51 protein-coding genes, 2 pseudogenes and 1 riboswitch (2 of these 54 cut by a window edge) are annotated in these 57,671 nt (G+C 49.8%); of the genes and pseudogenes, 12 read left to right on the top strand and 41 right to left on the bottom strand.

The annotated features are described in order from the left end of the window. A protein-coding gene (locus DFP94_RS05930; RefSeq protein WP_245954501.1) for a polysaccharide deacetylase family protein crosses the window boundary here: on the bottom strand, positions 1–766 show its 5' portion. It extends 158 nt beyond the left edge of the window; the window shows 766 of its 924 coding nt (coding positions 1–766); the start codon lies at positions 764–766; the stop codon falls past the left edge of the window. 458 nt (positions 767–1,224) lie between these two features. On the opposite strand from DFP94_RS05930, the gene DFP94_RS05925 reads away from it, so the two are divergent. Continuing rightward, entirely contained in the window at positions 1,225–2,151 is a 927-nt protein-coding gene (locus DFP94_RS05925; protein WP_114495456.1) for an L-lactate dehydrogenase, read from the top strand. A gap of 54 nt (positions 2,152–2,205) precedes the next feature. Here the strand turns inward: DFP94_RS05925 and DFP94_RS05920 are convergent, their stop codons facing one another. The 4 genes and pseudogenes from DFP94_RS05920 to DFP94_RS05905 all read right to left on the bottom strand — a co-directional run bounded on the left by DFP94_RS05920 (position 2,206) and on the right by DFP94_RS05905 (position 7,321). Continuing rightward, complete coding sequence (locus DFP94_RS05920) at positions 2,206–2,352, bottom strand: hypothetical protein (RefSeq protein ID WP_281269469.1); 147 nt, start codon at positions 2,350–2,352, stop codon at positions 2,206–2,208. 22 nt (positions 2,353–2,374) lie between these two features. After that, positions 2,375–3,916 carry a 2-isopropylmalate synthase gene (locus tag DFP94_RS05915; RefSeq protein WP_114495803.1) on the bottom strand — a complete coding sequence of 514 codons (1,542 nt, stop codon included), beginning with the start codon at positions 3,914–3,916 and terminating at the stop codon, positions 2,375–2,377. Between the two features lie 864 nt (positions 3,917–4,780). Beyond that, entirely contained in the window at positions 4,781–5,872 is a 1,092-nt protein-coding gene (locus DFP94_RS05910) for a DUF3900 domain-containing protein (protein WP_114495454.1), read from the bottom strand. Positions 5,873–6,083: 211 nt separating this feature from the next. Then, positions 6,084–7,321: pseudogene (locus DFP94_RS05905) on the bottom strand (MFS transporter). Between the two features lie 134 nt (positions 7,322–7,455). Here DFP94_RS05905 and DFP94_RS05900 point away from each other — a divergent pair. Together DFP94_RS05900 and xerS are read left to right on the top strand one after the other, a co-directional pair. Next, positions 7,456–7,863: a MarR family winged helix-turn-helix transcriptional regulator gene (locus tag DFP94_RS05900; protein ID WP_114495453.1), complete on the top strand. Its 408-nt coding sequence runs from the start codon at positions 7,456–7,458 to the stop codon at positions 7,861–7,863. A gap of 523 nt (positions 7,864–8,386) precedes the next feature. Further along, positions 8,387–9,469: a tyrosine recombinase XerS gene (gene xerS, locus DFP94_RS05890; RefSeq protein WP_114495452.1), complete on the top strand. Its 1,083-nt coding sequence runs from the start codon at positions 8,387–8,389 to the stop codon at positions 9,467–9,469. An 89-nt stretch (positions 9,470–9,558) separates the two neighbouring features. Here the strand turns inward: xerS and mobB are convergent, their stop codons facing one another. From mobB to DFP94_RS05865, 5 genes are read right to left on the bottom strand one after another with little or no spacing between them, the layout of a single operon-like run. Further along, on the bottom strand, positions 9,559–10,089 hold the full coding sequence (gene mobB / locus DFP94_RS05885) for a molybdopterin-guanine dinucleotide biosynthesis protein B (RefSeq protein ID WP_114495451.1): 531 nt from the start codon (positions 10,087–10,089) through the stop codon (positions 9,559–9,561). Then, positions 10,086–11,363, bottom strand: coding sequence for a molybdopterin molybdotransferase MoeA (locus DFP94_RS05880; RefSeq protein WP_114495450.1), 1,278 nt, complete (start codon positions 11,361–11,363; stop codon positions 10,086–10,088). Before DFP94_RS05880 ends, mobB begins: the two co-directional genes overlap by 4 nt. Then, positions 11,360–11,701: a prenylated flavin chaperone LpdD gene (gene lpdD / locus DFP94_RS05875; RefSeq protein ID WP_114495449.1), complete on the bottom strand. Its 342-nt coding sequence runs from the start codon at positions 11,699–11,701 to the stop codon at positions 11,360–11,362. Before lpdD ends, DFP94_RS05880 begins: the two co-directional genes overlap by 4 nt. A 35-nt stretch (positions 11,702–11,736) precedes the next feature. Beyond that, positions 11,737–12,669 (bottom strand): dihydroorotate dehydrogenase, encoded by a 933-nt coding sequence (locus DFP94_RS05870; protein WP_114495448.1) that lies wholly within the window; start codon positions 12,667–12,669, stop codon positions 11,737–11,739. Beyond that, positions 12,666–13,361: a dihydroorotate dehydrogenase electron transfer subunit gene (locus tag DFP94_RS05865; RefSeq protein ID WP_114495447.1), complete on the bottom strand. Its 696-nt coding sequence runs from the start codon at positions 13,359–13,361 to the stop codon at positions 12,666–12,668. Before DFP94_RS05865 ends, DFP94_RS05870 begins: the two co-directional genes overlap by 4 nt. 176 nt (positions 13,362–13,537) lie before the next feature. On the opposite strand from DFP94_RS05865, the gene DFP94_RS05860 reads away from it, so the two are divergent. Further along, entirely contained in the window at positions 13,538–14,389 is an 852-nt protein-coding gene (locus tag DFP94_RS05860) for a polysaccharide deacetylase family protein (RefSeq protein ID WP_425459227.1), read from the top strand. 87 nt (positions 14,390–14,476) lie between these two features. On the opposite strand, the gene DFP94_RS05855 is transcribed toward DFP94_RS05860, so the two are convergent. From DFP94_RS05855 to DFP94_RS05840, 4 genes are all read right to left on the bottom strand, one after another. Further along, complete coding sequence (locus tag DFP94_RS05855) at positions 14,477–15,163, bottom strand: 3D domain-containing protein (protein ID WP_114495446.1); 687 nt, start codon at positions 15,161–15,163, stop codon at positions 14,477–14,479. Between the two features lie 5 nt (positions 15,164–15,168). Then, a riboswitch (cyclic di-AMP (ydaO/yuaA leader) is annotated at positions 15,169–15,348 on the bottom strand. A 172-nt stretch (positions 15,349–15,520) separates the two neighbouring features. Beyond that, positions 15,521–16,243 (bottom strand): amino acid ABC transporter ATP-binding protein, encoded by a 723-nt coding sequence (locus DFP94_RS05850; RefSeq protein WP_114495445.1) that lies wholly within the window; start codon positions 16,241–16,243, stop codon positions 15,521–15,523. After that, complete coding sequence (locus DFP94_RS05845) at positions 16,230–16,892, bottom strand: amino acid ABC transporter permease (protein WP_114495444.1); 663 nt, start codon at positions 16,890–16,892, stop codon at positions 16,230–16,232. Before DFP94_RS05845 ends, DFP94_RS05850 begins: the two co-directional genes overlap by 14 nt. A gap of 98 nt (positions 16,893–16,990) precedes the next feature. Next, complete coding sequence (locus tag DFP94_RS05840; RefSeq protein ID WP_114495443.1) at positions 16,991–17,818, bottom strand: transporter substrate-binding domain-containing protein; 828 nt, start codon at positions 17,816–17,818, stop codon at positions 16,991–16,993. Positions 17,819–18,276: 458 nt separating this feature from the next. On the opposite strand from DFP94_RS05840, the gene DFP94_RS05835 reads away from it, so the two are divergent. Continuing rightward, entirely contained in the window at positions 18,277–20,022 is a 1,746-nt protein-coding gene (locus DFP94_RS05835; protein WP_114495442.1) for an alpha-glycosidase, read from the top strand. Positions 20,023–20,083: 61 nt separating this feature from the next. Here the strand turns inward: DFP94_RS05835 and glgA are convergent, their stop codons facing one another. Beyond that, a complete protein-coding gene (gene glgA, locus DFP94_RS05830; RefSeq protein ID WP_114495441.1) occupies positions 20,084–21,520 on the bottom strand; it encodes a glycogen synthase GlgA in 1,437 nt (478 codons plus the stop codon). Next, positions 21,517–23,460 carry a 1,4-alpha-glucan branching protein GlgB gene (gene glgB, locus DFP94_RS05825; protein WP_114495440.1) on the bottom strand — a complete coding sequence of 648 codons (1,944 nt, stop codon included), beginning with the start codon at positions 23,458–23,460 and terminating at the stop codon, positions 21,517–21,519. Before glgB ends, glgA begins: the two co-directional genes overlap by 4 nt. Positions 23,461–23,652: 192 nt before the next feature. Here glgB and DFP94_RS05820 point away from each other — a divergent pair, with 192 nt between their 5' ends. Next, entirely contained in the window at positions 23,653–24,876 is a 1,224-nt protein-coding gene (locus DFP94_RS05820; protein WP_114495439.1) for a glucose-1-phosphate adenylyltransferase, read from the top strand. 82 nt (positions 24,877–24,958) lie between these two features. Here the strand turns inward: DFP94_RS05820 and DFP94_RS05815 are convergent, their stop codons facing one another. Genes DFP94_RS05815 through DFP94_RS05795 form a run of 5 tightly spaced genes read right to left on the bottom strand, consistent with a single transcriptional unit; the run spans position 24,959 to position 29,739 of the window. After that, positions 24,959–25,507: a GNAT family N-acetyltransferase gene (locus DFP94_RS05815; protein WP_114495438.1), complete on the bottom strand. Its 549-nt coding sequence runs from the start codon at positions 25,505–25,507 to the stop codon at positions 24,959–24,961. Then, a complete protein-coding gene (locus DFP94_RS05810; protein WP_114495437.1) occupies positions 25,504–27,012 on the bottom strand; it encodes a sensor histidine kinase in 1,509 nt (502 codons plus the stop codon). Before DFP94_RS05810 ends, DFP94_RS05815 begins: the two co-directional genes overlap by 4 nt. Further along, the gene (locus DFP94_RS05805; protein WP_114495436.1) at positions 27,009–27,707 is read right to left on the bottom strand and encodes a response regulator transcription factor; all 699 of its coding nucleotides are present in this window, start codon (positions 27,705–27,707) and stop codon (positions 27,009–27,011) included. Before DFP94_RS05805 ends, DFP94_RS05810 begins: the two co-directional genes overlap by 4 nt. Positions 27,708–27,736: 29 nt before the next feature. Beyond that, entirely contained in the window at positions 27,737–28,996 is a 1,260-nt protein-coding gene (locus DFP94_RS05800; protein WP_245954500.1) for a hypothetical protein, read from the bottom strand. An 8-nt stretch (positions 28,997–29,004) separates the two neighbouring features. Further along, complete coding sequence (locus DFP94_RS05795; RefSeq protein WP_114495434.1) at positions 29,005–29,739, bottom strand: phosphonate ABC transporter ATP-binding protein; 735 nt, start codon at positions 29,737–29,739, stop codon at positions 29,005–29,007. A 267-nt stretch (positions 29,740–30,006) separates the two neighbouring features. On the opposite strand from DFP94_RS05795, the gene DFP94_RS05790 reads away from it, so the two are divergent. Together DFP94_RS05790 and DFP94_RS05785 are read left to right on the top strand one after the other, a co-directional pair. After that, positions 30,007–30,921, top strand: coding sequence for a winged helix-turn-helix domain-containing protein (locus tag DFP94_RS05790; protein WP_114495433.1), 915 nt, complete (start codon positions 30,007–30,009; stop codon positions 30,919–30,921). 110 nt (positions 30,922–31,031) lie between these two features. Next, on the top strand, positions 31,032–31,805 hold the full coding sequence (locus DFP94_RS05785) for an HAD family hydrolase (protein ID WP_114495432.1): 774 nt from the start codon (positions 31,032–31,034) through the stop codon (positions 31,803–31,805). Positions 31,806–31,862: 57 nt separating this feature from the next. Here DFP94_RS05785 and DFP94_RS05780 read toward each other — a convergent pair whose 3' ends face one another. The 6 genes from DFP94_RS05780 to DFP94_RS05755 all read right to left on the bottom strand — a co-directional run bounded on the left by DFP94_RS05780 (position 31,863) and on the right by DFP94_RS05755 (position 38,373). After that, the gene (locus DFP94_RS05780; RefSeq protein WP_114495431.1) at positions 31,863–34,139 is read right to left on the bottom strand and encodes a type IA DNA topoisomerase; all 2,277 of its coding nucleotides are present in this window, start codon (positions 34,137–34,139) and stop codon (positions 31,863–31,865) included. A gap of 146 nt (positions 34,140–34,285) precedes the next feature. Further along, entirely contained in the window at positions 34,286–35,773 is a 1,488-nt protein-coding gene (locus DFP94_RS05775; RefSeq protein ID WP_114495430.1) for a glutamate synthase subunit beta, read from the bottom strand. A 127-nt stretch (positions 35,774–35,900) separates the two neighbouring features. Continuing rightward, the gene (locus DFP94_RS05770) at positions 35,901–36,401 is read right to left on the bottom strand and encodes a dihydrofolate reductase (RefSeq protein ID WP_114495429.1); all 501 of its coding nucleotides are present in this window, start codon (positions 36,399–36,401) and stop codon (positions 35,901–35,903) included. A gap of 45 nt (positions 36,402–36,446) precedes the next feature. Beyond that, positions 36,447–37,241, bottom strand: a complete 795-nt coding sequence (gene thyA, locus DFP94_RS05765; protein ID WP_114495428.1) for a thymidylate synthase — start codon at positions 37,239–37,241, stop codon at positions 36,447–36,449. Positions 37,242–37,439: 198 nt separating this feature from the next. After that, entirely contained in the window at positions 37,440–37,868 is a 429-nt protein-coding gene (locus DFP94_RS05760; protein WP_114495427.1) for an NUDIX hydrolase, read from the bottom strand. A gap of 46 nt (positions 37,869–37,914) precedes the next feature. After that, positions 37,915–38,373: a GNAT family N-acetyltransferase gene (locus DFP94_RS05755; RefSeq protein ID WP_114495426.1), complete on the bottom strand. Its 459-nt coding sequence runs from the start codon at positions 38,371–38,373 to the stop codon at positions 37,915–37,917. 232 nt (positions 38,374–38,605) lie between these two features. Here DFP94_RS05755 and DFP94_RS05750 point away from each other — a divergent pair, with 232 nt between their 5' ends. Together DFP94_RS05750 and DFP94_RS05745 are read left to right on the top strand one after the other, a co-directional pair. Then, complete coding sequence (locus DFP94_RS05750; RefSeq protein ID WP_114495425.1) at positions 38,606–39,037, top strand: Lrp/AsnC family transcriptional regulator; 432 nt, start codon at positions 38,606–38,608, stop codon at positions 39,035–39,037. A 38-nt stretch (positions 39,038–39,075) separates the two neighbouring features. After that, complete coding sequence (locus DFP94_RS05745) at positions 39,076–39,705, top strand: LysE family translocator (RefSeq protein WP_114495424.1); 630 nt, start codon at positions 39,076–39,078, stop codon at positions 39,703–39,705. Between the two features lie 12 nt (positions 39,706–39,717). On the opposite strand, the gene DFP94_RS05740 is transcribed toward DFP94_RS05745, so the two are convergent. Together DFP94_RS05740 and DFP94_RS05735 are read right to left on the bottom strand one after the other, a co-directional pair. Beyond that, the gene (locus DFP94_RS05740; protein WP_114495423.1) at positions 39,718–40,203 is read right to left on the bottom strand and encodes a hypothetical protein; all 486 of its coding nucleotides are present in this window, start codon (positions 40,201–40,203) and stop codon (positions 39,718–39,720) included. Between the two features lie 113 nt (positions 40,204–40,316). Next, complete coding sequence (locus DFP94_RS05735) at positions 40,317–41,171, bottom strand: undecaprenyl-diphosphate phosphatase (RefSeq protein WP_114495422.1); 855 nt, start codon at positions 41,169–41,171, stop codon at positions 40,317–40,319. A gap of 375 nt (positions 41,172–41,546) precedes the next feature. Here DFP94_RS05735 and DFP94_RS05730 point away from each other — a divergent pair, with 375 nt between their 5' ends. Continuing rightward, positions 41,547–41,831 carry an ArsR/SmtB family transcription factor gene (locus tag DFP94_RS05730; protein ID WP_114495421.1) on the top strand — a complete coding sequence of 95 codons (285 nt, stop codon included), beginning with the start codon at positions 41,547–41,549 and terminating at the stop codon, positions 41,829–41,831. A 2-nt stretch (positions 41,832–41,833) separates the two neighbouring features. Further along, on the top strand, positions 41,834–44,353 hold the full coding sequence (locus DFP94_RS05725) for a DsrE/DsrF/DrsH-like family protein (protein WP_114495420.1): 2,520 nt from the start codon (positions 41,834–41,836) through the stop codon (positions 44,351–44,353). Between the two features lie 49 nt (positions 44,354–44,402). Here DFP94_RS05725 and DFP94_RS05720 read toward each other — a convergent pair whose 3' ends face one another. From DFP94_RS05720 to DFP94_RS05660, 12 genes and pseudogenes are all read right to left on the bottom strand, one after another. Then, on the bottom strand, positions 44,403–45,245 hold the full coding sequence (locus tag DFP94_RS05720; protein WP_114495419.1) for a stalk domain-containing protein: 843 nt from the start codon (positions 45,243–45,245) through the stop codon (positions 44,403–44,405). Between the two features lie 157 nt (positions 45,246–45,402). Continuing rightward, positions 45,403–45,483: pseudogene (locus DFP94_RS25915) on the bottom strand (AAC(3) family N-acetyltransferase); the annotation flags it as partial. A gap of 3 nt (positions 45,484–45,486) precedes the next feature. Then, positions 45,487–47,151 (bottom strand): ribulokinase, encoded by a 1,665-nt coding sequence (locus DFP94_RS05710; protein ID WP_114495418.1) that lies wholly within the window; start codon positions 47,149–47,151, stop codon positions 45,487–45,489. Positions 47,152–47,164: 13 nt separating this feature from the next. After that, positions 47,165–47,665: a D-ribose pyranase gene (gene rbsD, locus DFP94_RS05705; RefSeq protein ID WP_181873027.1), complete on the bottom strand. Its 501-nt coding sequence runs from the start codon at positions 47,663–47,665 to the stop codon at positions 47,165–47,167. Positions 47,666–47,763: 98 nt separating this feature from the next. Next, positions 47,764–49,062 (bottom strand): ArgE/DapE family deacylase, encoded by a 1,299-nt coding sequence (locus tag DFP94_RS05700; protein WP_181873026.1) that lies wholly within the window; start codon positions 49,060–49,062, stop codon positions 47,764–47,766. 22 nt (positions 49,063–49,084) lie between these two features. Beyond that, positions 49,085–50,119 (bottom strand): sugar ABC transporter substrate-binding protein, encoded by a 1,035-nt coding sequence (locus DFP94_RS05695; protein ID WP_114495415.1) that lies wholly within the window; start codon positions 50,117–50,119, stop codon positions 49,085–49,087. A gap of 22 nt (positions 50,120–50,141) precedes the next feature. After that, entirely contained in the window at positions 50,142–51,095 is a 954-nt protein-coding gene (locus DFP94_RS05690; protein WP_245954498.1) for an ABC transporter permease, read from the bottom strand. Further along, positions 51,085–52,620, bottom strand: a complete 1,536-nt coding sequence (locus tag DFP94_RS05685; protein WP_220270894.1) for a sugar ABC transporter ATP-binding protein — start codon at positions 52,618–52,620, stop codon at positions 51,085–51,087. The genes DFP94_RS05690 and DFP94_RS05685 overlap by 11 nt, the downstream gene beginning before the upstream one ends. After that, entirely contained in the window at positions 52,617–53,789 is a 1,173-nt protein-coding gene (locus DFP94_RS05680) for a M24 family metallopeptidase (RefSeq protein WP_114495414.1), read from the bottom strand. Before DFP94_RS05680 ends, DFP94_RS05685 begins: the two co-directional genes overlap by 4 nt. Before the next feature lie 127 nt (positions 53,790–53,916). Further along, complete coding sequence (locus tag DFP94_RS05675) at positions 53,917–54,927, bottom strand: LacI family DNA-binding transcriptional regulator (protein WP_114495799.1); 1,011 nt, start codon at positions 54,925–54,927, stop codon at positions 53,917–53,919. A 717-nt stretch (positions 54,928–55,644) separates the two neighbouring features. Further along, positions 55,645–57,060, bottom strand: coding sequence for a dihydrolipoyl dehydrogenase (gene lpdA, locus DFP94_RS05665; protein ID WP_114495412.1), 1,416 nt, complete (start codon positions 57,058–57,060; stop codon positions 55,645–55,647). A 4-nt stretch (positions 57,061–57,064) separates the two neighbouring features. Beyond that, a protein-coding gene (locus DFP94_RS05660; protein WP_114495411.1) for a dihydrolipoamide acetyltransferase family protein crosses the window boundary here: on the bottom strand, positions 57,065–57,671 show its final stretch. 716 nt of this gene lie beyond the right edge of the window; the window shows 607 of its 1,323 coding nt (coding positions 717–1,323); its start codon lies off the right edge, out of view; it ends in the stop codon at positions 57,065–57,067.

Here is a 57,671-nt window from a genome sequence, read left to right as displayed (position 1 = left end):
GAACTTGACGCTTGATTTCCTGAATAATTCGTTCCGGCTTGCCCGGATAGTTCCAATCCTTAGAATCGACGGTCCAGTCCCACATTTTAAATTTGGCGGCTGCGATATCGTTGAGGAATTTGTTGTTGATTTCCGGTTTGCTGCCGTACGGCGCCCGGATCAGCCACGGGGTGGTCCCGGTTATTTTTTGGATAATCTCCTGCTCCTGTTTAAACTCTTTGATGAACCTGGCCGAACCGGAGCTTCTGTACAACTTTTTCTTGTCATGGGTCATGCTGTGAAGGCCAATGTAATTCCCGTTTTCCGCTGCCGTCTTTATCGCTTTTTCGTTGCCGGAAACCTGGTTTCCGATCATGAAAAAGGTACCATGGATTCCATTCTTATTTAAAATACTTACAATTTGATCCGTATATTTGCCCGGTCCGTCATCAAATGTGAGATAAATGACTTTTTGAGCTGTCTTTTTCTCCGTTTTCGCGCCAGTCTTCTCTTCTTTGCCTTCCTTTGGATTGGCCGGCGGAGGGGATTGAGTCGTATCCGCGTCGTTTGCATTTACCTGCGGTTGATCTTTAGCCTCCGCACTCTCTGTAGAAGTTAGCGGTGCTTTATCTTCGGTTAGCGATTCCGGTTCGGCGGAACCTGCGAATTTGGGGGTTACCGCTACTGCCGAGCCGTGACTCGCCGAATTGCCGTGCCATATATTGTTCGCGGCAAAAGCGGACATAACCAGTGATGCGGAAGATAACACTAATGCTATGATGACCATGGACTTCATCCTGCGGGATGATCTCTTATCTCTGTTTCGTTTTGTTTGCTGAAGCTGTTGCTCCTCTTCCATTCGTTGTATGTAAGACATTTAAATCACCATGGTCCTCTCTCTATTGATATTACTAGAATAATATAAAAAGAGGCCCGGCGTCCTTACAGAATGGTTACATCCACGGTTACAAAGTTCTCATATTCCTTTTTAGTTGACATAATTATTTTTATGTATAGTAAAACTTCAATATATTTACTATTAATTTTAAATATATGATTTTTCCATGTTTTACTTTAAATTTTTGGTGTTTCATGTACAATGTAGGGAGTAATAAGTACATATCCGCTAATTTCACAAAAAGCGGATTCTTCACTTTCCCTACGGAGGCTTTCCGGGCTGATTAAGGGAACTTATTCTGCGCATCCTATAGGTTGGAAAACAAGAATCAAGGAGATGATGAAATCATGAAAACTCAATTGCGTTCCAGTAGAGTAGTTATTATTGGAACCGGTGCGGTGGGCTCGACAACCGCCTACACATTGCTGCTTCGCGAGCGGGTGTCCGAACTCGTTCTGATCGACGCCAACAAAGATAAAGCGCTTGGCGAAGCACTGGATATGAACCACGGCCTGCCTTTTACCGGCGGCGTTAAGCTCTGGGCCGGAGATTACAGCGATTGTGCGGATGCCGACATCATCGTCATCGCGGCCGGGGCTTCCCAGCGTCCGGGCGAAACCAGAATCGATCTGCTGAAGCGAAATGCCGGCATTTTCGACAGCATCATTCAAAACATCGTTAAATATAACGATCACGGCATTATTCTGGTAGCTACAAACCCGGTGGATATTTTAACCTATGTATCTCTCAAGAAGAGCGGCTTCCCTTCAAACCGGGTAATCGGTTCGGGTACCCTGCTTGATAGTGCCCGCTTCCGCTATCTGATCGGGCAAAATAAAGGAATTAATCCGCGCAGCATTCACGCGCATATCGTCGGCGAACACGGGGACTCCGAGCTGCCGCTTTGGAGCCTTGCCAACGTCGCCGGGATTGGGCTTGAATTCTCTGATCAGGACCGGGAAGATATTTTCGACAGCACGAAAAATGCCGCTTATGAAATCATCAACGCAAAAGGCGCTACTTCCTATGCCATCGCTCTCGCTTTGGACCGGATTATCGTGTCCATTCTGCAAGATGAAGGCTCCGTGTTGAACGTATCTACCCTCTTGAACGATTATAACGGCGTTTCCGATGTTTACCTCGGCGTGCCAAGCATCGTCGACCGTACGGGCGTACGCCAGGTTCTGGACCTCGAACTGAGCGATCAGGAACTGATCCAGTTCCAAAATTCGGCGAACAAGCTGAAATCGGAAATCGCCAATTTGGAATTATAAAATAATAACAGCCGTTCCCTCTCATTCGGGAACGGCTGTATTTTCATCTTACGGTTAATACTTGATCCGTTCTACGGACAACAGGTACATCTTCTGGAATTCCGCCTGCTCGGCTGCCCATCCCCTGGCCTGTCGCCCAGCGGCCTTGGCGATGACGTTCGTGATCGACCCCGTCCCGCACCCTACTTCCAGCACCTCCATGCCCGGAACTAGCATTTCTGCATTAATAAATGACGATATTTCCTTCCCGTTCGCGTTCCCGACGCCCAGCCATGCGGTTCATGGCATCGATATACGCCTTGGCGCTGGCTTCGATGATATCGGTACTAACACCGCGTCCGGATACTGTAACTTCATCCTGTTTCAACACGACATGGACTTCGCCTTGGGCGTCCGTACCTTGCGTAACGGAGTGGATCGAATAATCTTCCAGTTCTGCCCGGGAACCTGTGGCCTTGGCCAAGGCCTGATACACGGCATCCACTGAGCCGTTCCCGACCGAGGCTTCATCGGTGACGGTTCCATCCTGCTTGATAATCCGTACGGAGGCGGTCGGCAGGGATCTGTTTCCGTAAGAAACATGAATGCTGTCCAGCACGTAAGGCTTCGGCCCGGTCGCCATGTTCTCTTCAAGCAGCGCACGGGTATCCTCGGCGAGCACGTTTTTCTTTCGGTCTGCGAGTTCCTTAAATTTGGCGAAAGCGATGTTGAGCTGTTCTTCATCCACCGTGTATCCAAGGTCCGTCAGCTTTTCCTTGAAGGCATGACGCCCGGAGTGTTTGCCCAGCACCAGCTTGCTGGAGCTCGCTCCAATCGTTTCCGGCGTGATAATTTCGTAGGTGCTGCGGTTCTTCAGCATCCCGTCCTGGTGAATGCCGGATTCATGCGCAAAAGCATTGGCGCCGACGATGGCCTTATTCCCCGGTACGCTCATCCCCGTCATTTTGCTGACCATCCGGCTCGTTTGGTAAATCTCGCCCAATTGCAATGCCGTTTTGGCTCCGTAAAAATCGCTTCTGGTCTCCAAAGCCAATGCTACCTCTTCGATGCATGTATTGCCGGCACGTTCACCGATGCCGTTGATCGTACCTTCGAACTGATCCACGCCGTTCGCGATTGCTGCCAGCGTATTGGCCGTAGCCATTCCAAGATCGTCGTGGCAGTGCGTGCTGAGCTGGATTTTTTCGATTCCCGGAACGTTTGCCTTAATCGTTCTGAACATCGCTCCGAACTGTTCCGGCGTAGCAAAGCCTACCGTATCCGGCAAGTTGACGACCGTGGCCCCGGCACGGATCGCCATCGCCGTCATCTCGCACAGAAAATCGATCTCAGTCCGGCTGGCATCCTCGGCAGAAAATTCGATTTTGTCAAAAAATTTCCGGCCATAGCGGATAGCGGCTTCCGCCGTCTCCATCACTTTGGCTTTATCCATACGCAGCTTGTATTCGCGGTGAATCGGCGAAGTGGCCAATACCAGATGCAAGCAAGGATCTTCCGCGTCCTTCAAGGCTTCGACGGCCGCATCGATATCCTTGGTGTGACAACGGGCCAAACTAAGCAGCGTGGCGTTCTTTACATGCTTCGCCACCTCGCGAATGCTTTGCAGATCCCCGGGCGAAGTAGCCGCAAAGCCGGCTTCGATACGGTCGATACCAAGCCGCTCCAGTTGAAGGGCAATCGCCACCTTCTCTTCCATGGTCAGGCTGACGCCCGGTGATTGTTCCCCGTCCCGCAAAGTTGTGTCAAATACATAAATTTTCCGCATAATGAATCCCGCCTTCTTTAATTTTTGGATAAACAAAAAACCTCTTTCGCTCCTGCTCCAAGCCAAAAGGCTGCAGCAGGGGCGAAAGAGGTTGCTTTCACGGTACCACCCTGATTTACCGCCGGCTTCACAATCGGCGGTCTCCATAGGAACCGATGAGGTAAGGTACGGTTCCTTGTACGGTAACGAGTACAAACCGGCGCTCCTTAATCCGCCAACAGCCATATCATCCTGCGGCAATTCGGGAACGCAGCTCCAAGGCGAGTCGGCACCGGGATTAAGACGGCGATTTCAGCTTGCTCGCCGTTCTCTGGACATAAGAGCCCGTTTGGCCTGCTCCTCTTCACTGCTTCTTACTGTATCCATATTAACAAACATACACCTAAAAACCCCTCTCATCCCGCACGCCAAACGGCGTGCTATAGGGACGAAAGGGGTTATCTTCCGTGGTACCACCCAGGTTCACCGCGTCATTTCCATGCCGCGGCCTCATTGTCAAACGGACCTGATCCGCTTGACGCGCACGTTAACGGGTGCTAAATCGGTCGCCCTTATTCCTGACTTCAGAAATCGGGACAACGGCTCCAAGGCGAGTCGGCACTCGGGGTTAAGACGGCGATTTCAGCTAGTTCGCCGCTCTCTGGACATAAGAGCCCGGTATGGCCTGCTCCTCTTCACTGCCTGTGTCATTGAGGAAAACTTGGTGTTATTATACGCCGATATCTAAAATTTAGTCAACAATTGATTTCCATAAATTCATAAACAAGCTGGTCAATCGGATTTAATTAATATGATTAATCATATTAATTAATGCTATGAAATATATTAAATTAATGTTATTAATTAATCAATCGTTATTAACTCTTAGAATGGCGGAAGATCGTCCTCATCCGGCTTCTTCTCCAAAATCCGCTGCGTCACCTCTTCAAACGAATCCGGCTGCAGCAGTTCAACCGGCGAAAACGCTTTGTCAAAGGTAAAGGAATTCCCTTCCAAAATGACCGCATATCTTCCATTCAGCCTGGCGATATGAATCTGATCTCCGAAGTCCCCCAATCTCCCTTTCACCAGCGTATCGCCGATGCGAAATTTCAGTTCGATCTCCGGCTTGATTTCCACGATTCGTTCCGCCGCTTCCGCGACCTGCTGCGGTTCCCACTTCGCCTGAATATCCCGCTTTTCGCTCGCTGCCCATAGCTCCAGTTCTTTTTCTACCTGCTGGCGTTCCTCTTGCGTCTCATCGGGCCACTTATTTTCGACATAAGTCTGGACGAATTCCATCACCTGTTCGTTCACGATTTCCGGAATGGACATATCATAACTGACGAATCTCAAGAAGTCTTCGAAATATTTGGCATGTGAGGATTGGTGAATCTTCAATTCCCATTCATCGTTCATCCCTTCCTCCAGCATATAGGGATAAAGGATCGACTTCATGTTCCTTGCACTGATCGCCATTTCCACCTGGCTAATCAAGCTGCGTTCATCGGAAATCCGCGCGATCTTCGGCTCGAAATCGCATTTCAGCACAAAAATGAAAGGATCGTCCGAATGCGTGGCAAGTACGGCTTGAACGACGATCAACGCTCCGCCGCGTACGGAACTGGTGTCCAGATAGCTGCGGACGAGATCATCGCACGCATTTTTATAATCTTCCTTATTGTCGGAGGCCCGCAAACGGGCGAACATGTTAAAGTTCGGATTGCTGTCCAACTCATAGCCCGGTTCCACGATAAAGCGGCCAATTTTGGTAGGAGCCTGCTCGACGGCCGGATTTTTCTCGACTTTTCGTTTGGCGATCCGTGAGAATTCCCCGTCCAGAAACTCCTTGATTTGACTGTCCAAATACTCGTACCCGTCCAGAGTTTGATAATGCTTGTAACTTTTGGCCGTCTGGCCTTCTTTACCTTCCACTTGAATGACAAAAAACGATAAATGCGTAACGCTGAAATTCATGAATGTATGGCTCCTTCTTAGGAAACTTTCCGAGGATAAACAACAACTAATTATACCACGAGCCAGAATACCGAGGGTGATAATATCGGACAAAATTCATGGCTGGTTTATTATATTGCTTCGGAAAAAGGAAGAACCCGAGCAACTGAATTGCCGAGCTCACGTAAAGTTTACATAACATTATTTATGATTACTATATTTTTAATGAGCATTAATGTCCCGCTCCCGCGTGATCCACAAGCTTCACATGATGCTGATTGCTCAGAATAAGCATCACGGACAACAAGACGAATCCGGCGCCTACGATAAAAGGAATATGCGGATTAAACCACTCCGCCAATTTACCGGCCAGAAAAGGAGCTATCGCACCGCCCAAGAAACGGAGAAAGCTGTATGCCGCAGAAGCCGTCGAACGTTCGACCGGAGAAGCGTTCATCACGGCTGCGGTGATCAACGTGTTGTTGTTCCCCAGCAGAGCGCCGGCAAAGACAACGGCTGCAATAACTACCCATTGCACATTCGTCCAAATGCCCATGGCAAGCAGTGTCATTGCGAAAAGGATCAGCATGATGCTCATGGATTTGACCGTACCGAAACGCTGTTGCAGTCTTGGCGCCATAAAAACCGACGTAAATGCCAGCAAAACTCCCCAGCCTAGAAAACGAAGCCAAGTCCGTGTTCATCCAGCCCCATAACGAATGGAGCATAAGCCATTAAGGTAAAGAAGCCGAAGTTATAAAGGCATGCGGTCAAGCCGAAAATAACAAGCGAACGGTGTCTCAAAGCACGAAACGGCTCCAGCACCGAGGTTTTGGGACGTTCTTTTTTTGAAGAATCATCCGCTTTCGGCATTAATGCACTGAGTCCAATGAAGGCCAAGACCATGAGTACGGCTACTCCAAGGAAGGGTCCTCTCCAGGTAATCGCGCCAAGCCAGCCGCCAAGTAGCGGCCCTACCGAGATACCAAGGCCTACGGCAGCTTCATACAAGATTACAGCTTGGGTAGTACCGCTGTTCGACAACGATACGATCGCCGACAAAGCCGTGGCCACAAACAGCGCATTCCCGAAGCCCCAACCGCCTCTCAATCCGATAATCGTCCAAATATTATCCGATAATCCGCCAAGTGCTGAAAAAATCGCAATCCCAATAATTCCGAGCAGCAAGGTCCACTTCATCCCCAAGCGCGATGAAATGGTGCCGGTAACCAGCATCGCTATAGCCATAACGGCGTTATAGCTAGTGAACAGCAATGTTACCTGGCTTTGGGAAGCGTTCAGATTTTCCGCGATCGCCGGCAAGATCGGATCAACCAGGCCGAGCCCCATAAAGGCGATAATTCCCGCAAAAAAAACAGCCCATACGGCTCGAGGCTGCCTGAAAAATCCGCCATCTCCCAACGTGGCCGATCCCGTACCGGGAACGGTTTGAACAACATGATTAGACATTCATGATCTCTCCCCTTACTCTATATATAGAATTCCGATAAACATTTACTTTCAAAATAACTAGTTGTATGATGAAAGTACATAATTGCATTATACAACTACAAGTAAATATGTCAACAAGCGAGGTTATGAAAATGGATGAACAAGCTTTGGATACGATTGAAGTGGAGTTGGCTGTTCTGTATCGCCGTATTTCAAACCGCAAACACGGCAATCTTGATCGCTCCGCCTATCTCCTCCTTCATCAAATCAACTTGAACGGAGCTGTCGGAGTTAAGGCGCTCGCCGATGAATTTCACCTTGACGTTTCCACGATCAGCCGGCAAACGGCTGCTTTGGAACAAAAAGGCTATGTTACGCGCACGGCCGATCCGGCGGACAGAAGAGCTTATTTTCTGCAAATCACGGAACTCGGAATACAGGAGTTGAAACAATCAAAAAAAGCCAGAACAGAGCGCATTGAGCAATTAATCCGGGATTGGACCGAAGAAGAGAAGAATATTTTCGGCGAGCTATTGACTAGATTAAACCGGACGTTTTGATTAAATCGCTTTTTTCTTTTTTTGAAAGGGTATATGGACCGATAAATGTTGGGTTACAAGAAGGGGAACTAAGTTCATTTTTGGATAAACTGTTATGAATTTTTCACATAGTGTGTTTTTCGAATTAAGATCTGCACTGCGCACTCCGTCATGTAAGCTCGCCTTGGGAAGTGTTAATCGGCGGGGTCGGGGTCGGCTTTTCCCTGCAAGAAGCACTTCAAGATCCCGAAGTACAACAAGTTATAGTGGTCGAAATCGAATAAAAAGTTATAGAATGGAACAAGGTGGAGTTGGCTCCGGTATCCGGGCATGCCCTTTTCCATCCGAAGAGTAATCTCGTGCAGGGTACATCAGCTTCTGGAGCGCAAAACGGCTTCTCCGGAAATTGCCGCCATGGTGAAATCTTCTTTCGGCAATACCCGGGTTTACGAGGTTCCTCAATCGAACGGCGAGCCGGATTACATATTTTTAGTGCAGAACTGAATCGGCGGATGCCGGGTGTTGACATTGCGGGGGTGTACAGATGAACATTCAAAAAACGATCGACCGGAAAAAGCTCGACGAGCGTATTCCTTCTATGCCTTGGTTCGTACAACAATTTATCGATTACAAGCTGCCGGACTTGTCCCCTTCCACGCTGCTTGAATATATTCGGGATTATGAGCAGTTTTTTAACTGGCTTCGGGCCGAAGGGTTGTCGGATGCCGAAGCCAACGGACAAATCACATTGAAAGATCTGGAAGTTTTGCGTATGGAAAGCATCGTCGGTTACCGGTTGCATTTAACGACCCGTACCGAGGGTACGAACGCGAAAATTACCGTTTCCCGGAAAATGTCTTCGCTACGTTCGCTTTTTCATTATTTGAGCCAGATTGCCGAGGATGAAAACTTTTATCCGCTGCTCAAACGGAACATCATGGCCAAAGTAGAGATCAAACGGATTCATAAGCCCAAGGACACGGCAGCGAAATTGAAGGGAAAAATACTGGAGGAAGACGAACTTATCGAATTTATCGCCTATATTGCCGAAGGATACGGTCAAGATATCCAGGAGAACAAACAAGCATTGCACTCCTATGAACTCAACAAAGAACGGGACGCCTGCATCGCCAGCCTGATTCTGAATTCGGGATTACGGGTATCGGAAGTCATCAACCTGAACGTGGACGATCTGGATCTGGCCAACAAGCTTCTCTATGTGTACCGAAAAGGGAATAATGATGAGACGTTCAAAACGCCGGTTTATTTTCGCGAGCAATCCAAAGACGATCTGACTCACTATTTAACCTTGAGACAGACCCGCTACCGCACGCCCAAACGGGAAAAGGCTTTGTTCGTTACGATTCCCAACGGGCAGAAGGAAGGCAAACGGATGACAAAACGGGCGATTCAGGCGATGATCATCAAGTATGCCAAGCGGTTCGGCAAACCTTATCTGACCGTGCACAAGCTACGCCATTCTTTTGCCACGGACTATTATTTGCAAAACGATATTTATAAAACCAAGGAGCAGCTTGGTCACGCTTCTACAGAGACAACCGAAGTTTATGCCCATCTCACCGACAAGACGATGTCGGAAGCAATCGAACGCAGAAGCGATACTTAAGCCGATTCATGAACGTGGACTATTTACCATTTAAAATGAAAAAGGTGGTTGGGCGGAGTTTAACTCCTGCCCAACCACCTTTTTATGTTTCAGTTTTCCGAGCGTGTTAAGATGAATTCCGCAATTCTCCGTACTTCGTCCGCATAGAAAACGAGAACTTCACTTTCCTTCACCAGAGTGTTTATGAAGATGTTGTCAGAAATGCCGATTCCTTCTTTGCTATCACGCCGGACGACGAGTGCGATCAAGCCGCTCACCTGATGGATCAAGTCCAAATCCTCCGGGGTATGGAGCAGCACGATTTTCGGATACGATTCCTGTTTGAAGCCTTCCACAAGGATTAGATCATACGATTGAAACCGTTCAATCAAGTCATGGAGCGGTGTCTCCCGTTCCTCCACCACCGCCGTTCTCCAGGGCGATGTAATTGCCGTAGCCGCGGCGCCGGCACTCCGAAGCTTATAGGTATCCGTGTCTTCCACATCGCCTTCAAAACCATGAAGATCGTGCTTGATGACCGCCGTAGAGATATTCATGCCGTTAAATATTCGCAGCAAAGAGCTAAGCAGCGTCGTTTTCCCGCTATTCTTGTATCCACAGATCTGTACGACCGGCTTCATCGTGCCCCCGGAAGTTGTAACACCGTCACTCTTTCGCCAGGCTGTACCCCGCGACTGGAAGGAGGAATGACAATGAGCACGTCGCTGTCCTTAATCGTAACCATGACGCTGGATTCATCAAGCATGGCCGGATAGGCGACGAGACGACCTTCTTCCAGTTCGAGCCTTCCCCGTACAAATCGCGTAAAATTGTTGACCTTAACATATTCCCGCCCTAACGTAGCCTGGATCTCTTTCAGGAAAGGCTGACTGATCCCTAGCATGGTTCCGATGGCCGGGCGGACAAACAACTCGAACCCGACAAAGCAGGCTCCAGGATTTCCGGACAAGGCAAACAAGAGCTTACCGTCCTTCACCGCTCCCGTTGTGACGCTGCCCGGCCTCATCGTGATCTTGTTAAAGAGCATGTCAACGTCTTCCCCGGAAACCAGATCCGCCATGATGTCGAAATCTCCGACGGAGACGCCTCCAGTCGTGACTACCATGTCGTAAAGCACAAAGGCCTCCTGCACTTTTTGCCGCGCCGTGGCTAAATCATCGGCAATCGCCTCCAGAATGTAAGGCTCTCCCCCGGCATCGCGAATCTGGCTGGCCAGCATATATGTATTGCTGTTGCGGATGCGCCCGTCTTGCAAAGGTTCCTCCACGCCCAGCAATTCCGACCCGGTTGAGAAGATCGCGACCAAAGGCCGCTTTATGACCGGAACGCTATAAATCCCAAACGTGGCAAGGACCGATATTTCCCCGGCCGACAACCGGCGCCCCTTTTCCAAAATAAGGTCGCCTTCCTTCAATTCCAGGCCTACCGGCGTAATATTGCTGCCCGATTTGATTTCTCTTTTCAACTCAATATATGCTTTCCCTTGGCTTTCCGTGGATTCCGTCATTTCGAACATCACGACGGCGTCGGCTTCATCGGGAACCTTCGCCCCCGTCATAATTCTGGCGACCGTTCCCGGAATAAGAGAAACCGAAGGCAAGCTGCCGCAAGGAATTTCATCCACGACTTCCAGAAATACCGGCTTGTCGGTGGAGCACCCTATCGTATCGTTACTAAGTAGGGCAAACCCGTCCATGCCGGACCGGCGGAAATGCGGATAAGGATGCGGGGCGTAAATATCCTCGGCGAGAATCCGCCCTTGAGCCTCAGGCAAAGCAACCCGTTCCTGCTCTCCCTTGCCGACAAAAGATAAAATCTTTGCCTGTCCTTCCTTGACGGATATAGCCTTTCGTTTGAATTTTTCATCATGGCCGTCCTGGTTTGACGCACTCATAAAGACCCCTCCGTTCTGCTTTCAGCCAGCAATTGCTCCAAGAGAGATTTCGTAATTTGTGATATTTGCTGTATTTCTTCTCTGTTCAAACCGTCATAATGGATGCCCATGACTACGGTAACGGTGCGTTGATAATACTCGGCAGCCCGCTTGGCGAGCCCGGCCGTCAACACATGTTCTTTATGCCCGGGAAGCGCCGATGTCTGTACTTCAATCCCCTGTTCCGTTAGATAAGCCGTTGAAGCCGCACCGATGTGAGCCTCTCCACCGGTCATCGTCAAGAGCAAATCCCGCCCCATAGGTATAACCTGTAGCTTGATATCGTCAAAGCTGTTCATTCGCGAGACCTCCTTGGCATTGCCTGATCTCTATTTTATAGGATGCCGCGAATTTCGTCCAAATTCGTCACATTTTGCTGCTCCATAAATACTTCCAAGCCTTCAATCAGTTGAATGCCTGCTCTTAAGTTAATAAAGTTATAAGTCCCCACTTGAATCACGGAGGCTCCCGCCATGATGAATTCGATGATATCCTCAGCGCTGGAGATGCCTCCCATGCCCATCACGGGAATGCTGACCGCCTTGCTTACCTGATGCACCATACGCAGTGCGATCGGCTTGATCGCAGGGCCCGACAGACCGGCATACTGATTATCAAATACGCTGCGGCGCTTATGGATATCGATTTTCATGGCTGAAAAAGTATTAATCAAAGAAACGCCATCCGCCCCCTCCTGTTCGCACATCACAGCCATGCCTACAATGTCTTCGGCGTTCGGGGAAAGTTTGATAACGAGCGGCAGCGAGGTGACCGCGCGGATTTCCCGCACCACTTCCCTGGCCGTTTCCGTCTGGATGCCGTAAGCCATGCCGCCGGCTTTTACGTTCGGGCAAGAAATGTTCAGCTCGATCATATCGACGGCCGTATGCCCCGCTTTTCTTCTGGCCGCTGCGTCCTCTTCGATCAAAAGAGCGCCATCCACGTAATCCTGCATGCTATTTCCGCCCAAATTAAGGATCCGCGCCGTATCCAGTTGCTCCCACCTCGGGCACTCATCGCGCAAAAATGCCGGAATCCCGGGATTTTCAAGTCCGACACTGTTCAGTAAGCCTGAAGGAGTCTCATAGACGCGTAGTCCGGAATTCCCTTCCTTCGGGTGAAGCGTAAGCCCTTTGCCGGAAATGCCGCCAAGCCGGTTTAAATCATAATACTTGCCGTACTCTTTGCCGAATCCAAACGTCCCGGAAGCCATCACGACCGGATTTTTGAAGTGTACACCAGCGATTTTACAGGACATGTCCATCATAACAACACCACCTCTTCCGCTCGAAATACGGGGCCGTCGGCACAAGCCTTTTTACGGCTGTCCTTGCACTTGACGCTACAAACGAGACATGCGCCGATACCGCAAGCCATCCGGTTTTCCAGCGACACATAAACCTGCGCTTTCGTTCCCGAATGGAGCTGCTCCCGTTGCACGGCCTCCAGCATCTTATGCGGTCCGCAGGTATAAATGGTGTCGTAAGCGTTAAAATCAACGTTGTCCAAAATCACGCCGCCGACATCGACGACGACCCGCCCCGATGTTCTGCCGCGGAATTCTTCTACCATATAAGGCTCTTTGCTGAAGCCAAGAAAGACATCCGCATCGGGTATTTGCTCCAAGGCATAATAAAACGGAGCGATGCCAATCCCTCCGCCAACGAATGCCGTCTTCCCGGCCGGTTCAGGAAACCCGTTGCCCATCGGACCTTCCAGGTTAATCCGGTCGCCTGCCTTCAGCCTGGAGAACAGCTCCGTCCCTTCTCCGGCAACGAGATAAAGAAACTCTATCCTGTCTTCGATTATATTAAATATACTCAGCGGCCTGGAGAGCAAAGGATAACGATCCCATGCCCGCAGCATATAAAATTGTCCCATATTTCCGGCAAAATTGCCTGCTACGGCTAGCCGGTAGACCCCCGCCGCAACCTGCTCGTTAAAGAGAACTTCCGACATGATTTTTCTCTCCTCTCACTGTAAAGCCCAACACTTAGCTTTATGCTTCATTATAAGATGCAATTTTTCAGCCCTTCGAGTCTGTGAGGAATGTCACATTCAAGTTTCACATAACTTCGGGAAATCCTGGGCATACCTATGCATATTACGGTTTCCGGGTAAAGGAGGTTTTTACTATGTTCGGAACAGTCAAAAAGCGGTGGAAAGCCGCTGGAGCCGCCTTGATCCTGAAGGCTTTGTTCTTTTTTGTCGTCTGCCCAGCCCCCGGAGAAGCGTCGTCCTTGATGCTGTCAGCGAAGCCAAGCAGTACGAAGATTATGAAGACCGACGATACGAAACCTGCCGCCGTTACCGCAGAAAAGAGTACCAAGCCGCTAAATCTGGGAGAACTGCGGAGGAAGTATTCCGAAACGTTCAAATTCCGGGGTCCGGAAGTGAAGCAGGTCGCTTTGACCTTCGACGATGTACCCGATCCGCGCTTTACGCCCCAAGTGCTGGATGCGCTCCGGAAAGAGGGCGTCAAAGCCACTTTTTTCGTCGTCGGTCACCGGGCCAAAAAGAACCCGAACCTGCTTCGTAAAATCCACCAGGAAGGCCACATTATCGGCAACCATTCCTATAGCCATCCTCAGTTCAAAAACCGGTCACTAAAGCAGTTTCGAACCGAAATTCTAAGAACCGAAAAGATCATTGCCAACATCGTCGGTTACCGACCGAAGCTGATACGCCCTCCTTATGGGGAAATCAACGAGGAACAAGTCAAGTGGGCCAAGAAAAACGGCTATACGATCGTAAACTGGAACGTAGACTCCCTGGATTGGAAGGGGCTTGATGCGGAGAAGGTGAAACAGAACGTACTCCAGGCCGTCGGGCCGGGATCTATCGTGCTCCAGCATGCCGGCGGCGGCACGGGATCCGATTTATCCGGAACGATTCAAGCCTTGCCCGAGATTATCCATACGCTTAAAGCACGAGGTTATCATTTCGTAACGCTTCCCGAGTTGTTACATATCTCGAAATCAAAATGAGGTATGCCCATATCCTTCATCTTCTGCACTTGTCCGACGACAAAAAACAGCTTCCGAAACGGAAGCTGTTTGCTCTGACTTATTAATTTATTTTATAACGTAAAGCTTGACGTCCTGAAATCCGAAGTGGCTGACGGACTGCTGACTGCCCGGAATGAAAATATCGATGCGGTTGCCTTTAATGGCTCCACCCTGGTCGGTTGCGGTCGCCACGAAGGCTTTCTTCGGCAAGTTGGCATGGGAGTGGCCCGTCACCAGCACTTTTGTGCCCATTGGAATCACTTTGGGATCCACCGCAATCGTACCCAGTTGCAAAGGATCACCGAAATAATCCACCGCTCCCCACTTGCCGTTCTCGCCGGCAGCGGAAGAATAAGCCGTTGCTTTAACATCGATCGTTTTGGTATAAGAAAAAGATTTGCCCCAGGCTTCGACAACCTGATCGGACGTCGAGACTTTCAAGGCAGGCAACGTTTGCGGGCTTTGAGTTTCGTTTGCACTGGCGGAAGCCATCGAAACTATGGAATTTGATCCGGTTCCCGGAATGACGATATCCAAACCGCCGTAAACGTTGGTTGCATTGACACCCGGATTTGCACTTATCAGCTTGTTCATATCGACGCCGTACTTCTTGGCGAGAAGGTAAAAGGTGTCTCCCTCCTTCGCTTTATGTATCGAATCCGCATGAACAGGAATACTTTGTAACGCCCCTGCCAAACCTACTGCAATGATAGCCGCCTTTACGGCACATGCCATCTTCTTATGTTTGTTCATGATGTTCCTCCCTTTACTTTCGCCTGCGGAGTTAGTTGTCGGGTTCGGGAAAAAGGATTGGTTCCCTGCGTCGTCTCTTACGCTTCACCCCAAGAAAGCTGTTTATGTTAAACCTTGCATAAATCAGCAGTTCGGCAAATCGTCCCCCGCACCTGCTTCAAGGCAGGTTTTGGCCTAATCAATATATCACAATTTTGTAACCAAAATACGATGCAAATGTTTCCATGCTTTGTTAAACGGCGTCCGGACAACGGAAATTGTTCTTTGCTTCGATGACAATTTAGTAAGAGGATGACATAATAACACCAAAAACCGCCGTAAAATTTACCGGCGGTTTTTGGTATCTCATAGTTGGTATTACAGCACTTTGCTGAGAAAATCCTGAGTACGCTGATGCTTCGGCGAACCGAACACTTCCTGCGGCGTGCCTTGCTCCATAATGACGCCTTGATCCATGAACAGGATCCGGTCGCCCACTTCGCGGGCAAAGCCCATTTCGTGCGTCACGATCACCATGGTCATGCCTTTGTCGGCGAGGTTCTTCATGACGTCCAGCACTTCGCCGACCATTTCCGGATCCAGCGCCGAAGTCGGCTCGTCGAACAGCATGACGTGCGGCTCCATCGCAAGCGCGCGGGCAATGGCGATCCGCTGCTTTTGTCCTCCGGACAGCTGCGAGGGATAAGCGTCCCGCTTGTCCTCCAATCCGACCGTCCGCAGCAAATCCATGGCGAGGATTTCCGCTTTGCCCTTGTCGATTTTCTTCACGCGGATCGGAGCCATCGTAATGTTGTCGATGACGCTTTTGTGGGGAAATAAATTAAACTGCTGAAACACCATCCCCATTTTTTCCCGGGTTTTATTGATGTTATGGCGTTTTTCGGTAATCGATTCACCCTCAAATGTAATTCCGCCTTCACTCGGCTCCTCCAGCAGATTCAGGCAGCGCAGAAAGGTACTCTTGCCCGATCCGCTGGGTCCGATAACAACAACGACCTCCCCTTTTGCGATTTCCAAGTCGATGCCTTTCAGAATGTGAAGCTGACCGAACTTTTTATGCAAATTTTTAACGGTAATCACTAGCTCTCAACTTCCTTTCGAACAGACCCAGAATGCGGGACAATGTGAATGTCAAAATAAAGTACATGATGGCAACAATCAGGTATGGCGTCATGCCGTCATAAGTAATGGTAACCACGGCACCGGACTGGAACATGAGTTCCGTAATCCCGATAAACGATACGATCGAAGATTCCTTGATAATCGTGACAAATTCGTTACCGATGGCCGGAAGCACCGATTTGATCGCTTGCGGAACGATGATAAAGCGCAGCGACATCCACCGGCTCATCCCCAGAGAGCGTGCCGCTTCCCCTTGGCCGCGGTCCACTCCCTGAATTCCGGCGCGGAAAATTTCCGCCAGATAAGCCGAGCTATTAATAGACAGCGTAATCGCACCGGATTGAATCGGCGAAAAATTGATGTTGAAGGCTGTAGAAAAACCGTAATGAATAATTAACAACTGCACAAGCATCGGGGTTCCGCGCAAGAATTCAACCCAAGCATGGCCGATAAAGCGGACAATTCTCCAGGGAGACATCCGCAAAAGAGTGATGATTAAACCTAAAATAAAACCGCAGAGCACCCCCAGAGCCGCCAGAAGCAGCGTGTACTGCAAACCGGTCAGAAAATAACTGCGGTACTCCCAAAACATCGTAAAAAGCTCCATGTCCCAATCATTCCTCCTATTTTACCTCAAAAGCCTTGACAAAAAAAACAGAAAATAGCGAATAGGCTCCGCTATTTTCTGCAACAATCGGTCCGTGATTATTTTTCGGCAAGCGCGCTAGCCTCGGTAACGAATTTATCGATCGAGCCGTCGCTCAGAAGACGGTCAAGCGTCGCGTTAACCTGATCCAGCATTTCCTTGTTGCCTTTTTTCACGCCGACGACATAGCCTTCGTCCTCAGTGACCGGTTTGGCGTCAGTGATGCTGATGCCGTCTACGTTTTTGACGAACGATTCGGCAACGGGTCCTTCGATAATCGCTACATCCACGCGGCCCGATTTCAGTTGCATAATGATATCGTTGATTTTTCCGAGGGAAGTCAGCTTGGCATTGGGTACCGTCTTGGCCATATCTTCTTGGATGGAACCTTTCTGTACGCCGATTTTCAAACCTTCCAGTGACTCCATCGACCCGTACTTATCTTTGTTTTCCGTAAGTGAAACGATGGACTGCTCGGCTTTGTAATAAATTTTGGACATATCGATTTGCTTCGCACGCTCCGGTTTCGGGCTAAGACCCGAAATGACCAGGTCTACACGTCCGCTTTCCAGTTCATTCAGCAGGGAATCGAACTGCATATCCTTGATTTCCAGCTCGGCGCCAAGATCCTTGGCGATTTCTTTGGCGATTTCAATATCGAAACCGACGATTTCGTTATCGCCTTTCTCGTTCTTGATCTTGAATTCATACGGCGGGAAATCCGCGCTCGTACCGATAATCAGCTTCTTGGAGGCTGCTCCGTTATTGGCCGCTCCCTGGTTATTCGCCGGGATGTTGCCGGCAGCGTTATTCTTATTTTGTCCGCATGCGGCAAGTACGGTTGTCACCATCATTAGCGCTACAATTAAAATACCCCATTTTTTCATCTGTTTCTCTCCCGTCAGAAAATATTTATGTTCAACAATTAATTTACTGGGCTAATTATAAATCAACCTGCATATATATGCAAAGAATTTTTCTTTATGATTTCACACATATTTTTTACAAATAGGAATCCTAGCCCTTTTTAATAAAACTCCGGTCAATTCGGCATGAATGTTACTTCCCTGTGTAATTTCAATATTCATCATAAAATTTTACAATAAACTCAGATGATCCTTCATTATATTCCCCTATTCCTGGCCAATATAACAAATAAGTCTTTTGCATCCCGAATGTATTTTTATTAAAATTTATAATTTTTAAATATAGGCGAACTCTTCGGTCAAAATGAACATACATGGGTAAAGTGTGGGAATAATGGTTCATATCAGGCCTCATTTGGTTATTAATTAGCTGAAAAACATGACTCGTTTTTTCAAGTTACGTTAAGGAGGTGGCCCTTGTGCTGCTAGAAGCTTTGTACCATGTACCGCGGGATAAATGGGCCTATGCCTACGACACTGCAACGATACATCTGCGGGTGCGAACCAAACGGGACGATGTTGAACAAGTATTTGCGATGACGGGCGATAAATATGACTGGGATGGAACATATCAGGAAATCCCGATGGAAAAAGCGGCCCACGACCGGATATTCGATTACTGGGAGGCCGCCGTAAAGCCCAGATTCAAACGCCTTTCCTACGCTTTTAAACTGATTGCAGGTTCTGAAACCGTATATATGATGGATACGGGCATTCAGCACGAAGGTCCGACACCGCCGGGCGAACTTTACGAATTTCCGTATATTCATGAAATCGACCTATTCAAAGTACCGGAATGGGCCAAGAAAGCGGTGTTTTATCAAATTATGCCCGAACGGTTCGCCAACGGCGACCCCTCCAATGATCCCGATCATGTTCAGGCTTGGGGCGGCAAGCCGGCCGGCGATAACTTTTTCGGCGGCGATCTGAAAGGCGTCCTCGAGCACCTCGATGACCTGATTGATCTGGGCATTAATGCGATCTATTTTACGCCGCTCTTCGTATCCCCTTCCAACCACAAATACGATACCGTGGATTACAAAAAGGTCGATCCCCAATTCGGAGACAACGAGCTGTTAAAAGAGGTCGTGGGTGCGTGCCATGACCGCGGGATCAGGGTCGTGCTCGATGCCGTATTCAACCACTGCGGCGAACAATTCCCCCCTTTTCAGGACGTGCTCCGAAATGGTGCAGGCTCTAAATACGCGGACTGGTTTCATATTAATGAGTTTCCCGCTCAAATCAAAGACGGGATTCCAACGTATGATACCTTCGGCTTTTTCGGCAATATGCCCAAATTCAATACCGCGAATCCCGAAGTCAAGGAGTATTTGCTCGGCGTCGCAGAGTACTGGATCCGTGAAATCAAGCTCGACGGCTGGCGTCTCGACGTAGCCAACGAGGTCGACCACCATTTCTGGCGCGATTTCCGCAAAGTCGTCAAAGAGGCCAACCCGGAAGCCTACATTATCGGCGAAGTTTGGAGCGATTCCCTCACCTGGCTGCTTGGAGACCAGTTCGATTCCGTAATGAACTATCCGTTTGCCGACAAGGTGCTGGAGTTTTTCAACGGCGGCATGGACGGCTACAACTTTTCGAACGAAATGGGTTCATTGATTATGCGCTACCCTCAGCAGACGAATGAAGTAGTATTCAACATGTTGTGCAGTCATGACACCCCTCGATTGTTGACCCGGGTGGGCAGCGACAAAAGGAAACTGAAGCTATGCGTCGTTTTCCTGTTTACTTACATCGGCACGCCTTGCATTTTTTACGGCGATGAGGTCGGAATTACGGGTGAGGGTGACCCTGATTGCCGGAAATGCATGGAATGGGATCCCAGGAAGCAGGACCGGGAGCTATACGATTTTTATAAAATGATGATCGCGCTGCGCAAGGAACACGGCGCCCTCCGTCAAGGACGTTTCCGCTTTCTGCAGGCGAACCCGAACGACCCATGCATCGTTTATGAACGAATGGACGAACGCATGCATTTTACGATCTGGATGAACAACACCGGAAAATACCGTACGCTCTCCCATCCCATGGAAACAGAAGACTGGCGGGATGCGCTGTCCGAGGTGAAAGTAAAACCCAAGGACGGAATGATGAATATCGGGCTCGACCCGTTCGGATTCCGGATTCTGTACCGCAAATTAAAATAACCGCGCATAAAAAATCCCCCTGTTCGAAGCCATCCTTCGAATAGGGGGATTTTTGGGGTCTTTAAGGCTTCTGAGTAATTTGTTTGTAAATATCGATATACGCTTCCGCCGAGCTGTTCCAACTGTAATCTCCGGCAAAAGCGTTAGCCACGATCCTTTTCCAATCTTCCGGACGATGATAGAACGAGACGCTTCTACGCAGCGTATGCAGCAGATCATGGGCATTGAAATTCTGGAAGGTGAATCCGTTGCCTTCCCCCGTAAATTCATTGTAAGCATGCACCGTATCATTCAGCCCGCCGGTTTCCCGGACGACCGGGATGCTGCCGTACCGCAGCGCCAACAATTGGCTGATGCCGCAAGGTTCAAACCGCGACGGCATCAGAAACAGATCGCTTCCGGCATAGATCCGGCGGGATAATCCGTCGCTGAATTTAATCTGGACCGACAGCTTCTCCGGATGCCGGTATCCGGCTTCCTTGAACCAATCTTCATAGGCGCGGTCTCCGGTACCCAGGACGACGAATTGAACTTCGTCAAAATGCAGCCACTCATCCATAATCCGGGTGACCAAATCGAGTCCCTTCGGCTCCACGAGCCGGGTAATCATCCCAATCAACGGAATTTCCGGAGCTACGGGCAGACCGAGTTCCCGCTGTAGAACGGCTTTGTTTTCCCGCTTCTTGGCCAGGCTTGTTCGGTAGCGGACCGCAAGCTCGTGATCGGTTGACGGATTGTACAGCTTCACGTCGACTCCGTTAACAATGCCCGACATCCGGTCTCCGAGCGAGCGGAGCAAACCGTCCATGCCGTAACCGTAATGCTCAGTCCGAATCTCGGAAGCATAAGTCGGACTCACGGTCGTTACATGATCGGCGAACACCAGGCCCGCTTTCATGAAGCTGACATTCCCGTTATACTCCACACCATCTGTCGTAAAATAGCCGTGCGGCAAGCTCAGCAAGTCGCCGAGCACCTCATATGGGAAAATCCCCTGATACAGCAAGTTGTGAATGGTAAAGACGGTCCGGATGTCCGCATACTCAGGATTCCACCGATAATGCTCCTGCAGCAGCAGCGGAATCATTGCGGTATGCCAATCATGACAATGCAGCACATCCGGGAAGAAATCAATGGCCGGAAGGATTTCCAGCACGGCCCGGTTCAAATAGGCGAACCGTTCGCCATCATCCCAATAGCCGTACACCCCGTCCCGGCCAAAATAATATTCGTTGTCGATAAAATAAACCGGCACACCGTCCCAAACCAGATACTGTATACCGCCGTATTGTTGACGCCATCCTACAGGAACCGTCACTTCGCCCAGATGCTGCAACATCTCGGTATAAGCGGCCGGGATATCTTTGTATTTGGGCAACACGACCCTGACGTCATGCCCCGCCTGCTTAAGCGCTTTGGGCAAAGCCCCGATCACGTCGGCCAGTCCCCCGGTTTTAATGAACGGCCCCGCTTCGGCCGCAGCGAATAATATTTTCATTTTTTCTTCCTCCCTAGCGATGTCGGTTTTGCCGTTGCCGCAACTGCGGTTCGTTTCCAGATCGAAAAGCTAAGCGGCGGCAGGGTCAATTCCAGACTGTCCTTCTGGTTATGCCAAGAGATTTTTTCGCTCATCACGCCCCGCTTGTTCGTTAGTCCACTGCCTCCGAACTCCGGAAGTTGACTGTTGAATATTTCTTCGTACAAGCCGGCTTTAGGAACGCCCAGGCGGTATGGAGTTCGCGTTAGCGGCTGAAAATTAATGATGACAAGCAGCGTATCTTTGACCTTTTTTCCAATACGCAAATAACAAATTACGCTCTGATCCGCGTCATCCGCATTAATCCACTGGTAGCCTTCAAAGGTATGGTCCAGCTCCCAAAGCGCCGGTTCCCGCAAGTACAGATGATTCAAATCCGCCGCATACTTCTGCATTTTCTTGTGCGACTCGTACTCAAGCAGGAACCAATCCAATTCCCCTTTATCCCGCCATTCGATAAACTGGCCGAACTCCCCGCCCATAAACATCAGTTTCTTGCCTGGAGAGGTCATCTGATAACCAAGCAGCAGCCGGAGTCCGGCAAATTTCTCCTCATAAGTGCCCGGCATTTTGTCCAGCAGCGATTTCTTGCCATGGACCACCTCGTCATGGGAGAGAGGCAGCGTGAAATTTTCTGAATAAGCGTAGCAAATCGGAAACGTAAGCAAATGGTGGCGCTTGGGCCGGTCAATGAACGGCGTTTCCACGTACGCAAGCGTGTCATTCATCCATCCCATATTCCATTTGTAATTAAATCCTAGCCCGCCTTCATGTACCGGGGCCGTAACGAGCGGCCAGGCGCTGGATTCCTCCGCCATCATCAAGGCATGGGGAAAATATCGGAACACCGCCTCATTCAACTGCTGCAGGAAAGATATCGCCTCCAAATTTTCAACACCGCCGCGCTCGTTCCTTGTATATTGGCCCTCCGATTTCTCGAAGTCCAGACGCAGCATACTGGTTACGGCATCCACGCGCAGTCCGTCAAAATGATACAGTTCGAGCCAATAAAGCGCATTGGAGATCAGAAAAGCCCGGACTTCCGGCTTGCCGAAATCGAAGCTAAGCGTTCCCCATCCCGGTTTCTCCGCCTTGGCCGGATCACCGTATTCGAACTGCGCCGTGCCGTCGAACATGCGCAACCCATGGGCATCTTTCGTAAAATGTCCCGGAACCCAATCGAGCAGCACCCCGATCCCCGCCGCATGGCAGCGGTCCACGAAATACATCAGATCCTTCGGTTCCCCGAACCGGCTGGTCGGGGCATAATAACCCGTAGCCTGATAGCCCCAGGATAAATCATAAGGATGCTCGGTCAGGGGCATAATTTCGATATGCGTGTAGCCCATTTGTTCGACGTATGGAATAAGGAGGTCGGCCATTTCCCGATAAGTGTAGAGACTTCCGTCTTCCCGCTGTTTCCAGGTCCCGAAATGGAGTTCATATATGTTCAGCGGTCTTTGGTAAGGAGCACGTTTTCTCCGCCTCCAGGCCGCATCTCCCCAAGAGTAACCATCAATCGATTTTACGACGGAGGCGGTAGCTGGTCTTACTTCTGCAAAAAAAGCATAGGGGTCGGATTTCAGAAATTTATTGCCGTCCGGTCCCGTGATCTCATACTTGTAAAAAGTTCCTTCCGGCACCCCGGGGAAAAAGCGAGTCCAAATCCCGGAATCGGGTATCTTATATAATAAATCATTTTCCCCGTTCCAACCGTTCCAATCGGAGGCCAGGGAGACTTGAAGCGCGGCTGGCGCCCAAACCGTGAACCGGACCCCGGAAAGGTTGTTTTCTTTCGTAACATGTGCGCCAAAAGTCCGGTAACTTTGGTACAGCGTTCCTTCATGAAACAAATAAATATCTGTCCCGGATAAAACATCGTTATTCAATGATTCAGACAATTGATCACCTGCTTTTATGTATAGTCCCACTTAAATATTTACCCAAAAATCCAGGAAACTGAACAACAAAATTTAGAAATGAAAAAATAAATGTAATATTTTCTTCAGTTTTCCATAATTCTAGTTTCAACCACATTATATCTCGTTTATGTATGTACTACACAGACGAAACCTTACGGGAGGGAAACGAAAATGAAAAAGAAAGACTGTATTGCTATGCTGCTGGCCGGTGGTGAGGGTAGACGATTGTCTCCGCTTACGTCCAAACTCGCCAAACCCGCCGTTCCTTTTGGCGGCCATTATCGAATCATCGATTTTCCTCTCAGCAATTGCGTTAATTCAGGTATTGATACGATCGGTGTACTTACCCAATATGAAGCAGAGTCCTTGCATGAACATATCGGAGAAGGAGAGGCCTGGAACCTTCCGCGATGTGCTGACAACGGAATTTCGCTGCTTCCTTCTTACAACGCAGGCGTAGAGGAGTATGCAGGAACTGCAGACGCTATTTTCAAGAATATCGAGTATGTGGACAGTCATGAACCGGAAAATGTACTGATTTTGTCGGGAGACCATATTTATCATATGGATTACCGCGAAATGCTCCAGTTCCATATTTCTTCCGAAGCATCAGCGACGATTTCCGTAATGCCTGTTCCATGGGATGAGGCTCACCGCTTCGGCGTCATGTCCACGGACGAACAATCGAGAATTACGGAATTTGCCGAGAAACCGGAAAAACCCGCCAGTAACCTGGCTTCGATGGGCATTTATTTGTTTAAATGGGATTTCCTTAAACAGCATTTGATCGAAGACGCCATGAACGAAAACTCCAGCCATGATTTCGGGAAAGACGTGATCCCGAAAATGCTGGCCGGCGAAAGACCGCTGCACGCTTATGAATTCAAAGGCTACTGGCGCGATGTGGGAACTGTTCAAAGTCTGTGGGAAGCCCATATGGACCTGCTTGCCAAAGACTCCGACTGGAAGTTTTTGAATGAAGCTTGGCCAATGTATACCCGGGATCAAGCCAGCTCCAAGCCAAGGGCTTTGAAAACGCGCAGCGTTCAGACCAAGAGTTCCCTGATCCACGATTGCTGTGCACTTGAAGGTTATTCAGAGCGTTCTGTGCTCTTTGTAGGAACAGAGGTCGGCCGCTACACCAAAATCAAGGATAGCGTGATCATGCCTAACGCCCGCATTGGACGCGGTGCTTTAATCGAGCGGGCGATCATCGGCGAAGGTGCGGTGATCCATGACGGTGCGGTAATCAAAGGCACGGCGGATGAAATTATCGTCATTGGTCCGTACGAAACCGTGGTAGCCAAACCCGCCCTACGCCCTCAGCCTTCCCGCCTGTTGAAGGAAGTATACGACAAGACGGCCCGCTTGCGCGCCGAAGGCTTGTCGTCCTAACAGCATCATCATTGTTTCTTTATATATAGAAAGGGTGTCAGCCAAGTTGTCTTGGCCGGCACCCTTTGTGTGTTTGTTTAGGCTATACCCGCTGAAAAACCGTTGCATCCATCTCGTACAAAATATATTGCCTGCCGTTCAACTTCCCAAGCCCCCGTTCTTCCATACCTAACTCCCGGTAATAAGGATTCAGCTTGCGGTTTTCGTTCCAACAGTCAAAACGCAATCCCTTCCGCCCCAGACTGCGGCTGCGCTTCGCCGCCCAGTAGATTAATTCGCGCCCCAAGGCGTGCCCCCGGTAGGTTGGTCTTACGGTTAAACGGTGCAAATAGCTGTAGCCTTCGTCGTTAAGCTCCCCCCAATAATCACAATCCGATGTCTGCAGCGTGAATAGCCCTGCAGGGTCATGATCATCAGCTCTCAACAACAAGTAAACATCCCGATTGGTAAAATAGGAAGAGATCACTTCCTCCGTAAATTGCTCCGGATTCCACTGTTTAATCCCTGAAGATTCCATCCAGGTCGCCGCTTCAATCAACAAGCTCCGTACAAGTTCTGTATCATCCTCATCCGCAAGTCCGATTTGAAAGATGCCGGCAGTAGTCTCCATAGTATCTAACAGCTCTTTCATCGCATTTCCCCTTCTTTGTCCGGACCTGACTTATTATCAGGTCCATCTCCGGCTGAGACTGCACTTTCACCCGTGGTATCAGTACTTTCCAGGTCTTCCTCCTCCGGCTCTGCCAGCGGCAATTTGACGGAAACCGTGGTCCCGACGCCCAGCTCGCTATGGATGTCCATCTCACCGTGATGAAGCTCCACGAGCTGCTGGCTGATTGCCAGCCCAAGCCCTGTTCCGCCTCCCTGGTGATTGACCTGGAAGAATCGGTCCTTCACTTTGTTCAAATGCTCCTCGCTGATTCCGATTCCGGTATCCACTACTTCCACCAGCACCTTCTCCGGTTCGGTCCGGCTGACCACAAGGTGAATCCAGCTATTTTCATTGGAGAACTTGATCGCATTATCGACCACGTTCAGGAATACCTGTTTTAACCGGTTGCCATCGCCGACGACGGTGATATTTTGCACGGTCCGGTCTTCCAGTTTGACCTGAATTCCCTTTTGCTCCGCTTTCGCCCAGACGTTCAGCATCGTCTCCTGAAGCAGTTCTTTGAGATTGACCCGGCTGATGACCAGCTTCATTTCGTTCTGTTGCAGCTTGGAGAAATCGAGCATTTCTTCCACCAGACCGATCAACCGGTCCGTTTCTTTCGCGATGATCCCCATCCCGAGCTTCGTTTCCTCCGGATCGAAACCGCCGAGCGTCAGCGTTTCGCTCCAGCCCTTGATTCCCGTCAAAGGCGTTCTAAGCTCATGGGAAATGGAGGAGATAAAATCGTCCTTGATCTGGTTGCTGCGCACGATTTCCTGCGCCATATAGTTTAGCGTAGCCGCAAGCTCTCCCAACTCATAACGGTAGTTGCCTTTGATCCGGGATTCAAACTTCCCCTTGGCCATCTGGGCCGAGACCGCCCTGATGTTATTGATCGGCTTCACAATCGAATTGGCGAGCCCGATACTGAACAGGGTGACAAGGGCCAGAACCGCCAGACACACCGCTGCTGACAATAGCGACAGCTTCATCAGATTGGAATTGACCGCTTCCAGCGAGGTGACGAACCTGACGATAAATCTGTTTTCTCCCCGGACTTGAAGCGGCGTTGAGACGGCCATCACCATTTCGCCGGTGGACGGTTGTCTGCCGACCCATTTACCCACACTACCCGCTGCCGCCTGCGATACATCGCTTGTCTGAATGGCCTTATCCGCCTGAAAAGCGTTACTGCTGGCCTCAACCTCGCCCTTGCGGTTCAGGATCATCAATTCCGTATTATCGAGTTCAAACGTACGGAGCATTTCCGTAAAATAATCGGGATCCCGCTCCGCGTTCAGACGCACGAATTTCTGGAAGAAGTCGGATGCCCAAGTCGAGTGGGTGGACATATGATTATAAATCGTATCGTAATAATAAACGCGGATGGCCAATGAAAAAATTACTTCGACCATGAACAAGGTTACGAATACGACGATAAAGTACTGTAAAACGATTTGCCGGCCAATGCCTTTTTTGATCATTGTCCCTCGCCTTTCCACTTATAGCCGTGTCCCCACACGGTTTGCAGAAAAGCCGGCTCGGACGGATTGTTCTCGATCTTTTGCCGCAGCCTGCGGATATTTACATCGACGATTTTGGGATCGCCCATGTATTCCTTACCCCAGACATGATCCAGCAAGAGATCACGGCTGAGCGGCGTGTTTTCCTGCTCCAGAAAATACTGGATCAGCGAAAATTCCGTCGGCGTAAGCTCTATAAGCAGACCGTTCTTTTTAAATTGCTTGGAGATCAAATCCAGAGTAAACGGACCTGAGGTAAAAGATACTTTGGCGCTGCTCTCCCGGTACACATTAACCCGCCGCAGCAGCGACTGGATTCTTGCGATCAGCTCCGTCGGACTGAACGGCTTGCTGACATGATCGTCCGCCCCGACGGACAAGGCGTAAACTTTGTCCTGTTCCTGAACCTTGGCCGTCAGAAAAATTATGCCGATCCGTTCATTCGTCTCCCGGATCCGCCGGCAAACCTCGAACCCGTCGATGCCCGGCACCATTACGTCCAGCAGAGCAATATCTATATCAGGCACGCTTTGCAGCTTCGCCAATGCCTCATTTCCCTCTGCGGCCTCAATGACCTCAAAGCCGTTTCGCTTCAGGTTGATTACAATAAAACTGCGAATGGATTCTTCATCTTCTAATATCAGTACTTTGCTCAACTTGCTCTCCTCCCTCGTATTCAGCAGGCTTAACGTTTGATCTCTTTTTCGCCTTTATTGATTTTCAAGTCGGTGTGGCTCAGGAATCCAATGACTTTGTCATTGTCCCGGGCCATCAGCTCCCAATCCTCTTTGTTCCGTTCCCATTCCGAAAGCGAGAAGAACCGGATTTCCGCAACGGTTTCACCCGAATCGATTTTTGTAAACCAAAGGTGCTCGTTTTGATCCGATTTCGGATCAATGGTGACAGTCCCCCACCATTCTTTCGGAAAATTGAAATAAAAACGGCCCGCTAAATCCATATATTGTTGCATGACGAATTTCAGACCTTTATCTTCTTCCCATTGGAAATAGGAGAATAGCGGTATATCGTCGTAAGGGCGAGTTTCCCAGCCTTTCGGCTTCTCGGAGCGTCCGACCTCAAGAATGCCGTCGCCATCCACGTCGCCGCTAAGGACAGGATAATTCTTAAACGTGGAATCCTGGGACGGCAACAAGTCGATCAGCTTCCCGTCTTTCATGACGACCAGATGGGAATAGGCATAATGGGTGCCAAAGGCGGCGTCGAGGACGATCCCCTTCAACGTGGGGGTAATGTTGCCGCTGACCGAGTTGTAATATTCCTTAATCGGATCATCAAGCTGGATATGGTCCAGTTCTTGGAACGAATCGTTGTATTGGTACACCGTTACCGTCGCATTCTGATCCCGCTTCAACGTTACGACGGTCAAATCGAGCAGACCGTCCTGGTTGAGATCGTCGATGAGAAAATCGTTGTAAGGCAGCGTCAACAAGTTCTCTACCTCTGAGCCGTTGTAGGTGTACACGGTCAGACCTTTCTGAGGGTCCTCTTCGCCGCTTGTAAAACCGGCGATAATATCCAGACGGCCGTCTCCGGTAATATCCCGAAGCTCAAAGGTCTCCAGCACCTGCCCCTCGCCGTCAAACTTGACCTTCGGTATCCACGTATCCCCCTCATGCTCCAGGATCATGCCGTGAATCCTCACCGCTTCGTCCGGAGTTTCATAAAAGACGATCGCTTCCTTCACGCCGTCGTTGTTCAAGTCGGGCGTACGGATCGAACTGATGTCGCTGACATCCCGGGGCCGGATAATTTGCGCCCCTTTGATCTCGGCATTGATCACGCTGATCAGCGACTCTTTGTCGGAAGACAACTGAGGCGTTTCCATCAATGATTTCGGATCCTTGATAATACTGCAACCGCTAAGCGCCACAAGAAGCAAGCTTCCGGCCGCCGCGGTAATCCATGCTTTGTGGATCAATTTCATCACTCTCTTCATACCAGATCGATCGACCGCTTCTCACCTTCGGTCAATCGTCTGCCCGATACATCGAGCTTAAGTTCCCCGTCATAGAGTCCCCAGATTCTCGTGCAATAGCGCTCGGCCAGTTCAATCGGCAACGCGGCAACGACTGTTTTGCCTTGATCGCCGCACAGCGAACGAAGGGTCGTCAGCACGCGCTCCGCCGAGTGGGGATCCAGCCCGATTACAGGCTCGTCCGCGGCAATAAACCCGGCTCCATGCACCAGAGCGCGGCAGATAGCGACACGCTGGCGTTCGCCGCCGCTCAATTTGCCTGCTTTTACATGTGCTTTGTCGAGCAAGCCGAATTTCTCAAGCTCGTCCATCGCGCCCATATAATCGTCGGACCGGACCATCCCGGTTACCCGTCTCAACAAGGGGGTCTGTCCGGCTTGTCCGATGAGCACATTCTTAAGCGCGGTCTTATCGGGATATAATGAAGGATTTTGTTCCAGGTAGGCGCATTTCGACCGGTATTTCTGCGATCCCTTGCCACCGTTCTTGATTACCTGATCCCCATCCCAGCTATAATCCCCGGCATTCCAGCCCTCCCGCAAAGCAAGACAGCGGAGCAAAGTACTCTTGCCGCTCCCGCTGGGTCCAACGACACCGATGATTTCTCCCTGTTCAAACTGGGTGCTGATGCCGCGCAAAACTACCTTTTTATTGCCATCCACTATTTTTTTCAAGTGGTTTACTTTCATCATCTGTCCGATTCTCCTTTAACTGTTCCGCTATTCCCTTAGTGTATTGGAAATGGCGTCGAAAATCCATTACAGCATCTTCATATTTACTTCTTATAAAGCAAGAAAATCGCAGGAAAACCGGCGACTTTCCGCAAGGTGGCATTCATGTAAGCTTTTAGAAAAAATAAAGTCACACTTTTCCAATCATCTATAAACATTATAGTAGACAAGCTCATTGCCAACAAGCCATAATGAACATGTATGCATTGACTTGTAGGAGGTTTAGTCATGTACTATGACGTGAAAATCGACGTTTCCCCGGTTTATGAACTACTAAGCAGCTTTATTATATACACAACCCGGAAATGGGTAAACAATCTGGATGTCGGTTCGGAATGGATCCAATCCATTGAAGCCCGCCTTGACGAAAAAGAACGGCAGAGTTTCGCAGCGGCAGCGGAGTTACCCTTTTCGGATTACGATTTGCTCTACGCCTTGATTTTGGAACGGAAACCGGACGCCGAAATCGATCAATTTTTAACCGAGCTTGCCGAAACGGACGGAGATTCGCTGCTTCATATCTTGAAATCCTATATTCGAACTGTGAATAGTGAGGATATTTCACGGCTGAGAAGCTATGTTCCGCTCCTGCGCATCTGGAATGACTTATATTTTCGCCACATTGAAAATCAATATGTATCCCTGCTGGAAGAAGATGCAGCTGAGAAACAAGCGCTGATGCAAAAGATGGATCCCGATGCTCTGCTGGAATACGCCTCGGGCGGATTGGTCCTGGAACCTCAGCTCCCCATCGAAAAGGTCGTTTTGCTGCCTTCGATTCATTTTCGGCCGATCAATACCTATTGCTTCTATGAAAATACGCTTTTGATCCAGTATCCGCTTGATTTGCCTGAACAAGACGAAAATGAACCGCCGATCTGCCTCTTGAGGTTGACCCGGGCCCTCGTCAAACCCGAACGCCTTCGCCTGCTGCGCTATGTAGCGGATGAGCCGAAATCGCTCCAAGATCTCGCGCAAAATTTGCATGAATCCGAAGAGCAACTGATGCACCACTTAATGCGGCTCCGCGTAGCCGGTCTGCTCCGCATTCATCTGGTCGACCGGGATACCGAGAAATTCAGCATCCGGCCGGACGGCGCTTCCGAACTGCAAATGTTCCTTGAATCTTATATCCGCCTTTAGCATTGGCAAGGAATAAGCCTTTTGCGACGGCATTTGCTTTCCCTTCACCCCTTCTGCTATGTTAGGATACATATAACGCTACCCGCTTTTTTCAGAAGGAGTGACTAACATTGAACAAGCCGCTGCGGCAACAAATCATTTTCGACCTGGACGATACCCTGGTCCATTGCAATATTTATTTTGACCAAATTCTCGAGAAATTCGCCGACTTGCTTGCCGAATGGCTAGGTGAATACCGCGTGACAAGCGCTGAAATCCGGAATAAACAAATCGAAATCGATGTCGCCGGCGTTCAGAAGATCGGTTTTGTCAGCAGTCACTTTCCGCAAAGCCTGATCGATACTTACCGCTATTTCTGCCGGATCTTGGGCCGCGAACTCCATATTGCCGAAGAAGACAGACTAATGAAGCTCGGCATGAGCGTGTACGACCGGAAGGTGGAGCCTTATCCCGGAATGGTGGAGACGCTGACCCTGCTGACTTCCCAAGGGCATGAGCTATACTTGTATACCGGGGGAGAAACAGTCATTCAACAGCGTAAAATCGAACAAATGAAGCTTGCCGATTACTTTCAGGATCGCATCTACATCCGCCAACACAAAAATATCCAGGCGCTGGAGGAAATTTTGTCTTCCCGCAAGTTTGACCGGAAAAATACCTGGATGATCGGCAACAGCCTGCGCACGGATATTGAGCCCGCCCTCTTCGCAGGCGTCAACGCGATTTACATCAAACATCCGAACGAATGGTCCTTTAACATGATTGAGCTAAAAAAAGAGACCGATACGGCCATGTACACTGTATCCTCGCTGGAGTCGGTCCCCGGCATCATAGCCGAGAGCCTTACCTTGGCTAAGGCCGGCCGAAGCGCGACCATCCATTAATGCCTAAAACGGCAGCCCGGAACTTGTTGAAGTTGTTCCGGGCTGCCGTTTTATTATTTAATTATCTGCCCGTAAAATCTCCAATTTGCCGCTACCGGGGTCCGACAACTGAATCCGGGCCTTAAAATCGCCTTCCGGATGCTTAAATGTCAACAGCTGTGTCTGTCCTTTATCCAACAGGGCGTTCAGCATGTTCAGCGAAATTTGTTTGCCTTCGAATTCCTTCCAGACCACAAAACCGCAGCCCTGCCTGAAATGATTGCAGCCGTAACCTTTGCGTCCTTCGATCAATTGGCCGCCGCAGCCTTCACGCGGGCAAGGAGCCAACGGCTGCAGCCCGCCGGACGCGGAGACAGGCGCTCGCCGCGATGCGTCTTTGGTTCCGGATTCGCTTTGTCTTCCGCTGCTTTTGCCGGTTGCCTTGCCTGTATCCTTTCCGGCTTCGCCTGCACGCTTACGTTTCCCTTTGTCATCTTCCCCCGGCTCGAACAACGAAGCGTCCGCCTTCCGTTGCGTCCGCACTTTATCGATGATCGAAACGGTAAACCGTTTGACGTTTTCCATGAACTTCTCGCTGGCCGCTTCCCCTTTGGAAATCTGATGCAGTCGCCGTTCCCACTGCCCCGTCATCTCCGGGGAGGTGAGCAGCTCAACCCCGGCATGCCGGATCAACTCCACCGCGGTCCGGCCTTTCTGCGTGACCGTGATTCTCTTTCCTTGCATTGTAATGTAACCGACCTTTTTCAGGCGCTCGATCGTAGCCGCCCGCGTAGCCGGGGTGCCAAGCCCCGCTTCCTTCATCACTTCGCGGAGTTCCTCGTTCTCCAACTGCTTCCCCGCGCTTTCCATCGCCTTCAGCAGCGTACCTTCCGTATAAGCTTTCGGCGGCTGCGTAGCCTTCTCCTTTGCTTGGGCGTCGATACACTGCACCGGCTCATCCCGGTTGATCGTAAACGGCTCGCTCACAAGTTCCTCCGCGTCGTCCTCATCGTCTTGCTTTTTGCCGCGCCCTGAAGTCTTGGAGCCTCCATCCTCGCCGGGTAAGCATACTTTCCAGCCGAGCGAGAGAAGTTCTTTGACATTCGTCTTGAAGGTTTCCGTCTCGACTTCCGTTAACAGCGTATGCTGCTTGTATTCCGCCGGAGGATAGAAATGGGACAAAAAGCGGCGCACGACCAGATCATAAATATGCTGTTCCTCTTTCGTGAGACTCCCCGGGCGTCTAAGCGTGGGCAAAATCGCATGGTGATCTTCCACCCGTGAAGGGTTGCAAACCGACTTGTTGTTCACGTGGACGATACGCTGATCCGCTCCCTCCGCCAGATCCCGGTACGGTGATGACTTAAGCATATGCAGCGTCTTGTGCATCCCGTCGATATTTTGCTCCGTCACATAGTTCGAACTTGTACGGGGATACGTGATCACCTTGTGCTTCTCATACAGCGCCTGAGCCAAATCCAGTGTCTTCTTCGCGGAATAACTGTACTTCGCGTTCGCTTCCCGTTGCAGCAGGGTCAAATCATACAGCTTGTAAGGATACTCGCGGGTATCCTTCACTTCGTATTCCGCGATCACGCCTTGTTTCCCGCGGACCTTGTCCGCGATCGTCTTCGCTTTTTCTCCGTCGGTCAGCCGATCGCCTTGCCAGGTACCGACATATTTACGTTCCTGTTGTTCAAAATCTGCTTTGATCTCGTAATACGTGAGCGAATCAAAGCTTTCGATTTCCTTTTGCCGGTCATAAATGAGCGCCAATACCGGGGTCTGCACCCGCCCTACCGATAGCAGCGTACGGTGCTTGGTCGTGAACGCGCGCGATGCGTTCATGCCCACAAGCCAATCCGCCTCGCTCCGGGCCCTTGCGGCCAGTTCCAGATTTTCGAACTCGGAGCCGTCTTGCAGCCCTTCAAACCCCTTGGCAATACTCTCTGCCGTCAGGTCGGAGATCCACAATCGTTTAACGGGCTGAGTCAGTTTCAACTGCTGCCGGATCAAAGCGAATATGTACTGGCCTTCCCGCCCGGCATCGCAGGCATTTACGAGCGCTTGGCATCGCCCCGCCAGCTCCCCGATGATTTTAAGCTGGTCCTTCGTTCTCGGGTTGGGCACAATTTTAAACTGTTCCGGCATAATCGGCAGATCGCCGAAGTTCCACTTTTTGTACTTCTCGTCATAGGCGTCCGGTTCGGCCAGCCCGAGCAAATGGCCGATCGCCCAAGTGATGATGTAACGGTCTCCTTCCAGGTAAGACCGGTTGTTTTTCGCCCTCGGCTCGATGACCGCGGCGATCGTTCGCCCCATATCCGGTTTTTCGGCGATAACGAGCGTTTTCATCTTTTCGGGCCCCACTTTCTTGCTTCATTCGCAGATATTCCATAGGATAAAGCTTCAACTCAATAAAAAGGGCCGCGCTCCGCGCAGCCCTGTAGCTGAATCTATTATATCATATTTTGGTAGCTTTCTGCATGTACTGTTCTTGGTTATGCAAGAACCGTAGCGCCCATCAAATATTTATCCACTTCCCGAGCAGCCTCGCGTCCTTCATGAATCGCCCAGACAACGAGACTTTGTCCGCGGCGCATGTCTCCTGCGGCAAACACTTTATCCACGTTCGTATTATATTTGCCGTAACGAGCCTTCACGTTGGTGCGGCGATCGGTTTCAAGGCCGAGCTCGCCCACGATCCCTTGCTCAGGTCCGTCAAAACCGATGGCGATCAGGGCCATCTGTGCAGGGAACACCTTCTCCGTTCCCGGAATCGGCTGATAAATTTTGCGCCCCGTCTCGTCCACGATCCGTTGAATCTGGATCGTATGCAGTTCTTTCAGGTTGCCTTCCTCATCGCCGACGAACCGCGTCGTCATGATCGAAAATTCGCGCGGGTCGCTGCCGAACAAGGCTTTGGCTTCCTGCTGGGCATAATCGAGCGTATACACATTCGGGAACTGCGGCCAAGGATTGTTAATATTGTCCCGCGTAAGCGGAGCCATGGCATGCGTCCCGAATTGGGTGATGCTGCGGCAGCCGTGACGCAGCGCTGTTGCCACGCAGTCGGATCCGGTATCCCCGCCGCCAATGACAATAACATCTTTGCCTTCGGCCGACACATACTCGCCATCCTGCAGCCCGGAATCGAGGTAGCTCTTGATCGTTCCGTTCAAGTACGGCATGGCGTACTGCACGCCTTTAAGCTCGCTGCCCTCGATATTGAACTCGCGGGGTTTCGTCGCCCCGCCGCAAAGCACAATGGCATCGTATTCGTCAACAAGCTGCTGAGCTTTAACATCCTTGCCGATTTCCGTATTCGTTACAAACTTTACACCTTCCGCGGCAAGCAGATCTACCCTGCGCTGAACGACAGCCTTGTCTAGCTTCATCGTCGGGATACCGTACATAAGCAGTCCGCCGATCCGGTCGGACCGTTCGAACACGGTCACGTCATGTCCCGCTTTGTTCAACTGTGCGGCGCAAGCCAATCCCGCCGGTCCGGAACCGACTACGGCCACTTTGCGCCCAGTCCGTTTTTCCGGAGGCTCGGGAACGACCCAGCCCTCTTCGAAGCCCTTGTCGATGATCGCCTGCTCGATCGTTTTGATCGTGACAGGCTGTCCGATCAGTCCGACCGTACAGGAACCTTCGCAAGGCGCCGGACAAATGCGTCCCGTAAACTCCGGAAAATTGTTTGTTTTATGAAGGCGGTCGAGCGCATCCTTCCAAAGGCCGCGATACACTAGATTGTTCCATTCCGGAATCAGGTTGTGTACCGGACAGCCCGAGGTGCCTCCCGTCATATCCATTCCCGTATGGCAATAAGGCGTGCCGCAATCCATACAGCGGGCCCCTTGGGTCCGCAACTCTTCATCCGACATATGCTTATGAAACTCCTGCCAGTCCTGGACCCGTTCGGACGGGCTCCGGTCCCCCGGAAGCTCTCGGTTATATTCCATAAACCCCGTTGGTGTAGACATCAAAACTTCCCCCATCCGTTAGACGTAAAAGCTTCTGAATCGCTCCGAAACTCTCACATTTCAGTGTATCTTGATGTTAGCACCCGCGGGATTTGTTATTAATGGATTAATGATATGATAATTTGCACTATTGCGCAGCAGTCTTGTGCCGTTCGTAAGTCAAAAAGCGGTAAGCATAAGGATTCTTCTCATCACGAATTCCCTCTTTTTCCAGAACCAAATCAAATTCGGACCCGTCGAAATGGGGGAAAAACACATCGCCTTCGACGTCCTCGTCAATTTGGGTCATAAGCAGACGGTCGGCCAGCGGAAGGAAATGCTGAAACACGCCGGCTCCGCCGATCACCATGAGTTCTTCCGCCTGGGCATACTTCATCGCCTCTTCAACGCTGTGAACGATTTCCGCCCCTTCCGCCTCGTAAGCATGATCCGCCGTCAGGACGATGCTCCGCCGGTTCGGCAGCGGACGGCTGCCCATGGACTCCCATGTTTTCCGGCCCATCAACATCGTCTTCCCTGTAGTCTGTTCTTTAAAATACTTCAAATCCGCCGGCAGACGCCAAGGCAGTTGATTGTTCCGGCCGATCGCCCCGTTCCGTGACATTGCCCATATTAGCGTTACACCCAAATCTGATTGCCCCTCTCATTCTTCTTTTAAGCTTGCATTTTTCCGTTACACAGCTACCGTTGCCTTAATCGTCGGGTGATACTGGTAGCCTTCAAACTCAAAGTCTTCATAGACATAATCAAATATCGAGTCCGGCTTCCGCTTGATCACAAGCCGGGGCAACGGGTAGGGTTCGCGCTCCAGCTGCGTTTTCACCTGTTCCAGATGATTGCCGTAAATATGCACGTCGCCGCCGGACCAGATAAACTCTCCCGCCTCAAGACCACACTGTTGGGCTACCATATGCGTTAGCAGCGAGTAACTGGCAATATTGAACGGCAGGCCCAGGAAAGTGTCCACCGAGCGCATTGTCAGCATACAGGATAGTTTGCCGCCGGCAACATAAAACTGAAACACGAAGTGACACGGAGGCAATTTCATGTTATCGACTTCAGCCACATTCCATGCGCTGACCAGATGACGGCGGGAATCGGGATTGTTCTTGATCGCCTCGATGACGTTCGCGATCTGATCGATTCTGCGGCCGTCCGGCGCTTCCCAGGCGCGCCACTGCGAACCGTAAACCGGGCCGAGATCCCCGTTCTCATCGGCCCACTCATCCCAAATGCGGACGCCGTGCTCTTTTAAATACGATATATTGGTTTCTCCCTTTAAAAACCATAACAGCTCGTGAACCACCGATTTAAGATGAATCCTTTTCGTAGTTACTAACGGAAAACCCTTGCCGAGATCAAACCGGAGCTGTCTGCCGAATACGGAAATCGTACCCGTACCCGTACGGTCTTCTTTCGGCGTTCCATGGTCCAAAACGTCTTGCAGCAAATCCAAATAATTACGCATCTATTGCACACCCCGTATCATTTTATATAAGATCTTGTCTATTATATCAAAGTAATAAAGAGAAGGGATGTCCATTTTCGGAAGCCGGTCATCTTCGGCCAAGAGGACAGGGCAGACTTCACCGTCCTTGCTTAATCTGTCCAAGATTCCTGCAAAATACCGCGTAAGTGATCGTTACCGGTTCATGCGTTAACCCGCCTATCCTTTTCCTTCATCACAATAAGGAACCTCTTGCCCCGCTGTGACGAGGCCGCTTAATCCGGCTTCATAATACGGCATTAAGCCGTCCGCCCGTTCAAGCTCGATCCAGGATACCGCGGAAATCTCATCCGGCATCATCGTGACTTCCCGTCCGCCGGTCATCTCCGCCCGGAATGTCAGAAGCACGAAATGCTCTTCCTTTTCGGAAAATACGACTTCATTCACCGCCATTACTCCGTGAACCTCAATCTCGATTCCGGCCTCCTCCTTCACCTCGCGGCGCAGCGCCTGGACCAGCGTTTCTCCCGGTTCGACCGTACCGCCAGGCAAGGTCCACGTATTCCGGTTATCCCGGTTTTGAACCATCAACACCCGCCGCTTGTCCGGGCTGGTTATCAAGGCGTAAACGATATCGATTCTTTTCATAGCCTGCCCTCCTTTCTGTTGATGAACATGTTGAATGTACATCTGCCTATAGATTCAAAAAGTAATGGTAAAATTCATCGTCCCGGACATATCCGCATTGCTCGTACAGCCTTTGAGAACCGAGGTTACCGACTCCGGTTTCCAACGCGATCCCCTTTGACTTGGTGAATACGGCATAATCCGAAACCGCAGCCAGCAGTTGATGCCCGATGCCTTGATTCCGGAATTCCGCCGCAACATACAAATCGTTAAGAATCCATGACCGCTGCATGGACAAAGAGGAGAACACCGGGTACAACTGGGCAAAACCGGCCGCCTTTCCGTTTTCGTTCCCCCTGGCCAAAAAAACGACGGATTCTCTATGCTCCATCAGACCGTACAAAAAAGCGCCTGCCCCCTCCAAATCGGAATCTTTTCCATAATAGACCCTATAATCGTTAAACAGAACTGCAGTTTCATTCAAATCCTTAAACGAAGCCTGTGAAATATGTACGGATTCGCTCACTTTCTTTCCCTCCCCAATTTTAACCGGAACACGGTTACCCCTGTCCAAGCAATAGGATTAACTACTTAAATAATTTAAGTTAAACAGCATTTTATGCAACCCTTTATTTATTAATTTAATATAAATGTTCTATATAATTAAATTTTTTCGGCATTTTTCGCAAATCGCCACAATATTTAAATCATCATATATAATCATTAACAACATAGTAGCGAGAAGGAGCCATGAATTTATGGATAACGTAGATGTTCAAATCGTGGAGCTGTTAAAGCGAAACAGCCGCATAACCAGTTCCGAAATCAGCAAAGCCGTCCATTTGTCGGTGCCCGCCGTGTCAGAAAGAATTCGCAAACTTGAAGAGAAAGGCACGATCGAGCGGTTCACCTTGCGACTGAATCGGGAGGCGTCCGGCCGCCATTTGTTGGCCTACATATCGGTCATTATCGAACATCCCAAATATATAGAAGCATTCACCAGGCAGGTGGCCGAAGAATCATGTATCCTGGAATGCCATCATTTAGCCGGAGACTACGATTATTTGTTAAAAATCGGCGTAAGGGACATCAACTCCCTGGAGCAATTTATTTCGGGAACCATAAAGCAATTTGCTGGCGTCGTGAAGACCAAAACGACAATCGTACTATCGACTTTAAAAGAGGAATAACGGAATTTCGAGGAATTAGTTCAAGGAGTTATTACGATATGATCATTCTGATTCTTATAAAAAGCATGCTTACGGGTGCCGCCATCGCAGCCCCTATTGGTCCAATGGGGCTGTTATGTATGCGTTCCAGCCTCTTGGGAGGATGGAAAAAAGGAATGGCCGCCGGGTTGGGAATTGCGACAGCAGATGCCTGTTACGCAGCTATCGCTGCATTCGGCGTGAGCGCCATTTCCTCCACTATGATGATGTACAGTTATGTTATTAAAATCGGCGGCGGACTTCTCATCATCCTGCTGGGGCTTTCCGGCTTCCGCCGCAAGCCTGCCTTGCAGGATCCGAATCCTCCCGAGCCGTCCCGCAAGCTGCTCACCTTCGCCTCATCTTTCCTGCTTACCCTAACGAATCCGATGACGCTGATTTCCTTTGCGGCGTTGGCTGCAGGATTAGGAACTCCTTCCATAACAAGTTCCTGGGAAGGGGCCGCGGCGTTCTCCGCAGGAATTTGGCTCGGCTCTGCCTTGTGGTGGAGCGTACTGACTACGACTGTGAACTTGTTTCGCAAGCGGCTGCTGGCACCGGCGGCCATTCGGACGGTGGACCTCGCCTCGGCCTTAATCCTGACCGGAATGGGCGTTTGGAGTGTGCTTTCCGCATTGTTTAATACATAACTTAAATACGGGCTATCCTTTGTCTGGACCCGGACTCCTGAGTTCAAGATGAAGCGCTTCTGCGGGCCCTTGTCTGGTTTGATAGCGTACGGTAATGCTCAGCGAGCCGTCATGGTATGATTCCTGCGGTATATTCAGAGAAAATGTTTCGACAGACTTCTTATGTAATAGCATGGAGTGCACAGCAGCACATTCAAAAGAATCTGAACCTACTACCGATTTTTTGTTGTCGTAAGAGACTAAACTTCCGCAGTCTGCCAAAATATCGACGCCATTCTCTGTCAGGTTGCCAATATTTACTTCGGTTATATATTCTGCTTTATTTTTGTCCAGCACAGCTTTTGCACTTATTGTCAGTACTTCGTTGCTTTGTTTTCCAGTTAAACCAGCAGGCAGGGGCGAAGATAAAGGCTCGGGAGCGGATAACGATAACTTGCCCTGTGCTATCAAAAGACAAAGCAGTACAATCGTTGCTATCACCGAACTCTGGAGTTTCACAGTAACGTACCTCCTTCGGATTTGATGAATTATTATACCCTTGCCGATAATAACGAAGCCCGGGCCGGAATAGTTGCCTATTCCGAGCCCGGGCTTGAGCTAAATATTGAATTTTAGTGGAAAAATCCTGCGATACCCGCCACCAGGACAATGATCGCAAATATCATCCGATAGTAAACAAATATCTTCATCGGTTTCTTCTGCAGGTAAGAGATAAATTTGCTGATGACGGCAAGGGCCACCAGGAACGAAACGACAAAGCCTACGCCCAACGATATGAGTTCGGTAGAAGTCATGCTCGAAAATCCGCCGATTTTCATAATTTTCAGGAAGCTCATCCCTACCATGACCGGAATGGCCAAGAAGAACGAGAACTCAGCCGCCGCTACCGTAGTCAAACCGGCTACCCAGCCGCCGATAATGGTCGATGCGGAGCGCGACATCCCCGGGATGATCGCCAGAACTTGAAACGCACCGATAATAAGCGCTTGTTTCACCGTGACGCTCAATTCCTCACCGCCGCCGCCGAGGCCGTTGTTTCGGAATTTTTTCTCCGCATAGAGCATCCACAAACCGCCGAAGAACAATGTGAACGCTACGACGACCGGCGTAAACAAATGCTCATCCGCCCAATCGTTAAGCAGAATGCCGAATACGCCGCCGGGAATGCAAGCGATCGCCAGCATCAGCCAAAACCGGAAACCGGATTTCTCAAACCCGACTTTCTGAGGGAAGAAGTTGACCAGCGTATCTTTAATCTTACCCCAATATAAAACGATGACCGCCAGAATGGCTCCCAGCTGAATGACATAAGTATACATTTCAACATAAGATGGCGTCGTGCCGGTGAAGCCCAGAAAATTTTCAAAAATAACGAGGTGGCCCGTGGACGATACCGGCAGGAATTCGGTGATCCCTTCCACAATCCCCAAGATAATAGATTTAAGAATTGAAAAAATCGTTTCCATTGCTTTTAGCTCTCTCCTTTACCAATCAATCTTCTAAATTGACTTCATCTTCTACGTAAAAATAAAAAGAGTGACCCTGCGATCCCTAATCACGCAAAACCCGAATAAATCACTATGTACGCATAATGGGCGGAAACACCGGTAAAAACATTGCAGCATCCATCCTACCATAAAAGTGAGCGACCAAGCTACTTCGGTGCGGTCAAATAGGTTCAAAAGAAAGACTGCGTTCTGTCGGTTTGGTTTGACCTTTTTACTTTAGCAGTCAGTAAACGGTAAATCAACCAAAGAGTTATTATGCGTAGATTTGACATCTAAATCACAATATCGTAATATCGCGATATAGTGATGTATCTTATAAATGGAGTGATACGAGTGGACAACAATTTCAAAGCTTATGAAGAAGCCGCTGAAATCTTGAAGGCACTGGCCCATCCGGTTCGTTTATGCATCGTCAAGGGATTGCTCCAAAAACGGGAATGCAATGTCACCTATATGCAGGAATGTCTTAAGCTGCCCCAATCGACCGTTTCTCAGCACTTGCAAAAGCTTCGCAGCATGGGCATCGTCGAAGCCGAACGGAGCGGGCTTGAGGTCAAATATCATATAGCGGACGACAAAATCAAACAACTCATAAGCATTTTATTCAAGGAGGAATAGTGATGGGCAAAAAAGTCATCATTGTCGGAGGTGTCGCCGGAGGCGCGTCGGCAGCAGCCCGGTTGCGCCGTCTGGACGAGGAAGCGCAAATTATTATGTTCGAACGGGATTCGTACATTTCGTTTGCCAACTGCGGCCTCCCCTATTATATCGGAGATTCCATCAAGGAGCGGTCAAAGCTGCTGGTGCAGACCCCGGAGGCGATGTATAAGCGATTTAATATCGATGTCCGGATTGATAGTGAAGTGACTGGAATTAACCCCGTAACCAAAACGGTTACCGTACGGAGCATAGCGCGAGGGGAGTATGAGGAAACGTATGACGCGGTAATATTATCTCCCGGGGCCAAGCCGATTCGGCCTAATCTACCGGGGATTGATAGCGCAAAAATACACACCCTGCGCAACATACCGGACACGGACCGGATTAAAAAACGTGTTGCGGAGGATGGAGTTTCTTCCGCTGTCGTCATCGGCGGCGGTTTTATCGGCGTGGAAATGGCCGAAAATCTGAAAGAAGTCGGCCTGGAGGTAACGTTAATTGAAGGTGGTCCGCAAATTTTGGCTCCATTCGATGCGGAAATGGCCGGTCTACTTGCTAAAGAACTCGAGGGCCATGGGGTGAACCTGCTCTTGTCGCAGAGTGTCCAGGGCTTTCAGGACAAGGGTGAGCTAATTGAGGTTACCACGGCCGGCGGAGTCACCCTGACCACCGAAATGGTTATTCTGGCGATCGGCGTATCGCCGGATACGGGATTTCTGCAGGGCAGCGGCATCGAGCTGGGACCGAAGGGGCATATTCTCGTCAATGAACAGTTAGAGACTACCCAACGGGATATTTTCGCGGCAGGCGATGCAATCGAAATCAAAGATTATGTCAATGGCACGAAAACAGCACTCCCGCTCGCGGGACCGGCCAATAAACAAGGGCGTATTGCGGCGGACAATGTTTGCGGTCTGGGCACTACCTTCAAAGGCGCACAAGGAACATCGATTATCAAAGTGTTCGGCTTAACAGGTGCAAGTACCGGTAATAACGAAAAAACATTGCAGCGTCTCGGTTTGCCTTACCATGTCATTTATGTCCATCCGAACTCCCATGCCTCCTACTATCCGGGTGCTACGCCTATGACGCTCAAGCTTCTGTTCAATAACGAAGGAAGCGTGCTTGGCGCCCAAGGAGTCGGATTTGACGGCGTGGATAAGCGAATCGACGATATCGCAACAACGATCCGCTTCAGGGGCACGGTGAACGATCTTACCGAACTGGAATTGGCTTATGCCCCTCCTTACTCCTCGGCGAAAGACCCGGTGAATATGGCCGGCTATACGGCGCAGAATGTATTGACCGGCAGAACCGCCGTCTTTGTTCCCAAGGAGCTGGAAAGCCGCGATGAGAATACTACCCTACTTGTCGACGTACGCTCGGAAATTGAGCATGCGAACGGACACATTCCCAATTCCTTGAACATCCCGGTCGATGAGTTGCGCGCCCGGCTCTCCGATCTGGATGCCGCCAAGGAAATCTGGGTGTACTGCCAGGTCGGGCTGCGCGGATATACCGCTTCGAGAATTTTGCAGCAAAAAGGATTCCGTGTCCGCAATCTGACCGGCGGTTACAAGACCTATCAAATGTCACTTTATCAGCCCGGACAAAGAGCATACCCTAGCGGCGGCGGCAATGACGTTTATAAGAGTACCACTGCAGTAGATGTACGCAGCACCAAGGCGTTTCAAGAAATCGCTGCCACAGCCCAAGCACCTATCGGAGAACTGCGGGCCGATGCCGAATTAGACGCCTGCGGCCTTTGCTGCCCGGGCCCGTTGATTCAAGTCAAGCAAGCGATGGACCGGCTTCAGGACAGTCAAATTTTACGCGTGACCGCGTCGGATCCCGGTTTTTACGAAGATGTGCAGGCATGGGCGATAATGTCCCAGAACGAGATGATTCAGGTCAGCAAACAGGATAACGGCATGATCGAAGCTTATCTTGGCAAAGGAACGTATAGGAGTTCTGCCGAAAAAGCTCAGACTCAGGCACCGGCCTCATCCCAGGAAGGCACCTCCATGGTTGTATTCAGCGGCGATCTCGACAAAGCCATCGCCTCGTTCATCATTGCGAACGGAGCGGCTGCAAGCGGTAAAAAAGTAACGATGTTCTTTACGTTCTGGGGATTGAACGTGATCCGGAAACCGGAAAAGGTAACCGTCCCGAAAAACATGATCGGCAAAATGTTTGGAGCCATGATGCCACGCGGTAGCCGCAAGTTGTCCCTGTCGAAGATGAACATGTTGGGCATGGGAGCGAAAATGATTCGCGGCGTTATGAAGAACGGTAACATCGCTTCCCTTGAAGAACTGATGCAAAGCGCGCTGGATCAAGGCGTGGAAATCGTTGCTTGCCAAATGTCCATGGACGTCATGGGAATCAAGCAGGAAGAATTGATCCAAGGCGTCAAAATCGGCGGAGTCGGATATTATTTAGGCAAAGCGGATCAATCCGGCATTAATTTGTTTATCTAATTATAAAAGACAAGCCCGATCCCTGTTGAACTTCAGGATCGGGCCTTGTTCATTCCACGAACTTGGTTCCATCAAAACGATACACCTTCATCTTCGTTTCCGGTTTGCCCACGACGGTTTCATCATCGTCAGCCAGCCTGGTGAACGTTTCCCAACTGTACAGCATGTTATTAATGACCTGATAGCTTCCGGCAAGCAGGGAATGTCCGCCTGAAACCATAGCAAATCTTTCCTTCAAGGTACCTCTCCACGCCTCCTTCATGGCACCATTGTCCAGATACCAAAGGTGGGCATAATACACATCGATTCCGGTACCGCCCGTCCGTTCCACCGTTTCAAATACTTTCTTCGATTCAACATCTTTTGCAGCCCCCGGGTCCAACTGCTCGACCTTCCAATTCTTTTCCGCCAGCAGCTTATAGCTCCCGGAGGCATTTCGATCAAAAATAAAAAACTGTCCCAAATGCACCCCGCCGTCGATTCCCGCAATCACTTCAAGTTCGTCATCCTCATCCAGTTGAACTTCCTCATAGGAAAGTCCTTCCAGATAATAGTTCGATCTGGCTCCCTGCTGTTTGACCCAGGATGCAACCTGCTCCAGGGTTACTTTGGCATCTTCCCTACCGTTTTGTCCTGGGGAGTCGCCAGGATCGCTCTCCACATAAACCCGGTTCCTTTTCGGGTCCCAGGACACGCTTGCCTCCAAGGATTCCGCCAACGAGCGGAGTGGAGCCATAATCTTTCCGTCTCTCCATTCCACCCGCGTATCCTGCTGCTTTCCGTCTATCCATAAATTCAAGGAAGGGTCTGCCTTGGCTGGACCGGATAATAACGCACCCGCCGTCAACAACAAAATAATCCCCGCTGATTTTTTTCCGGTTTTTTTGCCCATGAAGACATCGCTCCTCGCCGAATGTGCTGTCTACCGACATTATATAAACGTTACCAGAAACCGAAAAGTTAGTTTCATTGTAACAGCATGCCATGGGCGGAACGTGATTATTTTGTCATTTTGCGGAAGGATTTGTATAACTAGAGATTGAGTTCATTATCAATGTGTTGCGTCTCAAATCTACTCCCGATAGCAATATGGTCCCTTTGCGGTCAAGCAGCTTTTCCCACGCAGAACCGAATTAATAGGCAGCTAAAGCTTTAAGACGCTTCATAACATCGTTTGCTCCCGAACCAAAATAATCATAAAGCTGACTATACTCCTTATATAGCTTGTCATACGCGATTACGTTTGACGGAATCGGCTTGTACGATTCTTCTTTCACCCGAGCCATTGCTTGAGCTGCGTCTACAATGCTGTCGTAGCCTCCCTGAGCCGACCCGGCGGCGACAGCGGCAAAGATCGCCGCCCCCAAAGCCGAAGTTTGCTTTGAATCGGCAACGATAATTTCCAGATTCGTTACATCCGCATAAATTTGCATAAGCAATGCATTTTTTTGCGGCAACCCGCCGCATGCATACAGTTTAACAATCTCTACGCCGCTTGTTTGAAATTCCTCGACAATTTTCCGTGTGCCGAAGGCTGTCGATTCCAACAAAGCGCGGTAGATTTCCTCAGGCTTTGTCTGCAGGGTCAGTCCCAATATAAGACCTGATAAATTTGCATCTCCCAAAACCGAACGGTTGCCGTTCCACCAGTCCAGCGCCAACAGCCCTGTCTGCCCGGGCCAATAGACCGCGGCTCTTTGCTCCAGCCAGCCATGAACGCTAATTCCCTCCTGCTCGGCCGCATGCTTGACATACTCCGGAACGGCTTGATTGACATACCAAGCGAAAAGGTCTCCAACCGCGGGCTGTCCTGCCTCATAAGCAAAAAGTCCAGGGATAATACCGTCTTCGACAACGCCGCATATTCCCTTGACCGGCTTGTCTTCCGCGCTGAGCAGCAAGTGACAGGTCGAAGTGCCCATGGTCATCACAAGCTCGCCCGGAGTCACTACCCCCACCGCAGGAACCGCCGCATGAGCGTCTATACAGCCTGTCGCAATAGTAATTCCCGCCTTCAATTCTAACCGGGTTGCCATCTCTTCGGTTAGTTCTCCAACCTTGGCTCCCAGAGGAATAACTTCGCCGCGCAGCTTCGTATGAACCAAATTGCCCATTCGCGGATGGAGAGCCTGGAAGAAGGCTTCTTCCGGATATCCTTTCTGTTTATTCCACATAGCTTTATACCCGGCGCTACAACTGTTGCGAACGATTACTCCCGTCAACTGGCCCACAACCCAGTCGGCTGCCTCCACGAAACGATCCGTCTCCTCATAAACTTCAGGAGCCTCGCTTAAGATTTGCAGTATCTTCGCAATCATCCATTCCGATGATATTTTCCCCCCATAGCGGGATAAGAAGGCTTCTCCCCGTTCAGAAGCGAACCGATTGATTTCATTCGCTTCGTGCTGAGCGGCATGATGCTTCCACAATTTCACCCAGGAGTGGGGGTTCCCTTTCCACTCCGGCTTGAAGCATAACGGACTTCCCTCCGTATCGACAGGAAGCATTGTACATGACGTAAAATCAACGCCAATGCCAATGATATGATTCGGCTCGATCCCCGATGCTTTCATGATCGCAGGAATCGAACGCTCCAGCACCTCCAGGTAATCACCCGGATGCTGCAGCGCCCATTCCTGTCCCAGCTTTTCATCCGAGTTCGGCAAGTATTCCGTAATTACCCCATGCGAATAAGGCGTGACATGCTCCGTGATTTCAGTACCATCGGATAAATCAACCAGTACCGCACGGCCTGACTCTGTGCCGAAGTCCATCCCGATCGCATATTTTTTGTTCATAGAAGACGTCACCTCATTCCGAATAATACTTGGCCCTTTGGTTAGCAGCGATAATCGCTTCTTTTCTTTGCTGATAAGCCTCCGGCATGTGAACCTCTTTATTCGTATACCAAGCGAACGGGTCTGTGCCCGATACCAGAGCAATATTGCCCCAAGGATTATAGGCGCCCGTTCTAATGACCGCAACGGCCTGATGGGCTACTCGCCCTATTATTTCTTCATGAGGAATAATCTCATGCTCACAGTCGCTGAATAAATGCTGTAATTCTTTATAAAGAGGAGTGTTAAAATCTTGAATTTGTTGACCATAAATAACCTTTTCCGTTATAAATTCCGATGTAATGGCTCTAAGCACCGTTTCCAAATCAGGGATGTCTTTCGTGACGGAAAGATCGACACATCTTACATGAGTCGGTATAGGAAAACCTGCATCGCATACGATCAGAATTTGACCATGCCCCATTGCAGCCAACACTTCATTTAATCCGCGATTCAAAATACCGTTACGTTTCATTTCCACCATCCTTTAGTTGTTAAAAGGAAAGAAACCCGTCTAAAACGGGCTCCCTCCAATATTTAAAGTAAACGATTATGATTGCCGTTCTTTCGAACTTACCTTTGCGGGCTTTTGTTTGTCCAGTCGAGAATAATGAGAGCCAATGCTTTTATAGCGGATATATAATCCTCCACGCCAATCGATTCATCCAAGGTATGCGCCATTCTCATATCACCGGGGCCAAACACGATGGACGGAATACCGCCGCTGTTTAACAGATGTCGGGCATCGGATCCGCTCGGCAATCCGGATATTTTACTCCAACCGAACAGCTCCTCCGATACGCCGGCGGCCGTTGCAATAAGCTCATGAGAGGGATCCAGTCGATGCGGCATCACGTGCAGAAACCAATTCAATCGAGGGGGATGCTGCTCAAGCCAGCTATCAGAGCTGCAGATGCGCTTAATCCGCTCCTCAACCTCAAGCTTGATCTGGTCGCCGCTCAGTTCCGTTTCCTGGCCGTCATGGCCGACTACAACAGGCAGATATTTGATATCGAATTTTAAAGTACAGGCATCCGGCACGATAGGAGCCGCTATTCCGCCGTTCATGTATCCCAAGCTGATCGACGGGCCCGGGAGCTGCGGATTGCTTCGCCGGGCGATCCATTCATGCTCCAGCTCTTTCAAGCCTTCCGCGATCTTTATGGCCTTCTCGATCGCATTGACGCCCTCCCATTTATAACAGGCATGGTTGGCTTTTCCATACACTTCTACTTCCAGCAGCAGAACGCCTCTGCCGATCGGTTGAATGTGGAAGCGGGTAGGCTCTGTTACAACCGCCGCATCCGCCCGGTAGCCTTCAGCAACGCAAGCCAATGTGCCGTTTCCGCCGCCCTCTTCGTCTACGACGCTTTGAATCATAAGATCGCCTTTTAGTTCTACCCCCGCCTGCTCCAGGAAGCGCGCCGCCAAGATCATAGCGGCTACTCCCCCCTTCATATCGGTCGTACCGCGACCATATATTCTGCCTTCGCTGACATCGGCGCTCCAGGGCGAACGGCTCCATTTGTTCAAATCTCCGACAGCAACCGTGTCCACATGACCGTTCAGCAAGATCGAGCGTCCTTCGCCCGTCCCCTGTTTCACGGCAACCAGATTCGGTCTGTTATGATAGACGTGACCGGGGTTGTAATCGGCATATTCGCTCAACTTATCGTTGTCCGGCTCGAACAGTCTAACCTTATAGCCCCAGCTTTCAAGCCGCTCAGCCAGCCATTCCTGAACTTCTTTTTCCTTGCCGTCGACTCCCTGATCGATTATCGTACTATCGAATCGCACCATCTCTCTCAGAAATTGGATGGCCTCTTCCCTATGCTCGTCTATATAGGTGATTATTTTGTGTCTGATATCCACCTTCGTCACTCCCATACAACGCTTATTTCAACTGCTCCAGCCAATAACGTTTGTCCTCTTCTACACCTTTAAGAATGCTTTCCGCATCATCAACTTCATCCTTGGTAATGATAAAGTTTTTCTCTTTGATGGTAGCCGGCAGCTTCTCGCCCTTCAACGCCCGATCAGCCATATCGATTGCAATATATCCCTGAATAAATGCAGGGGTCGCATTGGTTGCGATCATTTCGCCTTCCTTGACTGCTTTAAGTGCATCATCCGTACCGTCATTGCCCATAACCTTAATTTGGTCAAGCTTGCCCGCCGCTTTAATCGCTTGAACGGCACCCAGCGCCATCTCGTCGTTGGCAGCGTATACTGCATCTATTTGCGGAAACTTCTGCAAATAGTTTTCCATAACAGTCATTGCCGTCGATCTGTCATATTGAGCCGGCTGAGAGTCTAGAAGCTTAATATCCGGATACTTGCTTAACGCATCCTTGAATCCGTCCGATTTCAATCGGCTTGTCTCTTGTCCGAGCACACCGATCAATTCAACGACGTTTCCTTTGCCATTCAGTTCTTTGGCGATAAATTCGCCTCCGTTCTGCCCAGACTCATAGCTATCGAATCCGATGCTCGTTACAATCTCGCCGTCGGAAGGCGTTTCGGCCGTTGTAAATACGGGAATACCGCTTTGATTTGCTTGTTTGATTACCGGAACAATCCCGGTCGTGTCTACAGTTTGAATGACAATGGCATCCACTTTATTTTGAATAAAATCCTCTACCTGCTTAACCTGTTTCGTAATATCGTTGTCTCCGCCTACCATAATCAGCTTGAGACCCCGTTCTGCCGCTGCTTGCTCGGCACCCTTCTGCATATCAACAAAAAATGGATTATTTAGTGTCGGGACAGTAAATCCGATAGTAGACGCATTGCCTGACGGGCTACCTGCAGAATCTCCAGGCTCAGAGCCATTTGCCGTATTTTCCGAATTATTACCACATGCGGAAACGAGAAGAACCATGATCACGATCACTGACACGAGCCATTTCGGTTTTTTGTTCTTACTCAATTAGACCACCCCTGATTCATTTTTAGTTGGTTGCAAGCCGAGTATAGATAAAACGGTCAAACAGAACAGCCAACAAAACAACAAATCCAGTTACAATATCCTGATAGAAAGCGGATATGCCGAGCAGATTCAGCGCGTTGCCCATGACTCCTAATATAATGACGCCTATTAGCGTCCCCCACACCCCTCCTTGTCCTCCCGTGAAGCTTGTTCCTCCGAGCACAACAGCCGTGATGGCGGTCAACTCGAAGCCTGTTCCCAGGTTGGGCACTCCCGAAAGCAATCTTGATGCGTATAAAACGCCGGTCAGAGCGGCGGCTATACCGGATAAGGAATAGACGATCATCTTAATGCGCGGAACATTGATACCCGCAAGAATGGCGGATTTCTCATTGCCGCCAATGGCATATACATATCTGCCAAGCTTCGTTTTCTTCAGTACAAGGTAGACGATAAAAAAGATCGCAAGCATTATGAGAATCGGATACGGAATCTTGCCTAAATATCCTTGTCCGAGCTGCCCGAATGTGTCATTATCGATGGGGATCGGACGGGCATTCGTGAACAGCAGCGTAACCCCTTTGAAAACTGATAAAGCGGCAAGCGTTATAATAAAGGGGGCAATATTCGTTTTGGCGATGACGAACCCGTTGGCGAATCCTCCGGCGGCCCCGACAAGAACGGCCAGTCCGATAGCAATAAAGATGCTGTGGCCATCCGCCAGCATTGCCGCGCACAGACAACTGGTCAAAGCCACCAGTCCGCCTATAGAAAGATCAATGCCACCGGAGATAATAATAATCGTCATTCCTGCAGCAAGAATGGCATTTAGTGAAACCTGCCTGCCAATGTTGAGGAAATTGCTTGTCGTAAAAAATTGCGGGCTTATGAAGGCAAGCACCGTAATGAACAGTATTAACACGATGAGCATTCCATACTTTCTGGCAAACATCCAGAATTGAGCGTTATTTGTCATCTGCCTCTCCCCCTTCAATCAAATTTCCGCCGGTTGCATAATACATAATTTTCTCCTGGGTAGCCTCCTGATGGGAAAATTCGGCTACAATTTTCCCCTTGTCCATAACAAGTACGCGATGACTTAACCCCAATATTTCCGGCAATTCGGAGGAAATGAGAAGGACCGCCTTTTTCTCCCGCACAAACTGGTCGATCAGGTTGTAAATCTCTACTTTGGCGTTCACATCCACTCCGCGGGTCGGCTCGCACATAATGATGACCTTGGGATTTGTCATCATTACTTTGGCCAACACGACCTTCTGTTGATTTCCGCCGCTTAGCAGAATTACCTCCTGCAAGCAATTCACAGATTTGATCTTCAGCTTCCCTCTGTATTGCTCGGCAATTTGATTTTCCTTGCGGCTATCGATCATCCTGAGCTTGTTCAAGGCAGGCTCCAAATTGGAGAGCGTTGTATTGGAGGCAATAGACATCCCCAATACAAGCCCCTCATCCTTGCGATCCTCGCTAACAAGCCCCAGACCCAAACGAATTGATCTTTGCGGCGAGGGATTCTTGTAGCTTTGCCCCTCGATTCGGATCTCTCCTTTGATTCTTTTGGTAAGTCCGTATATAGCCCGGGCAAGCTGAGTTTGTCCAGAACCCATTAAACCCGAGACCCCGACTACTTCCCCTTCCCGAATCTGCATGGAGACATCGGACAATATCTGAGAATCTGATAGATTATCCACTTCAAGCAGGCAGTTCCCAATTTCCGAATTCAGTTCCGGATACAGATTTGTTATTTTCCTGCCCACCATATGTTCAATGATCTCGTCAACTTCCGCATCGCAAGGCAGTTCCTTTACGAGCGTTCCATCCCGCAGTACGCAGATTCGTTCTGCAATACCTCTTAACTCTTCCAGCCGATGCGAAATATAGATTATCCCTTTACCTTCACGCTTCAGTTGATGAATGATGCCGAACAATTGCTGTACCTCGGTCAAGCTTAGCGATGCGGTCGGCTCATCCATAATGATGATATCGGCGTTCTGGGATAAAGCCTTGGAGATTTCCACAACCTGCTGCTCGGCAATCGTCAACTGTCTCACAAGCGACTTTGGATCAATAGCCACCTCTATTGAATCCAACAGCTTGCGTGTCTGGCGAATCATCTCCGCATCGTTAATGATCCCCGCTTTGCCATACTCCCTGCCTAGAAAAATATTCTCGTATACCGTTAAATCCGGGATAAGCTGAAGCTCCTGGTGGATAATGCTGATTCCGAGCTTTTGAGCCGCCTTGGGATCGCCTATCTGCACTTCCTGTCCCTTGATCTTGATCAAGCCGTGATCCCTCTTGTAGACCCCGGACAATATTTTCATTAACGTACTTTTGCCTGCGCCATTCTCACCGACAAGCGCAAGACATTCTCCACCCCTTAACGAAAAACTGACGTCTCCTAACGCAACATGTCCCATAAACGACTTCTGAATGTTATGCGTCTCCAATAAAATGGGGCTTTGCGCAGTCAGGGTGTTCACAATTCAATAACCTCCCTCCGCAGATTCGAGAACTCTTCCACGCCTGATCCGGTTACTCTCACACCGTCTTCAAAGCGCAAGCCGATTCCCTTCTCTTTGTTGCCTAAAAACACATCTACGCAGAATGTCATATTCTCCTGGAGGATCCAAGTGGAATTCGATTCGATCCATGGCGGCTCTCCTTCCATTAGTCCGGTAGCATGGCATGGTCCGTACAGCAGCCAATCGGAATACCCCGCTTTAGCAATGGCCGCCTCGTATGCATTGCTAACTTCTTTGGCTGGTATCCCTGCTTTGAGCGTACTCAGAATGGCGGCTTGTCCGGAAATGCCCGCTTCTATTAAAGCTCTCGCCTCATCCGTAGCCTTGCCAAAAACCACCGGCCGCCCAATGCTGGAAGCATATCCGTTATATCTGGCCCCTACTTGAAGCTGAATAATTTGCCCCTTCTCCAGCGGCTTGTGACGCGAACGGCTAATCGCCTGATTCGTTCCGTCGCCGCATAAACACCAGAATGGATAGGCCTCCGATTCCATCCCGGCTTCGGACATTGCCGCCAAGGCAATTCCCCTTGCTTGCAATTCAGTCATGCCTGGGCGCAATTGATCCAGTACCGTTTCAAATCCGATTGTAGTAATCCGGTAGGCTTCACGCATACAATTCAATTCATTCTCGCTTTTAATCGCTCTGACGGCTATCATGACTTGATCCGCCTTAACAGGAGCTTCTCCGCCAATTTCTGTAACCGCTTTCGAGAATTCGCTGAATATGGTTTGCGGAATAATGGCCCATCCGGCAATTCCCACCTTCTTCGGCGCTCGATCCAGCAATTCCGATATAACCGACTTAAACGTATCCAGCTTGCTTCCCGGATATTCCGGGTCTGAGGATTCCCTGAACACAAGCAGTCGGCGGATATCCGGAATCTTGGAACGATCTTTCGCAAAAGTCAAGGTTTCCGGACCAATCAGTAGAACAGGTGTTCCTTCAGCCGGAATCAAGACGCCCGCGGATTCAAAAGAAGGCCAATAATCGGACAGATACCGGACAAATTGGGGCTCTGCCTCGTTTCCGAAGGCGAGAAGCAAATCCAACCCCTGCTCTTTCATGCCTTTTTGAATACGAACGACCCTGTCCTGGAATTCTTCAAGAGGTATAAACGGTTTCAATATTCTTCATCTCCTTTTAGTCTTTCATTCCTAATTTATTTTTGTAAAAACGTTATTACAAATCATTAATAGTAAACATTTGTAAAAACGTTATTACAAACGCGATTAATAAAAACCCTTTTGCATATTACTTTTTTATTTTCTTTACTGAACTCCGCTCGATCAACGACGTCCCCAGAACAACCTTCTGACCTGCCTGCTCGGAGTTTTTACTTTTTAGGCTTCTCAGCAATATTTCCGCCGCGGCTTTTCCCATTTCCAAATTGGGTCGATCAATCACGGTAACAGGCGGTATCATAAAGCTTGCCAGCTCATGATCGTCAAATCCAACTAATGAAATGTCCTCGGCAAGCTTAAGCTTCAAATCTCTGACCGCTTTAATCGAGCCTTTGCAAATCAAGTTGTTGGCCGCGAATATAGCGGTTGGCGGATTGTCAAGAGACAGCAACTCCATCGTAGACTTATAGCCATGCTCCTCCAGCCAATCACCTTCTTTCACATAGGAAGCGCTTACAGGAAGCCCATGATCACGGAGCGCCCGTTCGAATCCCCAATAGCGTTCTTTCTGATTGAGGTATAGCGTTTCTCCATAGATAATGGCTATTCTCTCATGACCGTAATCGATTAAATGCTGCGCTGCCTGATACGAGCCTCCGAAGTTATCGATCGTTACGCTGTGGTTAAGATTAATTAAGTAATTGCGATCAACAAAAACAATCGGCTTCTGAATCTGCGAGTAAGCAAGATGGCTGTTTTGGCAAGGAATGATAATGAAACCATCCACATTTTTACTGATTAACTCATTGATGTAGGACTCTTCTGTTTGAGGGTCATCATTAGAGGAGCAAACAAACAGCAGATATCCGTCTTTCCTTGCTTCATTCTCCGCGCCTTGAATGACCGCCGTATAGAAGGGGTTCATCGTATCCGGCACGAGCAATACAATAGTTTTCGTCTCTTTCTTCACCATAGATACCGCTGTCTTGTCAGGCACGAAATTCAACTCTTCGATTGCTTCCATAACTCTGCGGTGAGTTTCCGGCTTCACGCGATCAAGTCCATTGATAACCCTGGAGACGGTGGATACCGAGACCTTCGCCTTTTTCGCTACATCTTTGATCGTAAGCGGCTTGTACATATTCGTCCCTCTCGTTCCTGCAAACTCATTTTCCCGGTTGGCAAAATCATCAACCAAGCTTTAACCAAGCTTCATAATAACGTTTTTACAAATTGAGTGTACCATCGGTATTTTTATTTGTAAACACTTTTTTAACTAAAGGAGGAAAAAAGATCAAACAGGCAATATCCTGCACCGCTTGGGAAATTTATCACGCAGTTCGGCTTTCCGATATATGTCATTCTTGGCTCGAGGATTGTAAAACCGTTTTTATTTCGAAAATGAAAAAATCGGGATAGGTGCAATGACAGGTTCGGCTCTCCTCATCTCGCAAATGGAGCCCGGTTGTCCGCTCGTCAAACTTCTCGTCCCGATGATGCTGAATGAATAGCTAAAGCGTTCTAATGAAATGAAGACGCCGGTCCGCCTTTATGTCGAGTTGACCGGAGAAGGAATGCGACAATGCAAAAGCCAGCGATGGCTTGAACCGCATATAAAGAGTATTAGCAAAGAAGCCGGAGTTATCGAGGCTGAGATCGACCTGAGCGAGATAGAATTTACGGCGAACTTTTTTTTCAACTGGGTACCGAAGCCATTAATCAAAAGCGCAAAACCTGGTTGAACATTATAGCAATTAAAAAAAGGGCAAGACCGACTGTATTCGGTCTTGCCCTATCAATAAGCTTAGGAGAACTCCTGGCTACCAAAGTTAAGCAGTTCGGAGTGAGAAATCAAATATTAACGGGAGATCACGTGGATCGGATGGCCTTCAACCAACTCGGCTGTTTCCATCACGATTTCACCCAGTGTAGGGTGAGCATGGATCGTAAGCGAGATATCTTCCAGGGTTGCACCCATTTCAATCGCTAGACCGAGCTCGGCGATCAGGTTGGAAGCCTCGATGCCGACGATTTGCGCGCCAAGCACCACATTGTTTTCTTCGTTAGCTACGATCTTAATGAAGCCGTCTGGCTGATTCAGCGAAGTTGCACGACCATTGCCCGCGAACGGGAATTTGCCGGCTTTGACTTTGTAGCCTTTTTCTTTCGCTTCTTTTTCCGTGTAGCCCACGCTGGAGCATTCAGGATCGGTGAAGACGACAGCAGGAATAGCTTTGTAGTCCACCACGGACGGAAGCCCGGAGATGACTTCGGCAGCCACTTTACCTTCGTAAGAAGCTTTGTGGGCCAATGCTGGTCCTGCCACGATATCGCCGATGGCAAAGACGTTCGGGTTGCTGGTACGGCCTTGGTGGTCGACTTTGACCAGACCGCGATCCGTCAGATCAATACCGGCCAGATCAAGGCCGAGGTCGCCATCGGTGTTTGGACGACGGCCAACCGTTACGAGCAAGTAATCTGCTGTAACTTCTTTGTTTTCGCCGTTTACGGAGTATTTCACGGTAACGTTCTTGTCGGTTTGCTCAGCACTCTCAGCTTTTGCGTTAGTGATGATTTCGATGCCCGTTTTTTCCATGCTCTTGGTTACAAGACGGGTCATATCTTTATCAAAACCTGCAAGTACGGAATCCATGCCTTCGATAATCGTAACTTTTGTGCCGAATTTCGAGAACATTTGGCCCAGTTCGGCGCCGATGTAGCCGCCGCCGATAACGATCAGGCTGCCAGGAATTTCCGGCAGTTCCAAAGCTTCGGTCGAGGACAAGATGCGTCCACCAAATGGGAAAGGCTTCAGTTCGATCGGACGGGATCCGGTCGCCAAAATGCAATGTTTGAAACGGTAACGCGGCGATTCATGATCGTTGAAGGCACGGGCTTCGTTTTCATTGATGAACATCACTTCACCGCTGAACACTTCTACTTTGTTGCCTTTGAGCAAGCCGCTTACGCCTTGAGTCATTTTTTTGACGACGCCGTTTTTGAAGTCTTGAGTCTTGGAGAAGTCCACTTTCACGTTCTCCGCCGTAATCCCGAATGCTTCACCATGTTGAGCGGACTCATATTGGTGCGCTGCGGAAATCAAAGCTTTGGACGGAATACAACCGCGGTTCAAGCACACGCCGCCGAGTTCCGATTTGTCCACGATGATTACTTTTTGGCCCAGTTGGGCGGCACGAATGGCCGCCACATATCCGCCGGGACCGGCACCTACAACCAATGTATCAATATCCAGAGAAGCGTCTCCTACTACCATGTTGTTACACCTCCATAACGAGCAGCTCAGGGTTGGCGAGCAGCTGTTTGATATAGTTCATGAAGTTTTGAGCCGTTGCGCCGTCGATGAGACGGTGGTCGAAGCTGAGCGACAGGGCCATGACCGGAGCGACCACGATTTCGCCGTTTTTCACGACCGGTTTTTCGCTGATGCGGCCCGTACCCAGGATCGCTACTTCAGGGTAGTTGATGATCGGAGTAAAGAACATGCCGCCGGCGGAACCGATGTTCGAAATCGAAATCGTACTGCCCTTCATTTCGTTTGCGGACAGCTTGCCGTCACGGCCGCGGGCTGCCAGATCACGGATAGCGTCGGCGATCATCCAAATGCTCTTGCGGTCGGCATCTTTGATCACCGGAACGATCAAGCCGTTATCCGTATCGGTAGCAATCCCGATATCGTAATGTTTCTTGTATACAATTTCGTTGTTTTCCTCGTCGATCGAAGCGTTCAGCGCCGGGAATTGACGGGAAGCCGCTACGAGTGCCTTCACGATGAACGGCAAGTAAGTGACTTTGATGCCCTTCTTCTCGGCGATCGGTTTCATGCGAGTACGGAAAGCAACCAATTCGGTAACGTCCACTTCGTCC

It is taken from the genome of Fontibacillus phaseoli, from assembly GCF_003337355.1.
Lineage (GTDB): Bacteria > Bacillota > Bacilli > Paenibacillales > Paenibacillaceae > Fontibacillus > Fontibacillus phaseoli.
This window is presented reverse-complemented; position numbering and strand designations above follow the sequence as displayed.

Coding starts and splice junctions, on each gene's coding strand:
- glgA (WP_114495441.1), bottom strand. CDS start 21,520: ATGAAAATATTATTCGCTGCGGCCGAAGCGGGGCCGTTCATTAAAACC.
- DFP94_RS05750 (WP_114495425.1), top strand. CDS start 38,606: ATGGATAACGTAGATGTTCAAATCGTGGAGCTGTTAAAGCGAAACAGC.
- DFP94_RS05725 (WP_114495420.1), top strand. CDS start 41,834: ATGGGCAAAAAAGTCATCATTGTCGGAGGTGTCGCCGGAGGCGCGTCG.
- DFP94_RS05845 (WP_114495444.1), bottom strand. CDS start 16,892: ATGGAGCTTTTTACGATGTTTTGGGAGTACCGCAGTTATTTTCTGACC.
- DFP94_RS05880 (WP_114495450.1), bottom strand. CDS start 11,363: ATGAGTGCGTCAAACCAGGACGGCCATGATGAAAAATTCAAACGAAAG.
- DFP94_RS05910 (WP_114495454.1), bottom strand. CDS start 5,872: ATGAATTTCAGCGTTACGCATTTATCGTTTTTTGTCATTCAAGTGGAA.
- DFP94_RS05795 (WP_114495434.1), bottom strand. CDS start 29,739: ATGATGAAAGTAAACCACTTGAAAAAAATAGTGGATGGCAATAAAAAG.
- DFP94_RS05840 (WP_114495443.1), bottom strand. CDS start 17,818: ATGAAAAAATGGGGTATTTTAATTGTAGCGCTAATGATGGTGACAACC.
- mobB (WP_114495451.1), bottom strand. CDS start 10,089: ATGAAGCCGGTCGTACAGATCTGTGGATACAAGAATAGCGGGAAAACG.
- DFP94_RS05675 (WP_114495799.1), bottom strand. CDS start 54,927: ATGTACAAGCCGCTTACGATCAAAGATGTAGCGAAAAAGGCGAAGGTC.
- DFP94_RS05710 (WP_114495418.1), bottom strand. CDS start 47,151: ATGAACAAAAAATATGCGATCGGGATGGACTTCGGCACAGAGTCAGGC.
- DFP94_RS05920 (WP_281269469.1), bottom strand. CDS start 2,352: ATGGAGGTGCTGGAAGTAGGGTGCGGGACGGGGTCGATCACGAACGTC.
- DFP94_RS05720 (WP_114495419.1), bottom strand. CDS start 45,245: ATGGGCAAAAAAACCGGAAAAAAATCAGCGGGGATTATTTTGTTGTTG.
- DFP94_RS05860 (WP_425459227.1), top strand. CDS start 13,538: ATGTTCGGAACAGTCAAAAAGCGGTGGAAAGCCGCTGGAGCCGCCTTG.
- DFP94_RS05810 (WP_114495437.1), bottom strand. CDS start 27,012: ATGATCAAAAAAGGCATTGGCCGGCAAATCGTTTTACAGTACTTTATC.
- thyA (WP_114495428.1), bottom strand. CDS start 37,241: ATGCGTAATTATTTGGATTTGCTGCAAGACGTTTTGGACCATGGAACG.
- DFP94_RS05870 (WP_114495448.1), bottom strand. CDS start 12,669: ATGATGGACATGTCCTGTAAAATCGCTGGTGTACACTTCAAAAATCCG.
- lpdA (WP_114495412.1), bottom strand. CDS start 57,060: ATGGTAGTAGGAGACGCTTCTCTGGATATTGATACATTGGTTGTAGGT.
- DFP94_RS05760 (WP_114495427.1), bottom strand. CDS start 37,868: ATGAAAAGAATCGATATCGTTTACGCCTTGATAACCAGCCCGGACAAG.
- DFP94_RS05800 (WP_245954500.1), bottom strand. CDS start 28,996: ATGAAATTGATCCACAAAGCATGGATTACCGCGGCGGCCGGAAGCTTG.
- DFP94_RS05745 (WP_114495424.1), top strand. CDS start 39,076: ATGATCATTCTGATTCTTATAAAAAGCATGCTTACGGGTGCCGCCATC.
- xerS (WP_114495452.1), top strand. CDS start 8,387: ATGAACATTCAAAAAACGATCGACCGGAAAAAGCTCGACGAGCGTATT.
- DFP94_RS05865 (WP_114495447.1), bottom strand. CDS start 13,361: ATGTCGGAAGTTCTCTTTAACGAGCAGGTTGCGGCGGGGGTCTACCGG.
- DFP94_RS05815 (WP_114495438.1), bottom strand. CDS start 25,507: ATGAAAGAGCTGTTAGATACTATGGAGACTACTGCCGGCATCTTTCAA.
- DFP94_RS05915 (WP_114495803.1), bottom strand. CDS start 3,916: ATGCGGAAAATTTATGTATTTGACACAACTTTGCGGGACGGGGAACAA.
- lpdD (WP_114495449.1), bottom strand. CDS start 11,701: ATGAACAGCTTTGACGATATCAAGCTACAGGTTATACCTATGGGGCGG.
- DFP94_RS05780 (WP_114495431.1), bottom strand. CDS start 34,139: ATGAAAACGCTCGTTATCGCCGAAAAACCGGATATGGGGCGAACGATC.
- DFP94_RS05790 (WP_114495433.1), top strand. CDS start 30,007: ATGTACTATGACGTGAAAATCGACGTTTCCCCGGTTTATGAACTACTA.
- DFP94_RS05900 (WP_114495453.1), top strand. CDS start 7,456: ATGGATGAACAAGCTTTGGATACGATTGAAGTGGAGTTGGCTGTTCTG.
- DFP94_RS05690 (WP_245954498.1), bottom strand. CDS start 51,095: ATGACAAATAACGCTCAATTCTGGATGTTTGCCAGAAAGTATGGAATG.
- DFP94_RS05775 (WP_114495430.1), bottom strand. CDS start 35,773: ATGTCTACACCAACGGGGTTTATGGAATATAACCGAGAGCTTCCGGGG.
- DFP94_RS05925 (WP_114495456.1), top strand. CDS start 1,225: ATGAAAACTCAATTGCGTTCCAGTAGAGTAGTTATTATTGGAACCGGT.
- rbsD (WP_181873027.1), bottom strand. CDS start 47,665: ATGAAACGTAACGGTATTTTGAATCGCGGATTAAATGAAGTGTTGGCT.
- DFP94_RS05820 (WP_114495439.1), top strand. CDS start 23,653: ATGAAAAAGAAAGACTGTATTGCTATGCTGCTGGCCGGTGGTGAGGGT.
- DFP94_RS05735 (WP_114495422.1), bottom strand. CDS start 41,171: ATGGAAACGATTTTTTCAATTCTTAAATCTATTATCTTGGGGATTGTG.
- DFP94_RS05855 (WP_114495446.1), bottom strand. CDS start 15,163: ATGAACAAACATAAGAAGATGGCATGTGCCGTAAAGGCGGCTATCATT.